A 56,214-nucleotide genomic window follows, 5' to 3' on the forward strand; every position below is an offset into this window, starting at 1 on the left:
ACGATCCCACTCTAGTTGTCCCTTGCGCACAATTCCAATTCCTTCGTGCCCGGGGAGAAGCTGTTGCTGACGGCGGCCGGGGCGGGGATGACCGGAGGGGCTGTGCTCCTTAGCATTTAGAGGGCTCGGAACCTCGTCGGCTATCTAAGGCGGCCAAGCAAGGAAGCGGTCGTCTATCCGAAGCCGGAACTGGTGCTCGGCAAGACGCTCGGCGTCCCGCTGTTCCAGGAACAGGCCATGCACGTGGAAATCGAATACGGCGGCTTAACGGGGCGAGGCCAATCAGCTCAGGCGACGGACTCGTGCCCGAAGGGGAATCCTCGCTGCCGGCAGGACCTTTCCGGGTCACGCGCCATTCACCCGCTCCTGTTCAGCCAATGCTGGCCATCCAAAGCGGCAGCTCTTTCGATCAACTCGCTTGCCTGAGTCGATCGCCGAAGGCGCATGGTGATCATGGTTCTCGCTAAAATCTAGGCGAACCAGAGCTTCGGGCCACTAGGGCTGGCCAAAAGGGCGATTTACGAACTTAACAAACTTGACGAACTGTCGCAACCTGCCTAAGTTATAGCACAGGAGGCTGAAGACCATGCCCACTACGAAAACTCTAGCCAACGAGCCACGAAGTGGTTCTTCCACCATTGCGCTCTCGATGAAGCTGCCACGGAAAGCCGATTTCGAGAAGGCCCTGATCAGACAGTACGCCAAGGCGGTTAAGCTGAGCCGAAAGGCCGGCCACCAGGTCAGTTTCCGCGTCGTCGTGGATCCGCTGGCCGGAGCGCAGACGATTTCAGTCGTTGAAGAAGAGCCGCTATCTGATCAGGACGCGGTTCCGGTAGAGGACGTGCCAGAGCCGGATGACGAACTCCAGGTTGCGTTGGCTGCCGCGCGGGAACGTGGCCGGCGTCGCGTGGCGGACATTCTCGCGGAGGACGATATGCTGAGCGCGGAGGCATTCGCGAACCTGCTCGGCGTTTCGCGCGTCACCGTCAACACAAAGCGCCAAAACGGGCAGGTTCTCGGTCTCGACGGCGCTAAGCGGGGCTTCCGTTTTCCGTCATGGCAACTCGATCGGGACGGTCGACCTTATGCTGCGCTTCCGAAGCTGCACGAGGTCCTGGGCGGTGCATGGGCGGTTTACCGCTTCCTTATCACTCCGCACGGCGCTTTGAATGGCCGGACGGGCCTCAACGCGTTGAAGCGCGATCGAGCCGACGAAGTGGTTGCAGCGGCCGAGGGTATCGCCCGCGGTGAATTTCGCTGAATGGCCATAATCAAGCCGCCCGCGGGTTTCGAGGATTCCGCGCTCGACATTGAGATTGTTCCTGCCGGTCGTCGATTTGGACGAATCTATGCGAGCGCCTTTCCCGACCCGTTAGGATACGGAAAGACGCCGAGCCGGTTCAGTGATCCCCGCCGGCGCGGCCCGGCAAGGCGGTTTGGCGTCGTCTATTTGGGCGAGACACTCAAGGTTTGCTTCCTGGAAGCGGTCCTGCGTGATCGACGCGATGGCCTCGTGGGTGATCTCCCGATCGATGAAAAGGAGATCTACGCGCGGCGCTACGCAGAGATTGAGACGATAGCTGATCTCCGTCTTGTTGATCTCCGCGAGGACCACGCTCTCAGGATGGGAGTGCCGACGGATGTCGCGAAATCCTCCCGCCAAACCCTCGCGCGGACGTGGTCACTTGCTTTCCATGAGCACCGATCCGTGCCGGACGGCATCATCTATCCATCCCGCCTGAATGGGCATACGAACCTTGCGATATTTGACCGCGCCATCTCGAAATTGTCGGCGGTGCGCATCGTACCGTTGATGAGAGCACCGGGCCTTGCCGCCACCATCAACGATCTTCGTGTGAGCCTCGTCGACATCATCTAAACCAACGTCATGAAACTTGAACTGGCCAGGCCCCACGAAGGATAAGAGGACGTTGTCGTCAAGAACGGCGACCAGCATAGGCACTCATGCAAATTTCGCGATCGATCAGAGAACAGGTTGGTTGCGTTTATGCGCCATGCTGTCGGTATGGCTGTATTGCATCGCACATCGTCGAACAAAAATTCCACCAAAACCTCGAATGCCATTCCGGCACCCGAGAGGTCGGCTGCTGCGCGTGTCGCATCGCTCTTGCGGGGTGAGGTCCAAGAAGCGGCAAGGACTCGTTCAGGTCATCGATGCCGATGGCGAGCGCTTGGAACTGCCGCATGCCTTGGCGGAGGCCATGTATCAGGCCGCCGCGCTTCTCGCCGAGGGGCGGCCGGTGACGGTGCTGCGGGACGAGGAAATGCTGTCAACGCAGGCTACGGCGGATATTCTCAACGTTTCGGCAGTATCTGGTCCGACCGGTCGATGCTGGTGAACTTCCAGCGGAAAAGGTTGGCAGCTACCGGCGCTTGAGAGCAACGGATGTTGCGGCTTTCAAGGCAACTCGTGATGCCAAGCGCGTCGGCCCTGGATCGGCTGGTGTCGCTGAGCGAGGATGCCGGCGGCTACCGACTCGGAAGCGAGCATCGCTGACCCCAACCCGAACACGGGCTCTCTCCACGATGGAGTGCCGTATATACCGAGCTCGGCCGTCGTGGGCGTGGTCGCCACCGACGGGCAGCTGTTTCCGCGGCTCAGCAAAACGTCAGGCTGATCTTCTTGCGACAGGATGCGGCTTTGGGTCTGGTTCTGCGCGTTTCTTGCCCAGCCCGGAGGCGCGCGCAAGCTCGGAGCGTTGTTGGGCGTAGCTTGGAGCAATCATGGGGTAGTCAGCCGGGAGCTCCCATTTCTCACGATATTGCTCTGGAGTGAGGCCGTACTTTGCCATCAGGTGGCGTCTCAAGGATTTGAACTTTTGACCATCCTCCAGGCAGATGATGAAATCGGCTGTTACGGACTTCTTGATCGGAACGGCCGGGCGCTGTTCTTCGACGGCCGGTTCAGCCTGATGTCGCGAAGACGTGCCGCTCAGCGAGGAATACGTCTGCTGGATAAGATTGGAAAGATCGCCGGCAGGAACGACATTGTGGCTTAGATAAGCCGCGACGATCCTGCTCGTCAGCTCCAGCTTCCGGTCCTCATTGCTCAAACGCGATTCGCCCAACATCGTCTCCTCTGTTTCCCTGTCGGTCAGGCAGCCTCGGTCAACGTGCAGGTATTTCGGTCGGAACGAAGGCGGTGTCGCTTGGGCGGTGTGTTTTTTTCGAGAGATTTCCGGGCATTTTGGTTTGTGCGTTTTGTTCTGCTGACCTCATGCGTTGCCAGAGTCTCCCTCGGTTTCTATCCTGACGCATGATCCGCACCCTACTGGTGCGCCCAAATCCGAGCACACTGGAGGCCGATGGCATCTCAGCATTGGCGTGATCGTTGACACCGAGACGACAGGCCTCGACCATAGCAGGGACGAGATCATCGAAATCGGCGCAGTCGCCTTCACCTTTAACGACGAGGGTCATATCGGCGACGTCACAGGTGTTTACGGCGACCTGCAACGGCCAACTATCCCGATCCCCCTGAAATCACCCGCCTCACAGGAATTACCGACGCGATGGTTGCCGGGCTGATGATCGATGCCGGCGCGCTTCGCGCGCTGCTCGACCCGGCCGAGCTCGTGATCACCCACAATGCCGGCTTCGATCGGCCGTTCTGCGAGGCGCTCTCAAGCATGTTTTCCGGCAAGGCATGGGCCTGTTCCGTCAGGGAAGTCGATTGCGCGGCGCGCGGTTTCGGGCACCAAGCTCGGCTATCTCATTGGGCAAAGTGGCTACGTCCACGATAGCCATCGCGCCGTCGATGATTGTTTCGCTCTACTCGAGGTGCTCGCCGCCTCACGCTTGAATGAACTCGAGAGCCTGCTGAGCAGGCGGCCATCCAATACCCTCAGTCTATATTCGCCGCTGCGAGCGCGCCTCAGCTCGCCCAGCGACAATACTCAGGCCCCAAGTCGTCGCGAATTCCTTCTTGATAAGCATTGATCAGCTTCGCGGCGAGCGCTTCGGCTTCTTCAGACTTGCATGACAAAGCTCGTCTTGGAAGGCCTTTTCGATAATCTCAAACTCCTCAGGTCCAATTGGATCGAAACTCAAGCTTTGAGCTGAATTCATCATTCCCCCTCCTCCGCACCCGATGCGACGGGAGACCATTTGCCCCTGCGTTTCAGACTGATTTGAAAGGGTGCAGCTTCGCTGGAGACCTATCGAAATTGAGCCGTCCTTATGGCCTGACCATCTGTGTAGGTCCACTCCAGTGCCGCAATGGCGGACCCGAATAGCAGAGCAGGTATCGCCAGAGCCCCCATGAACCTGAGCATTTGAAGCCGACGTGTACGCTTTCCATCCCAATCGTAAGCCATTTGCGCCGACCTCAAAAGCGACCCAGAAATAGTATGTCAGGATAGAACCAGAGAACGACTTTCCGGTCGAGTCTATTTTCAAGTATTACTTTTGAACCAATTTCATCGGGGATCTATACTGCGTATCCAAGGATGACGGTAGAAAACCAGAAGAGATGGCCAAGCAATTGAAGCTGACGCTCGCCTTGCCGTGACGGGCGGGGTGATCTCTCGAAGGCGGTGCCCTGCGGTCCCATACTGCGCGATACCGTTCGCGCTCGCGTCGAACCTGCTCCAACGTGTAGGGGTCGCACCATCGTCAATTGGGAACAGTGGTAAGCAGGCGCCCGATATTTGAGGTGAGAACTGGGAGCCTTTCACGCGCCGTCGGCCGTCAGGCTCCAGGCACAAGCCCAACATCAACTATCCGTAAAGCAGGACTCCAATGGTTGTGTTGACTCTGTGGTGCACTCAGGAGAAAACAGGGCGATGACTAAAGGAGGAATTGCTGATGGCTGACGAGAGCAGTGCGGGACCGGTTGCTGCGGCTGTAGCGACAGGCGCGGAAGTGAAAGCACCAACGGCTAAGAAGCAGAGGTCGCCACGGCCCCAGAAGGCGGCTTCCGAACAAGCTCAATCAAAGACGCCGGCCGCTAAACCCAAGAGGTATAGCGAGAAAGAGAAGAGCGAGAAGCTCAAGCTGATCGAGGCGCAAGTCACCGAAGGCAGCACCCTCAAGGACGCTATCAAGAGCGCCGGCATATCGGAGCAAACCTACTATCATTGGAAGGGTGCCGCGAAGCCTGTCGAACTAAAGGACACCAAGGACACCAAGCCGGTACCGGCCGGCGATGAGTTGGCAGATCTTGTCCAGCTCGAAGAGGAAAACCAGAGGCTCCGCAAGCTATTGGCGGAAAAGTTGCGAGCGGAAAATGCCGAACTGCGCAAAAGGCTCGGGTTGAACTAACCAGGACCGGGGACGACAGTTTCTTCTGCGCCCTTCGTGTTACGCCAGTAGGTTGAATTTGCCCCCATTTGAATTTGTGGCGGCAAATCAACCCCTGCTGTTTCGCCACTCTTGCCGGGTGAATGCACGCCAACTGCGCGGTTGGCAAGGAGTTGAAGCGCGCCAACCGGCGTTGCCTTTTCACGGTTTTGCTTGGGATCGAAAATAGATGAAGATGCCACAGCGGAGATTCGTTGTTTTTGCATTCAAGTCGGGGCGACGACAGTCAAAAGCCCAGACGAACTCAATCTGGGGAGGCACAGATCTCAAGGCCTTGGCCCGCGAAGTGGAAGAGACGGCGCCGCATCTGTTCAATTCAAATGAAGCATCTGGAACGCCTGACTCAGGTGAAACCACGCCGGCTGATCCGATTAATACAGAGTCTGCCAACGAACGCGCCAACAATGGCCGATTGCATGATCCGCATGACCGCTCCGTATCGATTCGCGTCGGCATAGCCAGCGGCCGGCTTGTTGCGGGCATCGTGAGAATGAAGAACTTCTTCTATGTGTTTGGGGCGATGCGGTCCAGTGGTAAAAGGTCCCTCCCGACGCAGGGATCGCGCGGCGAGGCTCAAGCGCTTTACTTGCCGCGACGTTTGCGACGCTGGCCAAGGCCCATTTCCTTGGCGAGGCGCGACCTGGCTTCGGCGTAAGCGGGTGCGACCATCGGGTAGTCTGCCGGCAGATCCCACTTCTCGCGGTACTCTTGCGGGGAAAGCTTGTGGTGGGTCATCAGATGGCGCTTCAGCGACTTGAATGTGCCGCCGCATTCGAGGCAGGTGATCTGGTCGTCCTGCACCGACTTGCGGACCGAGATCGCAGGCTTCTGCTTCTCAACGGCAACAACCACCGGCGGGGGGGCCGTGGTGTTGTTGAGCGCGGAATGGACGTCGGCGATAAGCGTCGGAAGCTCGGTAACCGGAACCACATGGTTGCTCACATAGGCGGCTACGATTTCCGCGGCCAGTTCAACAAAGAGTTCGTTGCTCGCACCGAGCGTGGTTTCTGTCATTTTCTTCTCCAATTGGAAGTCAGGATGGGAAACCGTCACCCAGGCGGGTCGAGAGCGGCGACCTTTTGGTTGCTCGACTAACACTGATCAAGGAAATGTCAAAACTAAAATCCGGAAGCAGCTACTCTATTCCGCACAAAAATGGCCGCGTTGGTCGGTGACGGTGTCGGTGTCGAGAACAAGAGATTGCCGCGCGGCTTGGCGCGATGCCAAACACCGTGGGCAAATGGAAACGACGCATTGCCGAGTTGCGGCTGACGGTGTTTACGACGAGCCGCGTCCCGGTGTCCCGCGGCAGATCGGCGATGCGGAAATAGCCGAGACGATGCGGCTGACGTTGGAGAAGACGCCGCCGGACGCACCCCACTGAGCCTGCGGTCGATGGCACGGGGCGTCGGCCGCGCCCCCTCGACGATCCACCGCATCTGGACGACCTTCGGCCTGCAGCCGCATCGCGCCGAAAGCTTCAGGCTCACCTCCGATGCGCTGTCGAAAAGGTAGGAGACATTGTTGACCTTTATCTCAACCCGCCCGAGCGGGCGCTGGTGCTTTGCGTCGATGAGAAGAGTCAGATTCAAGTGCTGGATCACAGCCAGCCGGCACTGCCGAGGCGGCCCGGCCAGATCGAACGGCGCAGCCACGATTACGTACGGCATGGGACGCTGTCGCTCTTCGCCGCGCTGGGTGCCGCCACCGGCAAGATCATCCGTCGCTGTTTCAAGCGTCACCGCGCGCACGAATTCCTGAAGTTCCTGCGCGAAATCGAAGCCAACGTGCCGCGCGACCTCGATATCCACACCGTGATGGACAACTACGCGACCCACAAGACCAGCGCCATCCGCAATTTCTTTCTCAAGCGGCCCCCGCTGGCACAGCCATTTCGCTCCGACGGCGGCGTCGTGGCTCAACCAGGTCGAGCGCTTCTTCGCCAACCTGACCGAAAAGCGGATCCGGCCCGGTAGGCACCGCTGAACCTGCGTTCTGGAAGCGGCAATCACAGCCTACATCGAAGCGGTCAACGCCAAACCCCTCCGGTGGACCAAGTCGGCCGACGATATCCTCGCCACCATCAAACGCGTCTGCCTGGCAAAGCTGCAAACCGCCGAAAAACAAAACAAAATAGCTGGGACTTCAGAATTAGGACACTAGGCTGTTTTGCGACCAAAAGATGCTGGCTGGAGAGAAGGCCAGCATTGGATGACGCGATCTCTTTCGAATGAGATTGCGGCAGGGGAAAGGTGCCGATCGTTGGCGGTTTGTTTCGGCATTGCCGTGTCGTCGGCGGTGTAGTGATCTCAGCGGAAGGCCAATCAGTTTGCGCGTAGCCCCTGCGATGTAAACAAGTGGATCCTTTTTGGGTCGGGAGCGACCATGACCGTCTGGCCGGGTTGAAACTCGACCCGGTCGCGCAGCACGAGGTTCACGTCTGCAGGGCCGAGCTTCGCCAGCACATGTGTTTCGGACCCGGTCGGCTCGACCACGACGACGGTGGCGGGTACACCATTGTCGGCGATCGTCAGATGCTCTGGACGGATACCGTAGACCGCCGCCGTCGCGCCCTGATAGCCCTCCGGCATTGGAAGCGCCGCCCCGCCATCAGTGACAAATCGCCCGTCCACGATCGCCCCCTCGAACAGGTTCATCGCCGGCGAGCCGATGAAGTTCGCAACGAAAGTGTTGGCGGGCCGGTCGTAGAGCTCGAGCGGTTTGCCGATCTGCTCGACCTTGCCGCCGCGCATCACGACGATCCGGTCGGCCATCGTCATCGCCTCGATCTGATCGTGCGTCACATAGACCGTGGTGGTTTTCAGCCGCTGGTGCAGGTCCTTGATCTCGGCGCGCATTGTGACGCGGAGCTTGGCGTCAAGGTTCGACAGCGGCTCGTCAAAAAGGTAGACCTGCGGTTGGCGAACGGTTGCTCGCCCCATTGCCACACGCTGCCGCTGGCCGCCGGAAAGCTGCTTCGGCAGCCGATCGAGCAACGGCCCGAGCGCCAGGATGTCGGCCGCTTCGCGTACGCTCTTTTCGATCGTCGCTCTATCCTGACCCTTCAGCTTCAGCGCGAAGCCCATGTTTTCCGCGACGGTCATGTGCGGATAGAGGGCATAGCTCTGGAAGACCATGGCGATGTCACGCTCCTTCGGCGCCACGTCGTTGACGAGGCGGCCACCGATGCGGATCTCGCCACCGCTGATGTCCTCCAGTCCCGCAAGCATGCGCAACAGGGTCGACTTGCCACAGCCGGAAGGGCCGACGAGGGTGACGAACTCACCGTCTTCGATGTTCATGGAGATGTCATGAATCACCGGAACGGCGCCGTATTGTTTGCGAACCTGATCCATCGAGACGGATGCCATGAAATCTCTCCCTTTAAGTGTCTGCTAGAGTTTGAGCTGCCAGATGCTTGCAGCGGCGACATTGCCTTTGGGCGCGCTGAGGTAAGCGGACCGAACGCCTGCGAATCCAGGCAAACGCTTGGTTCCGGTCCAGCGACCGTTATCGGCAAAGACCTCGATCGATCCGATGTCCAGGAATATGCGAAGCGTCGACGGCGTTGCTCCGGCCGCGATGTAGCGGGGCAGCAATTTGCCGTCGGGAACCTCGTAGACGATGCTCAGGCCCTCCGGATCGAGCCGGACGCCGAGGTCGATGTCGGGATGGTCAAATTCGAGATCGAAGGCGGCGCCAGGGGCCGCGAGATCGATGATGATTTCGACAGCTCCATTGGCGAGCTCGATCTTGTGTCCGGAAAGCAGCCGGCGCTGGTCGATCAATCTCTCGCGCAAGCTCTCGACCGCCTCGACCGGAGGCGTCAGTAACATGCCGTGTTCAAGCAGTACCCGGCGCGAGAGCGTCATGGCCGTTGGAAAATCGATCCTCTTCGAAATCTCCGTCCAGTTCGCTAGCCACGCGATGCCCACCGGGCCGGAATGGTCGACGAAGGCCTGGAAGGCATAGGCGTCGGTGGCGAAATCGAGTTCCTGCTCGAATTCCTTGTCGAAGGTACGGCCGTCGAAGCGACCCACCGTTGCAAGCGTGATATTCCGCCGCGCCGTTGCCGGATCGCGGCTGGTGAGCAGTCCGAAGATCAGCGCCCAGCGGGTTTGCGGATCATCGGCTGGACCACCAAGCGGCACGATACAGGGGCACTCGGCCGCCGTCATGCCGAAGCGGTTCTCGCGGTAAAGAATCCCGACGAATGTCCAGCCAGCCGCAGCGTCCGGATCGGCGGTCTCGTAGAGCAGGATCACTCCTCCCTCGTGGTCGCGGCTACCGACAAGCATCTTCCAGCGGCCATCCGGGCCCTTGATCACATAGGGGTCGCGGAAATCGAGCGTCAGGTCGAGGTCGGCCGGCCGTTCCGGCAGGATGATCTCCGCCGGCCCGGCGTTGATCTGGTCGCGGCTGACGGCGGTCAACTGGATCTGCTCTTCCGGCTCGCGGTCTTTGACCTGTTCGGTGAAGAAGACACGGATTGCGGGCTCCTCTCCACCAAGCGGAATTGCCGAGCCGGAGAAGGCGCCGCCTCGGCCGTCGGCGTGAGCCGAAAGTTCCGCCGACGGAAACAGGAAAACCGGCAGGTGCTTCCAGCGGAGATAGTCGTCGGAGACCGCATGGCCCCAATGCATCGTGTTCCAGCGTAGGCTGTGGGGATAATGCTGATAGAAGAGATGAACCTTGTCGCCGAAACGGCCGAAGCCGTTGGGGTCGTTCATCCAGCCGAAAGGCGGGCGGAAGTGATAGCTACCAGGAACGCGTGGTGTCGAATTGGCTTCACCGCTGTAAAGAACAACGATCCCTTTTTCCAAGACGTTCGTTTCCGAAAAAGCATAGACGACGGAGAGGTTGGTGGTCGTGGCGTCATAGCTAAACGAGGTTTCGCCGGCTGTGTCGATCAGCAGCGCCCGGAACTCGAACTCCTCGCTGTTTCGCGCCGTTATGCGACCAATTTCCTGTCCGTCCTGGCTCGCTGTCAGCTCGGCCGTCCTACCCGAATTGACTGGCTTCAGCCACGCGTGGAGCGTGGTCCCGGCGGGCAGGGGCGCCCTCAGGGTCTTCAGATTGCCTCCGAGAAGGGAAGAGGGGGTTGTATCGCTTGTCATTGATCAACCTTTCACGGCGGAACCAATAAAGGAACTCACGAACCAGCGCTGGAATGCGAGGTAGAGGGCGAGGATCGGGATCATCATCAGGACGGAAGCCGCCATGGCACGGTCCCAATAGATGCTGTCCTGGCCGAAGAATGTGGCGATCCCGACAGTGATCGGTCGGGCATAGTCGGTCTGCGTTACCAGGATGGGCCAGAGATACTGGTTCCACGTCTCGATTCCCATGAGGATCGAGACAGTGGCGAGCGCCGGCAGACTCAAGGGCAGGAAGATCGAACGATAGGTGCGGAAGACCGAGGCGCCGTCCATTTCGGCCGCTTCCAAGAGCTCCTTCGGAAGCTGGGCGAAGAACTGGTAGAACAGGAAGATGTAAAGCGGGCTGGCGACCCAGGGGACGATCTGCACCGCAAAAGTGTCGGTCATGCCGGCGCGCGACACCATGATAACGAGCGGCATGATGATGCTCTCCTGCGGGATCACGTAGAGTGCGATGACCAGCGAGAGGACCAGGGCGCGACCGCGCAACGTACCCCAGGCGAGCACGAAGCCGGCCATGGAATTGACGATCAGACCGGCGCCCACCGTGCAGCCAAGAATGAACAGCGAGTTCAGAAGGTAGCGGCCAAAAGCGAGCTCGCCGGAGAGATTGCTCACCTCGGCGAAGTTCGAAAGCGTCGGATTGGACACCCAGAAGGCGCGGAAACTGCCCATATCGGCCAGAATCTGGAAGCGGTCGTCCTTTAGGCTTGCGATCAGCAGCATGAACAGCGGCGACACGATCACCAACGCAATGACGAGGATGCAGGCTGTCTGCAAAAGGCGCATCGAACCGATCGCGGAGCGCTCGCGCTGTGCCTCGGTCTGCAGTGTGGGGATGGCGAGATCAGACATCGAAACGCCTCAGGAGCTGGCGCTGAACGAGCGCGATGACGAGAACGATGAGGAAGAGAATGACCGAGACGGCCGAGGCATAACCAAGCTTCTGTTCTTCGAAACCGGTGCGCACCATGTAGTGCACGACTGTTTCGGTGCTGCTCCTCGGGCCGCCCTGGGTCAGGATCGCAACCTGGGTATAGAGCTTGAAGGCCTGTATAGTGGTGATCACCAGCACAAAGACATGCGTCGGCCTGAGACTCGGCATGGTCACGTGCCAGAAGCGCTGGAAGGCATTGGCGCCATCAATCCTGGCCGCGTCATAGAGTTCATCGGGAATGCCCTGCAGGCCTGCGAGATAGACGATCATCTGAAAGCCATAGGCCTGCCAGGCCGACAGAAGGACGATCGAGAACATCGCCCAGTTGGGGTCGCCGAGCCAGTCGATCGGCTGGATGCGGCCGCCGGAAAGGAAGCCGATCACCTGGTTAAATGGCCCGGTCGGATATTGGAAAAGCGTTCCCCAAATGACGCAGACGACGACCATCGAGGTGATTGCCGGCAGGAAGAACAGACCACGGAAGAAATTGCGGAGCGGCAGCTTCTGGTGGAGCAGCAGTGCGCTGGCGAAGGCAAGGCCGCATTGCACCGGCAGGATCCAGAAGGTGAAGCGCGAGACGTTCCAGAGCGATGTCCAGAACAGATCGTCCTTGAAGATGCGCAGGAAGTTGGTGAGCCCGATGAAGCGGACCGGCGTCGGTCGGGGCACCAGTGGCTGGTTGGTCATCGCCGTCCAGAACGACAGGAGGAACGGCACGGCGAGGAAGATCGTCAGCAGCGCCACGGCTGGCGCAAGCATGCCGATTTCCTGGAAAAGGCGGGCCCTGTCTCTTCGCCGGGCGGGGCGCGTCGCGACAGCCGTCGCCGGCAGCGCCGGTTGCTGCAGGGTCATGATCTCCTCCTCATTTCAGGATGCGTTGCTTGTCGATCGGCTGAAGCGGTCGCGCGGCATTGGCGTGCCACGCGGCCGCTTGCAAGCGCTATTGCTGCTCGTCGAAGGGCGGGTAGCCGTCGTTTTCTTCGATGTCCTCGTCGATCTTCTCGGCCGCGGCGGTCAGCGCCGTCTTGACGTCGCCGCCATTGAAGATCTCATCGACTGCTCCCATGAAGGCCGAGGTGATGATCGGATAGGCCGGATGCGGCGGCCGTGCGATCGCCGTCTTTGACGCCTGCTCGAAGGCGATGGCCATCGGGCCCCCGTTAGCGTAAAGGGGCGAATCGGCGGCGAAGCTCTTCAAACCGGGATAGGCGGAATCCTCCTTCGCATAATCGCGCAGTGCCTTGTCCTTGAGCATGAAGCTGACGAACTTGCCGGCGATTTCCGGATGCTCGGACGCGGTGGTGATGCCCCAGATCCAGGTGCCGTTCGGGCTCGCACCCTTCGGCCCAAACTTCGGCAGCGGCATTACGATGATGTCGTCCTTCATCGAAGCCGCGGCCTCGGCATAGAACCAGTGACCGCCGAGCGCGAGCGCTGCGGGATGGCCTTCCGCAAAGAACTGGTTGGTGCCGGAGGATTGCGGCACGACCCAGCCGTTCTTCACCCATTTCTGCATCATCGTCAGCGCATCGACGCAAGCATCGCTGTCGAGTGTGCCCACGGATTTCCAGGACTTGCGTTCGATGAGGTCGCAGCCCGCAGATTGCAGGATGGGACCGTAGGCATAGGTGATCCACTCGGTCTTGATGCCGTAGCCACGAAACGTGTCGATCGGCCATTTGACGCCCTCGAGCTTAGAGAGCATTTCGAGGTAGCCTTCGAACTCCTCCCGCGTCCAGGCGTCGTCCACGCCCTTCGGGATGCGGGCGCCGATCGCTTCCAGATATTTCCTGTTGCCGTAAAGCACGACCGAAGAGTCGGTGAGGCCAACGGCGTAGAGCTCGTTGTCGATCGGATAGGTTCCCTGCGCGACGTTTGACTCGGTCATGTCGTCGATGATGTCTTGGTCGATCAAGGGCTTGATCGGCTGGAGGTAGCCCGACCAGACATAGTTAGCGAGGAAGGGCGCATCGAGTTCCATGACGTCGGGCAGTTGCTTGGACATCACCGCCGCGCTGAACTTCTCGTTGTATGCGTCGTGCGGAGCGTAGATGAGTTCGATGTCGACGTCCGGGTTGGCTTCCTCGAACCGCTTGGCGACCTCGCCATAGGTCGAGACCCAGCCGGGATCGCCCTGGTGCATCACGTGAATGACGGTTTTTGCCTCGGCGAAGCCTCCGAGCGCAACAGACGCCATTAGGAACGAAAGTAAACGATTACCCATCACTGTTTCTCCTCCTCAACAGGCTTTAAGTGCTACTGATTTATACGGATGACCGCTCCACCATTTGGAACGGAAGCTTGTGAAGCTCGCCTGGTGCCGTGTCGCCGGCAAGCAGGATCTCCGCGGCCAGGCGGCCCATCGCCCGATGCGGCAGGGCCATGGTCGTCAATGGAGGATCGAGACGCGATGCAATATCGACCTGATTGTCGAAGCTGGCGACAGCTACGTCGTCGGGGATTTGCGCCCCAACCCGGCGCAGCGCCGCATAGACCTCCATCGCCACACGGTCATTGCCGCACAGGATCGCATCCGGCCGGTCGGGCCCCCTCATCAGCTCGGTAATGTGGGAAAGAACGAGGCTGTGCGCCCTGTCGCTGTAAATCGCTCTGCGAACAGCCGGCAACACGCGGGCGCCGCCGCCATCAAAGCCGGCCTCAGTGATCGCCTGTCGGAACCCCGCTTCGCGCAATTCGCCGGCAAGCAGGCCGGGCAGGTTGATGAAGGCGATATTCCTGCGCCCGGCCTTGATCAGATAACTTGTGATGTCACGCGCGGCGCCAATCTCATCGGGTACCAGTGCGGTCACCCGGTCGCTCGCTTCGCGGCAATTGATCATCACCCCGACGGTCTCAGCAAACTCCTCCGGCAGCGCGACTGTCTTGTGGTACATGGCGGCATAAGCGATCGCCCGCGGGCGGAAGCGGCGCACTTCCTCGATCACCGCGCCTACGTCGCGGCTCCCGTTCAAGGTCATCGCAAAGACGGCCATGTCAGAGGCTCGCGCCGCACCATCGAGCCCGCGGATGATTTCCGTCGCGAAAGGGGAGGTGATCAACTCGTCGGCAACGACGCCGATCAGCGGCATCCAGCCCTGCCGCATGCTGCGCGCGGCGAGATTCGTCACATAGCCGAGTTCCTCAGCGATCGCCTTGATGCGCAGCCGGGTCTGTTCCGACATGCGGGCTGAGCCGCCATGCAGCGCGCCGGAAACCGTCTTGACGGAGACGCCCGCGCGTTCGGCAATGTCGTTGAGGGAGACGGTCATGGCTTCACCGAGGGTTAACGATTACCCATAGGTAACATTAGCTCAGGCTCAAGTCAAATTGATAGAATCTCGGCCGCTTCATGAATCTCCTCGACCTGTTGAAGGCGCCTCGCCCAACCGAGAAAGATGTCCCGTTCGTGCTACATCGCATAATGGATCAATGGGAGCGCCGACGTGAGAAAAGCGGAGAGTAACGTAACCGCTATGTCCCTGCTGTAAGTCGCCATCCTAGTTCTGCGGGCTAGCGCAACGCAGGCGTCATGCATAATGCCGCAAACTCCGGAGGTGGTTATCTTTGATGCATGTATCACCGCCATCGAACCGGCTGCGGCTACCGAATGGAGCCGCACCTGTGCGGCCGCCAGCATCAGGGAAATCAGCGGGCGTGATGGACCAGAAATCCGATGTAGACCTGCCGGAAGACGAGGTACTGGCGACCCATTTCTACGGCTCTGTCGGCCGAGGTGGAGAAAGTCGTAAAGGCGGACTCCGTCTATGTGCCGGCGAGCAGAAGGCCGAGACGGCGAGCTACAGCGCCGCACGTCTTATCAGACGCGCAAAGGTCGCTGTAGCACTTTGAATGGCTGCATGTCTTTGTCCTTAAATCGAGGTCGATTTAAGGAGACATGCAGTAGAGCGCTGCACGACCGACGCTCAGCGTGCGCAAGTATCTTCTAAGCATCCGAACCTCCACGGCTGGATGGAACGCCTCTATCGCGGCGAGGGCGGCGCCGCTGACAGCTTCAAGTGCGTGAATGTTCAGCTCACGTCGGACGACATCGACCTCCTGGAAGCGGCTATCCGTGCGAGGGCGCGGTAAGGCTATCGTCGCGTACATGCCACTGGAACCGAGGATGGCCACAACATCAAGCGACGTGAGTACGCCAGTGGCGCTGGGGGTCTATCTTTCTAGGCACGCCTGATCGAGAAGAGTGTTGAACTTCGATTCCGAATCAATGAACCTATCCGCGGAGCGCGTGAATCCTCCTGCCAAGTGTGCGGAAGAACCCGATCAGGATGAGACGGCGCGCTGCTACATATGTGCACAACGGCGGTTTGAGCATACGAAAAGGATGCTACATGCGTGCGCCATCAGGTGCTGTTGCGGGACTTTGCTCTGCCTCCGCCACCATGTTCGCAGTGGGAATGGCGTTCCTTGGCTACTGGGGATTGTATGAGCCCGGCGGCTGGCGCAGCGCCGATTTTGTTATTGTGATTTTGGCGCTCGTCGGATTTGCAGCGCTTGGCTCGGTGCCCTGGATTGTGACGACCCCCATTGCAGAGGACGGCGAGGAGAAGGTCATAGCCGCCAGACGAGCGTTGGCGTCGGGAGTCGTCTTGATCTGGCTGTCCGTTCTCGTCTCGGTATTCACCTAGTTCGCCGCATGTCCTACCGCATGACACTCATGACGATCCGATCAAACATGCGATCTCCCAGCCATTTTCGTAGCATGATCATCGCTCTGGCATATTTTCCGACGGCATAGCGCGTGCGCGGCTTTCGCGCCTTGATGGCCTTTGACACGACATCGGCGACCACGCTCGGATCGGTGCCACGACCGTGTCCATAGGCCTCCTTTGTGGACCTGGCCACGTCCTTTGCGAGCTCAGCATAAGGACCATTGCTCGATCTTTTCACGAGACCTTCCGCCATCACGTCGCCGAAGCCCGTCTCAATCAGGCCCGGCTCGATGATCACAATCTTGATGCCCAATGGTGCAAGTTCAAGTCTCAGGCAGTCCGACCACCCTTCGAGGGCATACTTTGTGGCGTGATACCATCCTCCCAGCAGGGTGTAGATCTTGCCACCCATCGAGGTAATATTGACGATCGTTCCGGCTCCGTTTCTTCTCATTGCTGGCAGCAGAAGCTGCGTTAGGCGGGCGGTGCCAAAGACATTCACCTCGAACTGGTAGCGAGCCTCGTCGATGCCGACCTCTTCGATTGCGCCGTAAAGGCCGAAACCGGCATTGTTTACCAGGACGTCGACGCCACCGGCTTCTTTGAGAATGATTCCGACCGCATCTCTGATCTCGTCATCCCTGGAGATATCCATGCGTAGCGGCGTCGCTCCGAGGCTTGCCAGCTCTTGCATTTTCTCCATCTGGCGCGCGGCCGCATAGACTTGGTAACCCTCAGAAATCAGGCGCTTGGCAATTTCCTTACCCATCCCGGAGGATGCGCCGGTGACGAGTGCGGTCTTCCTTCGTCTGCTGTTCATCGAAAGTCTTTCTCTTTGACGGGACTAACTGGAAGTCTCGGCCGTGTCGCTGACCGGCAGAACCAAGAGGTTTTCAATATGCGCCGCTCGTTGCGCTGAGCGATCATCAGTCTTTGGCGCGCGAGCGGATTGCGGCAGTCACCGTCCTTGTAGATTTGTTCCCGCTTGAATTCGACGACCTCGCCGGCGCGCTTGTATCTTCTGACTGTGAACTCGGTGCAAGCCGGGAATTTGGTAGTCTGGCTGTATTTGCCCGAAGCGTCGAGTTTCGCCTTCCATGGCGAGAATAGGCTGTCGGTGTCGAAAGCAACACCTGCGTCAGCCTCGGCCTTGATCTCGATCTCGTCATTGCAGGCCTTATCGTGAACCAGGCGTCCATTCTGAAGTACACGCACAAATTTGCTGCGCTCTTCGTTGCTCAAGCTTGCGGCCGTCTCCAGGATGCTCTTCAGGTCCCTGATCGCATCATAAACCTGGAAGGGTTCGGTGATTGAGTCGGACCGGACCTGGTCTGTGTCAACGATGGCAAGGGCGTCGACGTTGACCTTGACGTCCTCGTCCTCGCTCCAGAGATCACCCATCTTCTCCTTGCCGACCCGGATTTCGATGTCGTTGCCCGGCGCGTACCTAAAACGATAGGTTTCGGTCGGCTTAATCGTGATTACGCCGTAATGCTGGGTCGAGAATTCGAATTTCGATTGAGCGATCGCGACCGCCCGGTTCTCGCCCATTCGGCGCTCGATATCCTCGATCGGAATGGAATGCGTTCCATCGACGCGGACATAGACGAGTAGGCCTGTCGAGGTGACGGCAAGGCTCAAACCGCGCCCCTTCTGTCTTTCTTCTGCTGGTTCGGGAGAAGAAGAGGCGTGCCGGCAGGAATATATCTGATCTCGTCCAAAAGGTCGTAGGAATTTGCTGACAGGTCGGCGAGTTGCACGCTGCCGCTCTTGGCGATGGCGACGCCGGTGATCTCGAACGGCTTTTCGTTCAGGATACGGTCTTCAGCGCTTGAAGGTCGCGCCGGAAAATGCGCGAGTGCACCAACAAGCACCCCCGCGAGAAATCGGCGACTGGCAGCAAAATTGAACGTCTTCGACATTATTTCCCCCGCAATATCGATGGCACCCAACTGCCCAGCGCTGTCCTCAGCCGCACAGGCCAGGATGGTGTCAGCTCTTCCCGGGTGACCGGGTCATAAAGCGATGAGACCTCCCGATGGTTTCTCAGATTTTCGGGCCTGTAGACCCGGCATGCGTCGTACTGCACGACGCCGCGCAACTTGAAACGCTCGACGACCGACGGATGCAGCGGCGCGTCGACCGGTATCTCCCGTAAGCCCCGTCGCCACTTCAAACGGCCGCTCTTGCATTCATCGTGCTGCGCGCCACCGCTGAGCGGAAAGAGGTTCAGCCAGTTCGGCTCGATCAGAATGGGATGAGGAATGCTCGTTGCCCGCTCCACCATCCAGGCGAGCGCAACGTCGGATAGTCTCGACTGGTTCTCGGGATAGCTGCCGCCGATGTCCGAATGGACGCCGGCGAACCATAGTTGTTCGAACCAGCCATCTTGCTTGCCCGGCTCGACTAAATCGTCCTGGTTCGTCCACGGCACACGTGCGAATGTGGCACGGTTCTCATCGATCGACAGCGCATGCTTGGCATAGGAAACGCGTGGGTTGAGAACAGTGTCGTAAAACCGCATGCGCCATCCGGTCAGATGGACCGTTTGCCACCACGGAACCGGCAGTCCCGTCGCCCATTTCAGATGCGCGTGCAGGTACCATATGATGCCGGTCAAGCCGACCGCACACAATGAGAGCGCAAGCCAACGTCCAAGATTCATTGATATCGGCAGAACCAACCAGGTGAACCAGGACACGAAGGCGAGCGAAATTGCCAGGCCGCTCAACACGAGAACCTGCTGAAACCGGTTTATGCCGAGTGCGCCGACCGTGTCCCAGACACCGATGAAATAGGGCACCGTGTTCGATCGCCCGTCCGGGTTGCTTGAGCCATAGCGCGCCCTGAACCGGGCCGCGAGCTCCTTTCGCTGCTGTGCGAGGCGATCGCTCTGTCTCGTCGCTCCATGCTGGTAGACGGACCGGACCGCTTCCGTGGCGATTGCCCGGGCAGATCTCGCGTCGCGCTTGAGCGGGCTCTCGTCGGCCATTGTCGTTGGCACGCCGCAAAGCGACAGCACGCCACCGACGCATCTGGCGGTATAGGCGCCACGGCTAAATCCGAACAGGAAGATCCGGTCTCCGGGTTCCCAGACCTCAAGAATCGCTGCGTAGCAGTCGATGATGTTGCGGGTAATTCCGAGTCCGGTTGCCTGCGCCAGGACATTGTAGATCTTCCGGATAAAACCGATCCTGACATAATCGCCGTCCGACGCCGACCCCAATCCGGGATCGTAGAAGGCCAGTTGCCTGTCGGGATTGACCCGTGAATCCGGCCCGCAGCGCGTTGCCCTGAAGAGCTTATAAACATTGCTGCGCCGCTCGTCCGGCATGAGGCCGCCGGCTTGGCCAGTGCCGTCTGAAAAGATCAGTATGTTCTTTCCCATGCCCATCGCCCCAGAAAGTCACGTGATGCTGCAGAATATTTCGTAAGTCAAAGCAAAAATACCCCTATAAATTAAGTGAAAAGCATCCAAAAGAGAATTAATTAGTACTATTATTTTGATGTTCCTTGGAAGTGAGAGAATGTGCATTGATTTGCACGTTAAAGTATTATACGGTGAATCGAAATAGCGAATTACGTAGTCTTTCTTCTGGTGAAAGCGCGCCTGTGCGTCGCAATAGTACTTTATGCTTTAACTAAAAGCGGGCGGGAATAGACAATGTATCCGGACGGTGAGTATAGCCACGAGGATAACGCGAGCGTCATCTTCAGGCCGCTGAAGTTTCGCGCGCTCGAAGTCAAGAACAGGCTGTTTCGTTCCAATATTTCCGGCATGTTCGACGAGTACAACGGACATGGCGGGAACGCGCGGCTGAACTGGGAGGAAAAGTTCGCGCGCGGTGGCGTGGGCTGCATCATCTCCTCCTTCACCCCGGTTGCCGTTCGAGGCCGGATCCTCGTGCGCTACGCGATGATCGATGACGACAACAAGATCCCATTCTGGCGAGCCGTCGGCGAGCGCGTGCACGCGCACGACTGCCGCTTCATCATGCAGCTCAGTCACTCGGGACGGCAGCAGGATTTCGGCGGGGTCGAGAACCTCTACAATAAGGGGTTGAGCTCGACGAGCAAGAGCGACTACTTCCACGGCCTACTGTCACAGGCGATGACCAAGCCGGAAATCGCGGAAGTCATCGAGCAATTCGCCCAGGGCGCGCGCCGGGCGCGCGAGGCCGGCCTCGACGGTGTCGAACTGCACGGCGCCAACGGCTACCTGATCACCCAATTCCTGAGTTCGGGCATCAATGATCGCACCGATGAATACGGTGGCAATTGGGAGGGACGCGCCAGATTCGTGCTGGAGATCGTTCGCGCCATCCGCCGGGAGGTGGGGCAGGATTTCCATCTGCAGATGAAGATCAATGGCGTCGACCATAATGACTGGCTTTACCCCTGGATCCCCAAGGGCAATACCCTCGATGAAACGATCAAGATCTGTACGCTTCTGCTGGACGGCGGCAAGGGCGTCGACGCATTTCATGTCTCCAGCGGCTCGACCTTTCCGCATCCGCGAAATCCCCCGGGCGACCTGCCGATGCGTGACCTGGAGCGCTGCTACGACGGGATGATCTCGCAGGGCACGCGGACACGGTTCAATTATGCGATCTTCACCAACCCCCTGGGTTCGCGTCTCTTCCGGCATTGGTGGCGATGGCGGCGCGGAAAGGTCATCGAGGGCATCAATCTCGACTATGCGCGCGCGATCGCCGATGCCATTGCCGATATCGATCCGAACATCAAGGTCCTCTGTACAGGCGGGTTTCAGCACGCCGACAAGATAGCCGGAGCAATCCGCTCTGGCGCCTGCGACGCCGTCAGCATGGCGCGGCCGCTGATTGCCAATAACGACCTGCCAAAGATCCTCGCGCGCGAGAACGGTCCCGAGCCCAGGCGCGAATGCACCTATTGCAACAAGTGTCTTATCAACGACCTCGAAAATCCGCTCGGCTGCTACGAACTCAGCCGCTTCGACGGCGACAGCTTCGAAGAGCGTCACCAGCGGATGATCGCTGAGGTCATGTCCGTATTCGAGCCGCCCGCCTTTCATTGAACCGCCGCGTTCGTGCGGCGACCGCTGGAGCTTGCAAGATGAGCAGTGACGACGATCGCTTGACCCCGGTAGAAGTCGCGGTGTCGCGCGCGCGGCGCTGGAGACTGTTGATCCTGGTGCTGCTGGTGCTGGGGATTGGCTATTACCTCCTGTTCGTCAACCAATACGTGCTCGCCTTCGAGGATGAGACGCAGCACTTCCTGCACGGCTCGATCGGCAGCGAGGTCGCCACCGGCCCACCATACTGGGTCTTCAAGGCGCTTCCGGTCATGTACAAGGACCGACTTGGCGGTGAAGGCTATCGCCGCTTCGGCTTTCTTTATCAGACGCCGGACGCGGATCTGCCGATCGGCGTTTCGCGGCGCGTCGTCTCGGGCGTGGAACGGGTCTGGCTGAACTGTTCGGTCTGCCACGTCGGCACCTATCGCCTGCCGGGCGAGATGAAACAGCACATGATCCCCGGCGCACCGTCCAACAATCTCAGACTGCAGGAGATGATCACCTTCCTGATCGATGTCGGGCGAGATCCGGGCTTCAACGCCGATACCCTGATCACGGCGATCAACAGCGATGAGGTCGGCGGCAACCTGAACGTCTTCAAGCGGGCCATCTACCGCCACATCGTCTTCCCGCGCGTGAAGACTGCCTTCCTCGATCTCGGCAGGCGGCTCGCATTCGTTTCCCGTCAGGAGCCATGGGGTCCGGGTCGGGTGGACACCTTCAACCCCTACAAGGCGATCCAGTTCAATTTTCCGATGGGGCCGGAAAACATCAGCGGCGCAGCGCTCAATGGTTCGTCGGATTATCCCGCGATTTGGCAGCAGCGCCCGCGCGAGGGCATGAACCTCCACTGGGACGGCAACAACGACTCGGTGGCCGAGCGAAACTTGAGCGCAGCACTGGGCGCCGGCGTGACGCCGGTGACGGTCGACAGGCGATCGATCGGACGGATCGAGCGATGGATGTGGGATCTGCAGCCGCCAAGGTTTCCTGCCGCCGACCAGATCGACCGGACCAAGGCCGCTGAAGGCGAGCATCTCTTCACCCGCTATTGCGCCGAGTGCCACGGCCAACGCGGGCCCAATGGTTATGACTACGACACCAACCGTTATCCGCGGCTCGGTAAGGTAGAACCGCTCGCGGAAATCGGCACGGACCCCGGCCGCTGGGCTTCCTATACCGACAATTTCGTCGCCGCGCAGAGCCTCCTCTATGCCGGCTATCCCTGGCGCTTCCAACGGTTCCACAAGACGGAAGGCTACGCGAACCATCCGCTCGACGGCATCTGGGCGCGCTCTCCCTACCTTCATAACGGTTCCGTCCCGACGCTGCGCGATCTGCTCGAGCCGAGCAGTCGGCGCCCTGCCGTCTGGTACCGCGGCAGCGACGAGCTCGACCTCGAACGGGTCGGTTATCGCACGGACGCCGCCGCGCCGGGCGGATCGCTCTTCCGCTATGACACGTCCCGTCCCGGAAACGCCAATACCGGTCATGAGGGCCCGCGCTACGGGACCGATCTGCCCGCGTCGGCCAAGGACGCGCTCATCGAGTACATGAAAACGCTATGATCCACGTTCAATCACTCGCCAAGTGGAAGACACGGCACGCGATCCTCGTCTGGGTCGGCATCCTGCTGAACTTCGCATTCGTGGTGCCGCTCGTCTTCTGGCCGCACTGGATCCTCGATCTTTTCGATGTTCCGGCGCAGCAACTGATTTGGCCGCGCTTCTCCGGCTTGCTCCTCGGTATCCTGTCGATCTTCTACATCCCGGCGACGTTCGACATCGATCGCTATCGCATCTTCGCCTGGCTCGCGGTCTTCCCGTCGCGCACCTTCGGGGCGGTGTTCTTCTTCCTTGCGGTCTTTGCGTTCGGGCAGCCGGTCGGTTTCCTGGCCGGCGTGCTGCTCGACGGTTCGATCGGGATCGCCACCCTCATATGCCTGCTGCGCATCGTCAGCCTGGAGCAGGATCTAGCCAGCGGGAGGGGAATATGAGGCAGAGACAGCGGCGTTTCTGGAAGGTTCTGCTGGGCGTGCTGATCACCCTCGTTGCTGTGGCCTCCGCGGCGTACCTGCTTCTATTCCGCCCTGTGGCGCAGCCAAGGACGAACGACCTCGCGCAGGTCTTCAATCACGGCTCGATCGGCAACGAGGAGACGCAAGGTCTGCCCTACTGGATCTGGCGCGTGCTGCCGCAGCTCTTTCCCGAGTATCTGCCGGCAAACAAGGACGGCTACAGCGCCTTTGGCCTCTTTTGGGCGCGGGGCGAGCCGGTGCCGGTCGGCCTCTCCATGAGTACGCTCGGCGTCATCCCGCGCGTCGCGCCGAACTGTGCGTTCTGTCACCAGGGAAGCTACCGGCTGTCGGCATACGACCCGCCGACGCTCGTCACTGCCGGGGCCGGGGGCCGGGTCAACCCGCAAGCCTATATCCGCTTCCTGATTGCCGCCGGCGCCGATCCGCGCTTTACCGCCGACGCGATCATGCCCGAGATCACTGCGATCTATGACATGCCGCTCTGGGAGCGCGCGCTCTATCGTTTCCTTCTGATACCGGCAACGCGGGCGGCGCTTAAGGAGCAGGGCCGGACATTTACCTGGATGCAGAGCCGCCCTGATTGGGGACCCGGACGCATCGACCCCTTCAATCCGGTGAAGTTCCAGAATCTCCGTCTCCCCGACGACGGCACCATCGGCAACTCTGACATGATGCCGTTGTGGTCGCTCGGCGAGCTTGAAGCGACCAACGAACGCCGCTTCTCTCTCCATTGGGACGGCCTACAGACGGATCTGCGCGAGACTGTGCTTTCGGGAGCGATCGGCGACGGAATGACCTACACGTCCTTCCCGAGAACAGAGGAGACACTCGACCGGATGAGCGACTTCATCCGTCTGCAGCCACCGCCGCCGTCGCCGTTCTCGAGCGCACGGCCGATCGGCGACCCGTATCGCGCCGACCCGGCGGCAATCGACGCAGGGCGTGCGATCTACCAGGCCGAGTGCGCCACTTGTCATGAGCCCGGCGGTGCGCGCTACCGCACGCCGATTTCGATCGTCGAAGTTGGCACCGATCGGCATCGCCTCGACATGTGGACCCTGGCCGCGCGGCAGCGCTATGCGGACTACGAATCCGATTACAAGTGGGGCTTTGCGAACTTTCACAAGACCGAAGGATATGTCGCCACCGGTCTCAGGGGACTCTGGCTGCGCGGCCCCTACCTGCACAACGGCAGCGTTCCGACGTTGAAGGCGCTGCTCGATCCGCCGGCGCAGCGCCCGCGCCAGTTCTATCGGGGCTATGATCTGATCGATCCGGCAAATGGCGGGTTCGTCAGCGCTGCCGGCACGGACGGCGAGCGCTACGGCTCGCTCTACGACACCGCGCAGCCGGGCAACGGCAATACGGGACATCTCTGGGGCACGGACCTGCCTGCAAGGGCGAAGGAAGACCTCCTCGCCTATCTCAAGACGCTTTGACCGCTGCAACGGGGGAGGCAAGCAATGACGCTCAGGAAACGAATCAAGCGCCTTTTGGTCTATACGGTGACAGCTGTCGTCGGGCTGGGCGTGGTGGCTGTCGTCGGCGCGGTTCTGATCGTGCGCGCGCTCGTCGAACCCGATGCAGCGGCGTTCGGCACCGTCGAGGACGAAGCCAAGCGCGCTGGCCTCAGCCGCAGCGACTTTCGCGCGGCGCCGGAGCCTTACTTCGCCGCCATGGACAAAGGCCTGCTCCTGCCACCGGCGCCGGGTGCCGACTATCCGCCGGAGATCAGGCAAGTCGCCAAGGCGACCGGCCTCGAACCCGAGGCGGTGCGTCAGGCTGCGATCCGCGGGCAGAACGCCTGGATCGTCTGGACCGGCGGCAACGACCGTTTCTGGGATTTTGCGGCACGCACGGCGATTGGCTCCTTCGACCTCCTGAAGCTCATCTCTTCCCCTCCGAAACAGGCCTATGGCCGGTGGAACCGCTGGCGCTATCTCGGCCTCGTCAACGAACCCTGTTTCCGTCAGGCAAAGGAACCGGACAAGCACGGCCTCTGGCTCGACGAACGCCTCGAGGACTGCACGACCGATCCCTTCGGTGGCAACGCCGCCGCGGACGCCCGCTATCCGGGGGTGGTCATCGGCGCGCGTGGCAAGAGCGAATGGCTCAAGGGCGAGACCATGCCGGCAGGCTCCTATTACGGAAAGCCGAGCGGGGTCGTCGGGCTCCGCCTCTTCCCCAATCCCGACTTCGACGCGGAGGCCGCGAAGAAATGGGATCCGGTGCGCTACTATAACGACGCCACCTATTACAACGACAAGAATCTTGTGCGTCCCTACCGCGTCGGTATGTCCTGCGCTTTCTGTCATGTCGGGCCGAACCCGATCAATCCGCCAAAGGATCCGGAGAAACCGGACTGGACCGAGCTTTCTTCAAATCCAGGTGCACAGTATTTCTGGGTGGAGCGCATCTTCTTCTGGAACACGGCGCCGCGCAAAAGGGCGGGCGAGCCTGCGCGGAACGAAGGGAACTTCCTGTTCCAGCTCTTCCACACCAATCCTCCCGGATCGCTCGACACCTCGCTGGTCTCCACCGACTACATGAACAATCCACGGACCATGAATGCAGTCTATGAGGTGGCTGCGCGGCTTCTGATCGCGGCGGGGCAGGGACAGGAGCGGCTCGAGGGAGACGAACGGGACAACAAGCAGTTCCAGGATTACCCGCAGACGAGCGCCTTCAGCTCGCTTTACGATGTAGGCAGCGGCAATGCCGCCTCGATGCGGGTGCTGAAGGACGGCGCCGACTCGGTCGGGACCCTCGGTGCACTCAACCGCGTCTATCTGAACATCGGGCTCTTCAGTGAGGAATGGCTCCTGCACTTCCGCCCGTTCCTCGGCGGTCAGAAGATATCGCCGATCCGCATTGCCGACGCGCAGAAGAATTCCGCCTATTGGGGGGCGACCGAGGACATGACCGCCGACATGGCGATCTTCTTTCTCGTTACCGCGCGCGCCGACCGGCTGGCCGACGCTCCCGGCGGCGCGGCATACCTCGCTGCACGCGATCCGGGTGCGGTGGAGCGTGGCAAGATGATCTTTGCGGAAAATTGTGCCGCCTGCCATTCGAGCAAGCAGCCCGTGCCGCCCGTCGAATCCGGTGTGGATGCGGGGATCTGCGCGGGCGGCGGGGCCGGACCGCACTATCGCGAGTGTTGGGACCGCTATTGGGCATGGGCGCAATCGGCCGAGTTCAAGAAAGGCATGGTCGAACTCGTGACAGCGCGCGATGCCAGTGGGCGTGAAACGTTCCTCGACGGCAATTATCTCTCGACCGAGCGGCGCGTGCCGATCGACGTGGTCGGCACCAATGCCTGCAGCGCGCTTGCCACCAATGGCCTTTCCGGCGACATCTGGGACAATTTCACGTCCTCGACCTACAAGTCCTTGCCGCCCCCGCGTGAGCTTGCCGTCAACCACCCGGTTTCGGGCGCAACCATGCCGCTGAAGTCGCTCGGCAACGGCAGAGGTTATCTGCGGCCGCCGTCGCTCGTCAGCCTCTGGTCGACCGCCCCCTTCTTCCTCAACAATTCGCTCGGCCACGAGGACAGCCATTACCAGGGGACATATGACGTCGCTGCCAATGGCGCGACGGGGCCTGCCTACGGCGCGAGCTGCCCGGCCGCCGATCCGGACGATCCCTATCTGCCCTGTGTCGAGAACCGGCTCGTCGTGTTCGACCGCTCGATCCGGCAATTGCTGTCACCGGCAACGCGCCGCACCGATGACATGACGACGGCGCCGGTACCGGGCTACATCTATCGTACCTCCGCGCCGTCCTGCCTCATCGTACCGGCGGGCTACATGCCGGATGGCGTGCGCCGCTTCGCGGGTCCGCTCAATCGATTGGCGGGCTGGGCGTTCGGTCCGGACGGTTCGCTGCATCTCGGGCCGTTCCCGAAGGGCTTTCCGGTGAATGCGCTCGCAAACACCAAGCTTCTTCCCGACAATGACGAGGACGACATGCTCGCCCATTACAAACGCCTGATCTCGGCGAGCCCGACGCTGATCGGCGCCTTTGCCAAGCTCGGCGGCCAATGCTCGCCCCAGGAGCTCTCCAACCCGACGGTCCAGGCCCATGCAGAACAAGTTATCCGCGAAACCGGTCTGATCGACGCGCTGGTGGGCCTGAGCAAATGCCCGGACTACGTGGTCAATCGCGGTCATCTGTTCGGCGCCGACCTGTCCAGTTCGGACAAAGAGGCCCTGATCGCCTTTCTGAAGCAGCTCTAATCATGCCCGAGCAAGCGGTTCACGACTACATCGTCATAGGCGCCGGCGCCGGCGGCGCCGTCGTCGCTGCGCGACTGGCGGAGGAGGGCAGGGACGTCCTGGTGCTGGAGGCCGGCTCGGACCCGCTCGCCCCCGGCCTCGACCGGGATAAGGACATGCCGCTCGCCGACGCCTATCGCGTCCCGGCCTTTCATGCCTTCGCATCCGAGCACCCGGGCATGGCGAAGGACTATTGGGTTCGGCACTATGCCGACCTCGATCTTCAGCGTCGCGATTGGCGTTATTCGGCCGAGGAAGACGGGGTACTCTACCCGCGGGCGAGTGGCCTCGGCGGCTGCAGCGCCCATCACGCGATGATTATCGTGCGACCGAACGACGCCGACTGGAACCATATCAGGGAACTGACCGGCGACGAGAGCTGGAAGGCCTCGCGCATGCAGGCCTATTTCGAGCGGATCGAGCGGTGCCGGTATCGCTTCTTCCTCTGGCGCTGGCTTGCGTTCGTCACCGGCCTCAATCCGACCGGTCACGGCTGGTGGGGCTGGATGACGACGGAGCGCTCCTTGCCGCTTAGAGCATTGATCGATCGGCCCTTGCGGCGCGCGCTGCTCAATTCGGTGAGGGCGGCGGCGGACAGCTATCGCCGGCCGGGCCTCGGCTGGGAGACGACTGAAGTCGACCCCAACGACCGACGGTGGTGGAATCCGGGCGCCTGCGGCGTCCGCCTGACGCCGCTTTCGACCCGGCGTCATGCTCGCTCAGGACCGCGCGAGCGGCTGTTGGACGTGCAAAGGCGCCATCCCGATCGTCTGACAATTCGCCTGAAAGCGGCGGTGACCCGCATCGCGATCGAGGACGGCAGGGCAGTCGGCGTCTGGTGCCGGTCGGAGGACGGCAAGCAGTATCTGATCCGGGCGCGGCGCGAAGTGATCGTTGCTGCCGGCACCTTTGCATCGCCGCAAATCCTGATGCTGTCGGGCATCGGCGACCCGCAGCACTTGGATGCGCACGGCATTGCGGTTGTCGCTCCGCTACCGGGGGTCGGCCGGAATCTGCAGGACCGCTACGAGGTTTCGGTCGTCAACCGCGTGAAACGGCCGTGGAAAATGCTGAAAGGTGCCACCTACACCCGTCATGATCGGTATTATCGCTGGTGGCAGTGGTTCCGTCTCGGCAACTACACGAGCAACGGCGTGTTGTTCTCGCTGGCCCTGAAGTCGCGTGAAAGCCTGACCCAGCCCGATCTCCACTGTTTCTCGCTGCTCGCTGACTTCCGGGGCTATTATCGCGGCTATTCGGAGCGGATCCGCGCGCCGGACTTCCTGAGCTGGGTGGTGCTCAAGGCCTATTCGCAGAACCGGGGCGGATACGTCCGGCTGCGGGGCGCAGACATAGGCATAGCGCCGGAGATCCAGTTCCACTCTTTCCAGGAAGGTACTGGCGATTACAACGTCGATCTCGACGCCGTCGCCGAAGGCATACGCTTCGTGCGCAAGGCCGTCGACGGCATGGACGATATGGTCGCTGACGAGGAGGAGCCCGGGCGCAACATCACGAGCGACGAAGCACTTCGCACCTATGTGCGTGAAAACGCCTGGGGACATCATGCCTGCGGCACCTGTGCCATCGGTCCGCGCGAGCTTGGCGGCGTCGTCGACAGCGCCTTTCGCGTCCACGGCGTCAGCGGATTGCGCGTGGTCGACGCGTCGGTATTTCCGCGCATCCCCGGCTACTTCCTCGCCGCCGCAGTCTACATGGTTGCGGAAAAAGCGGCCGACGTCATCCTGGCGGATGCGGCGCCCTGAACGATAGGAGGTCGGCCATGACGCGCCCCCTGAAGAACAGCGACGAAAACGATGCCAGCCTTTACAACTGGCTCGGCGCCAGGGTGAGGCGGTTCGTTCGCTGGTGGCGAAGGTTTGACGCGCGGGTGAACCAGCCCTTGCCCGCGGGGCGGGGCCGGTTCTGGACATGGCTGGCACCTGACGGTTACCCGTGGTACGTGCCGACACTCGGGCTTGTGCTGATCACCGCCATGGCGCTCGGGCCGACATTGCGGACCGAGGTTGCGAACATCGCGACGCTGGTCTTCGGTCTGGGGCTTTTGGCTCTTCTTCATATCCTCGCTGAACGCAGTCGATTGCTGCATGCCTATCTCCTCGCAGGGCAGCTTTTCATCCTCGTCCTGCTGGCGGCCATCCATGTCGTTCTTGCCCCGCCGGAAGCCTTCGGAACCGACACGCAGGCCCTGCGGCTGCATGTGGGCGTCGCGATCGCGGCGATGCTGGCGGTGTCGCTCGGCGCGGTGTGGACGATCGCCCGCGCTCTGTTTCGTACGGGCACGAACGGGACGCTTGCGCACGCGCTCCCGAACGTCGAGCTCTTCGCACCGAAGGATCGCTACGACTTCATGGGGAGGGGACCCCTCGCGGCCCTCGTTTCGGCGTTCTTCATCGCGCCGATCAGCCATCCGGTGGAATTGCTGTTGCCCGGGTCGCTTCTCGTCCTCTTTGTCCCGGACCACTACCTCTGGCCCGGTTTTATTATCGCTGGCGCCGCGGCCTGGTTCGCCCTTTTCCTCGGCATTCTCTTCGAACGGCTGATGGAGGTATTGAAGACGCTCGGCCGACTCTTCTTCGTTGGGCCGCAATTCGTGATCAGTGTGCTTGTGATCGTCGTTGCCGTGCTGCGCCTCGCGGAGGTCCACTACATCACCTATCTGTTCAACGCCGGTAGCAGCGGCTACGGCAACACCACCATCATGAAATATGTGGCGCTCGCCTATGCGGTTGCCTGGTACTACGCCTTCTGGAGCGACCACTTCTTGGCGCGACGCCTGATCCGGTTGCTTGCGGGCACAGGCAGTGAGTTCACGCCACTTAGCATTGACTACCCCTACAAAGGCGGCTCGGATCTCAGCAAGGTCAAGGACGCGGGACGCAGCATCGCCTTGCATGGCGCGGGACGGCTGAAGATCGCGGGTGAATACGAGGACAGCTACGAGGCCTCGGGCCCGGCGTTGCAATTCCTCACCGCAGCGGAAGTGCTCACCGCGTTTCGAACCCAGCTCGAGCGCATGTCTGCAGAGAGAACCGACACCTCCCATCCGCTGGCGAGCGTCCGCAACCTGCAACGTTCGGCCTTCGTCTATCCCGCGATCACCGGGGTATTTGCATTCGGACTGATCGGCATACCATGGGTGGTGAGCCTCTTCGGCGCCGTGCAGCCGCCGGAAATGGCCGTCAATCGGGCGCCACCGGCGGACCTCGACCTCTTGTCCCTGCTGCAAACCGAAACAGGGCCTGCCGGCGCCTGCCCGGCACTCGGCCCGGACACGCCCCGGATCGCGGTTGTTGCCTCCGGCGGCGGAACGCGCGCGGCAATCTACACCGCGTCGCTTCTGCACGGACTCGCGAAACAGGGGCGCATTTGCGAGGTTGTCGCCGCAAGCGGCGTCTCCGGCGGCAGTGCCGCTCTCGCCTATTTCGCCCTGCACGAAGACGAACTCCGCCGACCGGGGCCGCCCGATGACGCGGCATGGCAGCGCTTCTCCGACACGATGGCCTTGCCGTTCATCGAGTACGTCTTAGACGGCGCCAGCGACATGCGGATCGTCTTCGGCCGCTGGCGGTGGCGAAATGCTGCGTGCGGCGAGGCGTTCTCCCGTAACGAGCAGGTCGTGGGATGGATGCCGGCGCGGAGCCGCCTCGGCAGCATCCTGGCCGAGTCCTTCGCCTGTCGCTTGGGCGCCGGCGTCATGGCGGACCTATCCTTCGGCCTCATTCTGAATACGGCGATGCTTGGCTCCTTCGATGCCGCAAGTGGTCGCTGCGCGAACGGCGGTCTGCCGCTGCCGGAACAGGCCCGGAAATGCCGGGCCGAAGGCAATGCCGCCGGCGCGGGGGGACGTGTGGTGCTGACGAACCTGCGAAAGCCGGAGGCGAGCCTGAGTGCCGGCGAGGGAATGGAGATCGTCACGCTGAACGACGCCAGTCTTTCGATCGCGCGCGCGGCCGCGCTCAGCGCCAACTTTCCGCCGGTCTTTCCCGATGCCGCCATAGACCTTCAAGCGGCGCCCGGATCGGCAGTGCGGCGATATTGGGTGACCGACGGCGGCGCGGTGGAGAACCGCGGTGCGATAACCCTCTATTTTGCCGTCCGAGAGACGATGCGGCGCCCGCCGGCGGCCGTAGGGCTGGCGCCATTGCACGTCGTCGTCGCCGACGTGTCCGCGTCCGATGATCACTACACCGAAAGCTTCGGTTTCAATTCCGTGCTCGGCGCCGGCGGTCAGCTCGGCCTGGCGCTAGAAGGCGAGCTCCTGGCCGATCTCAAGGACATCTACTGCAGGCGGGGTTCGACGATTAGGGTCCACGAGATCGCCATGCCCGCGGTGCTGCGCAACGGAGGCATCGGCACCCACTGGCTCCTTCCCGGATCGCTGACCTTCACGGACCCGAAAACCGGTGATGGCGTCACCCTGTCGGCCAACGACGTGAAGAAGCTCGTCGTCGCCCTGCACGACAATAAGGCGCAGGTCTTCGACGATCCGGAGGATGCCGCAAAGGTCCTTGGCTGGACACGGGAGGGCGTCCCCTCGCACCAGCAGCGCTGGCAGGAGTTGCTGCGGGCGCTTTCAACGCCCGCGGTCCAAGCGGACTCCTCATGCGAGAGGCGGACTTCCGGTGGAGCGATATATGCGCCGTGACCCTTTTCAACGCCTAACGTTCGAGCGCCACTATGTCGGCAGCCTGCCCGCATACGGGTGCGGGGCGGCCGGAAGACCGGGCGACTCAGCTTGGCGGTAGCCGCGCCGGTGCCGATCTCAAGTACTGCCCATGCGGTTGGGAGCCAGGAAGATCCGTCACGAGAGCGACATGTCCAAGCCCATCGATAGTGACATTTCCCAATAGTCGAAGGGTCCAGCCGGGGGCGGCAACGAATAGATGCCGGCATCCGCAGCATCGCTGCCAACGGTTGCACTGTCCAGGAGCCCAAATGTTCGATTCCCGAGAGAAAATCGCCCTTTTTATCGATGGCCCCAATCTTTATGCGGCCTCAAGGAGCTTGGGCTTCGATGTCGATTACCGCAAGTTGTTAAGCGCATTCCAAAAGCGCGCGTATGTTTTGCGGGCATATTATTACACGGCCCTCGTAGAGGAGCTGGACTTTTCCTCGATCCGTCCACTGGTCGACTGGCTCGACTATAACGGCTACATCGTCGTCACTAAGGCGGCGAAGGAGTTCACCGACTCGCTTGGCCGGCGCAAGATCAAGGGCAGCATGGACATTGAACTGACAATCGACGCTCTGGAGCAAAGCCAGGCTGCGGATCACCTCGTCATTTTCTCCGGCGACGGCGATTTCACAAGACTCGTAAAAGCGCTGCAACGCAAGGGACGCAAGGTTTCCGTCGTCTCGACTATGGCCACTCAGCCGCCTATGGTTGCGGATGAACTTCGTCGTCAAGCGGACCACTTCATCGATCTCGTGACGCTGCGCACCGAGATTGATCGTCGTGCGGATGCCAGAAATGCAGCACCAGCCACCGAGATTACAGAAGACGTCAAGGTCGATCCGCGCTCTGTGGCTCCGCGCTCTTGCTAACCCGAGTCCGCTCAGCGAGCGCGATCTTCAACGTTCTCATGACTGGGGCCGCACCCGTCAGCTTCGCCTCGGAAAGCCGTCCGGTATTTAAGCGGGAGACCGGTTTCGTTTGGAACCATTGTCCTGTGTCATTGGAATACGCAGCTTGAAAGCATTCTCACTTGCGACGGCTCAGCGGACGGCGGCATCAGCTGAACTTCAGTCCTAACTTCTTGCGAACGGGAGCACGGGGTTCGGGTGCCGGTACAGCTTTCTTTCCCAGGCCTGTTGCTCGTGCAAGTGCAGAGCGCTGTCGAGTATAACTCGGAGCTGTCATCGGATAGTCGGCCGGAAGCTTCCATTTCTCCCGATATTGTTGCGGCGTGAGACCGTACTTTGCCATCAGGTGCCGCTTGAGAGATTTGAATTTCCCGCCGTCCTCCAGGCAGATGATGAAGTCCTCTGTAACCGATTTCTTGATAGCGACCGCGGGGCGTCGCTCCTCGGTGACGGGCTCGGCTTGCACTGCTCGAGACGTCCCGTCCAAGGAGTCGTAGGTTTGCTGAATTAGATCCGGAAGGTCAGTGGTGGGAACGACATTGTGGGCCAAATAGGCGGACACGATGCGGGTGGTGAGCTCAAGTCTGCGTTGAGTTATTTCCGAATGCGCTTCCGTCAATCGTCTTCTCCGTGGCCTATTAAATCGAACCCGTAACTGGCAGGTATTTCAGTCCGAAGGAAGGCAACATGATAGCGAAGCCATTGGATTGCGCGATATTCGCCGACACGTGCTGAGGAGCCGGCTGCCGTCTCTGATCATCTTGCTCAACACCGTCAAGGGCGGGGCATCGGCTCCCACTTTTACCCGCACCGTCGACCGGCGTGCAATGTCTCCATCGGAATGATCCGAACGCAGTGCAAACCGCCACGATCGAGCAGATGCGGCGCAAGGTGCAGGAACTGGCGGGCCTCACCGGCCGGCGCTCCGTCGCATCCCGTCGTCACGCAATGGCTTGGCTTTCCCATGGACGAGTTCTGCGGACGAAGCCGAGCCGTGAGGCCCGGCAGGTCAACCGGTTTCCTCTCATCGAGAGGCGGATAAGCTGGGAGGATTGCCTCGACGGGCTCAGGAGCCACGGCCACCCCGATCCGCCCAAAAGCGCCTGCATCCGCTGTCCCTTCCACGCCAACAGCCTTTGGCAATCCATGCGGGGACAATGACGCCGAGGCATGGTCCGATGCTGTCGCGGTTGACCGGGCGATCCGCACGTGCCTGCGCAGTACCCGCGGCGAGCTCTTTCTAGATCGATCCGGCGTTCCCCTCGATGAAGTCGACTTTTCGACAGCGGCCGAACGCGGCCAGCTCGACCTGTGGCCGAACGAATGCGATGGGATGTGTGGCGTGTGATCGTCCACCAGGAAAGGATCGTTGACTTCAGCACCTAAGCGCTGCGCAGCGGGGCGAAGCCGCCGCCTTGCGGCCGACCCATGTTCGGCCGACAACCTTGGGGCCGAGCCACACCAAGCCGGCCAGGGCCGGCGCCCAGCCCTTAATGGGTATATTTCATGATCGTGGAGCGGCCGTTCCTTCTTGATTGCAGCCGCGCGGCTCCTGGAGTTTCAGCAGTCGGCCCGTCGTCTTTCGACCGATATGAGGAGGCGGTTGGGTCCGTTTCCCGACTGAGGATGTTTGTCGTTATGCGATCACAGATGACGGGGGCAGCCGAGTTTGATAGTGCCTGAGCGTTACCGAGGTTGCGATCATCATGCCGACGGGAGGCCGCCTTTCGTCTGGCCCGGTGTTTCACGGAAGGGCGCGCACCTCGCGTCCTCGATGTGGCTGGTCTGACCGAAGGCCGCCTTCGCTTTGCTCCGCCTCGTTCTCAAGCCCTCAACAGCCGTTCGCGACTTTCTTCCCCTGCTGGCTTCGCCACCATTCCTCGCGGACCAAGAAAGTCTCGCCCTGGCTGCTCTACACTACCGTTTCGGCCCCTCCGGGGTGCGGGCCGACCGCCTCCGGTCCATCGACCACCATCGAGGTCGCGATGGTCGCGGCCCGAGAAACTCACGGAGACGACAGATGGCTACCATCGGCACTTTCACTTCAAACGGCAGCTCCTTTTCCGGCGTCATCAAAACCCTCAACCTCAATGTCAAGGTCAAGCTGGTCCGCATCGAGAACCCCTCCGACAAGGGCCCGCACTTCCGCATCTTCGCAGCGGCGAATGTGGAACTCGGAGCCGCCTGGCAGAAGGTCTCCAACGAGGGTCGCGACTACCTCTCGGTCAAGCTGGACGACCCGAGCTTCCCCGCGCCGATCTACGCCACACTGATCGAGGTGGAAGGCGAGGAAGGCCTGCAGCTGATCTGGTCCCGGCCGAACCGGGATTGAGTTTCCCGCCAGGGGCTCCGCCGCAAGGCGGGGCTCCCTCTTCACGCATGAGAAAGCCGGAGCCTCCCGCGTTTCGGGTGCCATACGGAGCCGGGTGGGTCTGCTCAGATCCTCCAACGGGGCGCCCAGACCGAAGGCCTCGAGGACGAGCGGTTAGACCCCAAAATGCTGGCGCATTTCGGTTTCCCTACTCGCCGGCTCCGACGGTCGCCTTCCTCGCTTCCCCACCCCTCCGGTCCGCCATGACCGGAGCCGCCCTCTTTCACAAAAATCGTGCAGACGACGATGACGATTTCCCTCGAACAGCAAGTCGAAGAGCTTCGGCCGAGATGAACAATGCTTGCGACATGGACGAGCGCCGCCAAATTCCCGCGGAGCTAGAGCTCGCGCTGGCCGAGCGCGAGCTCATCATGGCCGACCAGGACGGCCCATCACTGCCGAGCCTCCTTTAAGTGGAGGCTTTGCCGGCCGGGTGTCCGCCGCACCTCGTTCATCTCAGCACCGAAGTGCGCGGAAGATAACCGCGCTTTCTTTTCTGTCGGAGCAGATCGAGAAACAGCCGGACCGCATCTTCTTCCCGGTCGAAATGATGGGTCTTCTGCTGGCCCGTGGAGCCGATGCGTCCCCACCGCCGCGTTAAACAGGCATCGCCGAACAAGGTCGGCTCGATCGACATGGCGTAATAACGGGCCATGTTCCTCGAGGGATCCGTTCGTTCGACATAGAGCTGATAAGGCTGCGCGATCATGCCGATAGGGTCGGAAATTTCGTCGTCGGCGTCCAACAAGACTTATGAATCGGTCTGCGTCAAACGATTCATGATCGTGATGAGTGCGGAGCCGTCAGGCGGATTGAGCGAGATGGCTCAGGCGCACAGCTCTCGTCGCGATGCGACCGGAGTCCGCAAACGGTCTCCGGCCGTGCGGTCGCAATCACACTGATGGCAATCTTGATGCCGCCGCTAGGAGCATCGCCTGGACTAAGGCCCAGGACATGGAGAGCGTCAGCGCAAATCTCAATATTGATGAGACGCGTTGCTTCGCTGTGGTCGAGGCCAGCAAGCCGGTAGAAGAAGTCTTGCGCGAGGTCGTACCGGAATTCCCGAAGGAGCCGTTCCGTATCCGGAAGCAGCCCATCCAGTTCGAGAACAATGCAAACGTCAAATCCATTCTCCGCTCTTTCGCAAGCGGCGTCGTCATCAGGGATCACAGCATCTGTGCCAAGCGCGTCGGATTGTTCGCCGATCCGAGCGACGTGCGCCAAACCGAGGTCGCCCGGTTCGACGACGGTCGAACCGGGCGCTTCCGTGCAGGCGCGGATTACTTGTTCATCGCGTCCTTAAGCGCCTTCGCCGGCTGGAAGCTCAACTTCTTCGCGGCAGCCACTTTGATCGTCGCGCCGGTTGCGGGATTACGCGCATCGCGCTCCGGCGTGTCCTTGACCTTGAATTTTCCGAATCCGGGAATAGCCGTCTCGGCGCCTGCCGTTGCCGCCGCAGCAACAGCGGCGAAGACCGCCTCAACGATCGTCTTGCCCTGAGCTTTCGTCAGGCCATGGTCGGCGGCGATCTTGTCAGCGATTTCATTGGTGGTGGTCATGATTGAGTCCTCGTTATCTCCCACGGCAACATTTTCACCGGATTCATCCATTGTCACGCGACGCGGGCGCGCCACCCGCACAATCGCATCTATTTCCACAACTTGGTGGCGGGTTAAAGCATCTGTTCGAAAGCTGTTGCCTTGTCGCGCGCGCCTTCGGGAATGCTTTGTGTATCACAAGGCTGTATTCCGCTTTGCGGCAAGACTCACGCACTGGCATTTACCGCGGCAAGGATGTATGGCGCGTGAAACATATTCGAAGCTTCATCACGGAAGAAACGGTTCAAGTCGGAAGCCGTGCCGATTTCGGCCGCTTGGCGATTGAAAATTGCCAAGCAAATTGTCGGCGAACAGCGTTTTGAGCTCGCCAAGGGGGCGCGTGACGGCACGGAAGACGACGTCCGGGCAGCCGGCAATGCTCTGGGTCAGGCGATCACGAACGTTTTGCTCGAAGTTCATGACGGGCTGCTGGAAGGAATTCCCGAAGACCATGACGCGCCTTAAGCAAGAAGCTCCACTGCTTCTCCGCGCTGTCCCGGAAGTCTGCATTGGGCTTTAGGCATGCCTTCATATCCGCGAGCCGGAACCAGATAGCGCGTCCGCATCTAAGCGGTGGATTGCCGGCCATGAAGACGATCTGCTCGTCGCTGAGCATGCGCAGCACCTCGTGCGGCAGGATCAGCAATCGGCGGCTGAGCTGCTTCGGCGCGACTGTGACGATCCTTTTATCCCCGTTGAGCGGTTTGCCTGGTCGACCTCGACCGTCATGTCGCCGCAAGACTTCGAGATATAGTTGGCCGTCTCCCGATCGTTGATCGCGGCTAGCGAGATCATGACGCCGATTCAAATCATTTGCTCGTCGCATCACGGCCGCTAGGCCTCGCTCATCTGGCCCATTCGACTGGAAGATCAGCCTCAGGCTGATGCTGGATTTCAGCCGGGATCGCGGGCGGTTTCGAGGATACGCCAGGTAGCCGAGCCGCGCGACTGCATCGAGCAGGTGTCGTTCCCTCGACCCGTGCCATTGCGGTTGTAGATGGCGCTCAGCAAGAACCGATCACCACGCGGGCTAGTCCCCGATGCGCCTCCTTGATCGCCTGCAGGCGGCGGTGTCCTTCTGCAGGTCCAACCAGTGGCAGCGCTCGCCGAATTTGCTCCGCAGCGTCGCGCCGTTCACGCCTTCTCGCGCCAGCCTTTCGCGACGAGAGAGCATTGTCGACTTCAGAAATCGCCTTGTAGCCGCCCACGGTCAGAATTCCGCGCGCGGTCTTGCTGTCTGCGCAGGACGATGTCGGCCCTCTCGCCCTTTCGCTGCCGTCCCTTCGGTTTTTTTGCACTCCTGCCGGACGGCGCCTCGCCGTCAATGGCCCGCCCGCGCCAGCTGCCGGCAATGATGCCGGCGCACCCGTGTTGGCCATGACGGCTGCGCCTGTGGCCGTCCGGCCTTTCGCGCAGCGTCCTTCGGGACCGAGCAACGAAAGGAGAAAATCATGGGACTCGACATGTACGCCTGCACTCTTCGCCAATCGCCCGCCGTGCCGGTGGATTTCGACGTCGGCGATGCGGTGGCGCTTCATTATTGGCGCAAGCACCCGAACCTGCACGGCTGGATGGAAGCGCTTTATCGCGAAAAGGGCGGCACCCAGGCGGATTTCAATTGCGTCAATCTTCAGCTTTCGGCCGAGGACCTCGACCGCCTGGAGGTTGCAATCCGCAATCGGCGTCTGCCGCACACCGAAGGTTTCTTCTTCGGCGTCTCCGATGGCAGCGAACTGGACGATGACCTCGCCTTCATCGCCAAGGCGCGCGAAGCGGTCGCGGCGGGACTTGTCGTCTTCTACACAGCCTGGTGGTAGGAGCGATCGCTGGGCCGGCAATTGCCGGCCCAGCCACTCGCAATGGCGGGCGCTCGCGACGTGCTGACTACCCGTCCCGCAGCGCACGCCGTATTCCGGCCAGTTTTCTCCGCGCTCAGGAGCTTTTTCCTGTAGCCAATCCAACCAGCTTCTGCGGGAAGTAGGCGCCGATCGTCTCCATGGGACTGGCGTTCAGGGCCTGGCAGATCTTCACGAGCATCGCCGCGGAGACGCGATTGATGCCCTTTTTCGTATTTCTGGATCTGCTGGAATGTGACGTCGACTTCCGTTGCCAGCAGTTGGTGGCTGACCACAATGACCCGCGTCCGCCCGCCGATTTCGTGGTCCATCGATCTGCGCCGTCTTTCTGCAGTGTGCGTCCGCATCCTCTGTTCACCAAGACGGCTGACGCTTTGCACGTTCGGCGCGGCGCCTGGCAAGGCTACTGATACCTGCCGCGCCAGACGCTGCAGCTTTGATCGCGCAGTGTCCTGCGCATCTGCATAGGTGCCCTTGCTGCACCGTGACCAATCGACATTGCCGTTATCGACAAGCCAGCGATTGAACTCGTGGCCGTCGGCGCCTAAGCAGACGTCGAGGAAGCCGTTATAACGGTCGCGCTCGACGAACTCGCAGGGGGTCGGGCGGGAGGCGGCGCCTGCGTCAGTTGACCTCGATGTCATTATCGTCGCACCAGGCCCTCAACGCTTCTTCCGTTGCTTTTTGCTCGAAGTCGTACCACCGATCCAAGGCGTGCCGGTGCTCCAACAGGTCCTTGAAGCGGCCATAGGCACCCCCGCGACTGAAAATTTGCCGAACCTTAGCGTAATCATCTGGCAGTTGGCGGCGCGCGAAGCTCAGCACCAGCGGCATGCCGAGATCGAGCTCTCTCTTGTCCGGAATGGGGATGTATTTCGCGCTGTCCTCGATATCGTCTGGCAGTTCCTCGACGTCATCCAACCAGTCCTCCCAGTAGATCTTGCCTGTCTCCTTGCACAGATAGGCGGTGTTTTCGCCGCTTCCACCGGAGCTCACGAATTCGAACGCATCCCGAAGCTCGCTGAAGTTCACTGTCATTCCCGTCCCTCCACCTTTTCGCAACCGCGGACATTTCAACATGACTGCCACATGAAATGGAACGCCCCCTCTCTTGAGCGAATGCGGCGGTTCACACGCGGCTACCGCCTCGGCGATGGAAAGGCGATTGCAGTTGTCCTACCGGGGCCTTGCGCAGTTTTGGAAAGTGCTCGAGGCCTGCATGAACGGCGGCGACGCCGTTATCGCTCAGGCGGCGAACACGGGCTGACCGGAGGCTCGACGCTACGCCGCGGCGTGGTCATCATCAACACGATGCGGATCAAGTCACTTCATCTCCTGGCAGAGGGTCGACAGGTTATCGCGTTTCCTGGAGCGACTCTGGACGAACTGGAATGGGCGCTGAAGCCGCTCGGACGCGAGCCGTATTTCCGTTATCGGATCATCCTGACTTGCGCCTCCGTAATTGGCGGCATCTGCGATACTCCGGCGGATCCCTCGTCCAAAGAGGTCTCGCCTACACTGAGCTCGCGCTCTACGCCCGAGTTGATGCGGACGGAGGGCTAGCCTGATCAATCACCTTGGTATTGATCTTGGGTGTTAGCGACCGGACGCCTGCCGAAGCTCTTTGCCGTAAAGAGCCGGATCGACGCATTTGCGGAACGGCTTTCATTCCTGCCGGCGTACTTGAGTGACCGGGTCATGCAGGCTCTCAGCCGTCTTTTTCCGTCTCACCTTGCTCTGCGGCTCAAGGAATTTCGCACACGGTTCCAGCATTATCTGATGATCAAGCTAGCAGGTTCAGTGGTGGACGAAACGTGGATCCTTCTTGCGGCCCTCTTCGCTTCCGAAGCCGGCGATTTCTTCGAATGCACCCCGCAAGAGGCATGCCGCGTTCCTTCACCGTTTCCCAACGGCCGGGGCAGCCGTGCGCTACCGCGCAATCCACACCGCGACGGCTGGGGGTATCGTCGCTCTGGACATCGCCTTGCCAAGGAATGAAACCGATCGGATGGAAACGCTCCCCGACAAAATCGAGCAACTGATCCTGAAAAAACTCTACTATGGCACTTCTTCGTCTTCCATCAGGATTATATCGTCGAGCGGGGTGTCGACTGGTTGGAAGCGGAAGATCATCGAACTCCTGGACCGGCGCAATGCGCGCTAGCCGCCCGAGCACAATGTCGGTCATCTCTACAAAGCCGAGGATGCCGTGGTGGCCCACTAACGCGAACTCGACCCGTGCAACTGCGTCAACCCGCATATCGGCCAGAGCTCGAAACGGTTGCGCTGGTGCTGAACGAACGAAGCCATTGCGAACAGGCGTCCCGGTAGAAATGGGGAAGCCTATTCGGCGGCGATGACCCGGAATGCCTGCGACTGTACCTTGTCGCCATTCATCAGGTAGATCAGACAGCTCGTGCGAAGCAGCGAGCTGAAATTCGAAATCGAGGCGTTAAGCTCCAACGCTTCGTCATAAAGGGTCGATAGAAACCGGGCGGTCGAAAGGCCCTGTTTTTCGGCAATCTCGTCGATCAGCACCCAGAAGGCCGCTTCGAGCTGGATACTCGTGGAATGGCCGCCAATGCGGACGGAACGGTTTATCGGGCGGTACCGCTCAGGGTTCTGGCCCGCATAGATCTCACACATGGTTCCTCCCTTTATTCTTGTGATTCCAGTATGGCTCGCCGGTAGTTGATGTCAAACCTCGGCCGTGGGGGAGATCACCCCGTTCACGCCCAGATATCGCATTTTGACGGTCTTTTTTGCCTGCGGTAATCCGTTGCTACCAACGCGTCTCGATCGCGAACTAGCATCCCCTCATAAAGGGAGACACGATGTTGGCAAAAGCAATACATTCGATGGTTCGCGTTCTGGACGAGGCGCGTTCGATCAATTTCTATGAAAAGGCCTTCGAACTCAAAGTGGCCGACCGACTGGACTTCGACACCTTCACGCTCGTCTACATGAGCAATGATGAGAGCGAATTCGAGGTCGAACTCACTATCAATAAGGGACGTACCGAGCCCTATAGCCTTGGCGACGGCTACGGCCATCTCGCAGTTTCAGTGGATGATCTCGACGGCGTGCATGCGCGCGTGACGGCTGCCAGGCTGAACCCCAATAAGATCGTCGAATTCAACCGCGAAGGCGCTCTCATCGCTCGCTTCTTCTTCATCACCGATCCGGACGGCTACAAGATCGAGGTTTTGCAGCGTCATGGTCGCTTCAAATAACGGCGCGGCGCCTGGAGGAGGGCGCCGCCCAAGATGCCTGGCTCGCAGGCGATTGCAAAAAGGGGAGGATAGCCCAATGGCGGATATCTACGAGAACCGGCGCGGCATCTCGCGCCGTGAATTGTTGAAACGCGGAACGGTCGGCGCGGCTCTGATTGTTTCCGGTCGTTCGGTCCTCAGTCCCGAGAATGCCTGGGGCCTGGAGACGACAGCACTCAGACCGGAAACCGTCGCAACCCTGATCCTGCTTGCCCGCGACATCTATCCGCACGACCAGCTCGCCGACCGCTTCTATGCGATCGCGATCAAGGGGCAGGATGCCAAAGCCGCGAGGGATACGGCACACAAGGCGCTCATAGAGAACGGTGTCGCCGATCTCGACAAGCGCGCCGGCAGCGGCGGCTATCGCGGCCTGTCGTGGGAGGACGATCGGGTCGCGATCCTGCGCGACATCGAGACGACACCCTTCTTCCAGGCGGTACGCGGCGATCTCGTGGTCAGCCTCTACAATCAAAAGGAGCTCTGGCCGATCTTCGGATATGAAGGCGAATCCTACTCGCAGGGCGGCTACATCGACCGCGGCTTCAACGACATCGAGTGGCTTTGAGCGAATGTGCCCGCGCCGGAGGAGGCGGCGGGCAGGCGGACGCTTGTGCGCCGCAGGGTACATTTTCGGGAGGATATCATGGCAGCTCCATATGATCTCAAGGACGACGGCGTGGTCGTCATCATCGGTTCCGGCGCCGGCGGCGGCACGCTCGGCAACGAACTTGCGCAAAAGGGCATCGACGTCGTCATTCTCGAGGCGGGCAGCCGCATCGAGTACGAGGATTTCATCAACGACGAATGGGAGAGTTTCGCCCAGCTTGCATGGCTCGATCACCGCACGACCGGCGGTGGCTGGCGCGTTTCGAAGGACTTCCCCAACCTCCCGGCCTGGATCGTCAAGGCAGTCGGCGGCACGACGACACATTGGGCTGGTGCATCGCTGCGTTTCCAGGAGCACGAGTTCAAGACGCTCACGCACTACGGAACGATAGAAGGCGCCAACCTGCTCGACTGGCCGCTGACGCTCGCCGAACTCGAGCCCTACTATGCCCGGGCCGAGGACAAGATGGGCGTGACCCGCACCAACGGCATCGAGGGCCTTCCGGGGAACAATAACTTCAAGGTCTTCAAGGCCGGTGCCGACAAGCTCGGCTACAAGGAATGTCACACCGGCCGGATGGCGATCAACTCCGCCGAGCGCGACGGCCGCATCGGCTGTCAGCAGACCGGCTTCTGCTTCCAGGGGTGCAAGTGGGGCGCCAAATGGTCGACGCTTTACACGGAAATCCCGAAGGGTGAGGCAACCGGCAAGCTGGAAGTCCGATCGAATTCGCATGTGGTCAAGATCGAGCACGACAAGACCGGCAAGGTGACAGGCGTCGTATATGCCGACAAGGAAGGCAAACTTCATGAGCAGAAGGCCAGGATCGTCTGCCTTGCCGGAAACTCGATCGAAAGCCCGCGACTGCTGCTCAATTCACACTCAGCAATGTTCCCCAACGGTCTGGCGAATTCCTCCGGTCAGGTCGGCAAGAACTACATGCGGCATACGACCGGCTCGGTCTACGCCGTTTTCGAGAAGCCCGTGCATATGTACCGCGGCACCACGATGGCCGGCATCATCAGGGACGAGGCAAGACATGACCCGTCGCGCGGTTTCGTCGGTGGTTACGAGTTGGAAACGCTGGCGCTTGGCGTGCCCTTTATGGCGGCCTTCCTTGATCCGGGTGGCTGGGGCCGTTCCTTCACCTCAGCCATGGACAGCTATGCCAACATGGCAGGCCTGTGGATCGTCGGCGAGGACATGCCGCAGGAGCAGAATGCGGTAAAGCTGCATCCCGAGCTCAAGGATCAGTACGGGATGCCGATCCCCGATGTCTGGTTCACCGACCACCCGAACGACAAGGCGATGCGCAACCATGCCTACAAGCAGGGAATGGCCCTTTACTCGGCCATTGGAGCGATCCGCACCTTCCCGACCCCACCCTATCCTTCGACCCATAATCTTGGAACCAACCGCATGAGCGAAAAGGCCTCCGACGGTGTGGTCAACAAATGGGGTCAGACGCATGACATCCAGAATCTCTTCATTTCCGACGGGAGCCAGTTCACCACGGGCGGAGCGGAAAACCCGACACTGACGATCGTTATGCTGGCAATCCGCCAGGCAGACCGTATTGCCAACGAAATGGGCGCCGGGACCATTTGACATCCAGCCCTACCGGCCGCTGACTTTGCGGCCGGTCCTCCCGCGCGGCCTGCTGTTCGCAGACCGTGCCACCTGTGACCGCTCCGCCGGTCACTTTTTGGCGTCTTCCTCACTTTGTGTGGTGATCGACATCGATCGGCAGCATCCTGGGCCGCAGGAGTTCAGTGCGGGCCCAGCCATAGCCGCGAAACCGGTGAACCCCCGTTTCAGGATGTCACCTTCCTAGCCTGGTCTCCGGAGAGTATTCCCCTCGACTTGATGCACAAGGCGGCAGCCACGACGCGAGATTACCTCGCCCCTCCGCTGGATCCAGGCTGCGGGTGGCACGCAGAGAAGTTGGGCGCAGCCGAGCAACCGCGCTGTCGGCCTTGTTGGTGCGCCGCCAACTGGCAAGAAGCCGCCCCAGGTTAGAGAAGCTGCCGGTACAGCCGCGTAGTCCGATTTCATGGGACAGGTCAACCTCGCGGTTTCCAGCTCACGATGATGGACCATATAACGCCAGCAGGGCGCCAACTCCAGTCATCGATACCGTCCGGAGCGAGCTTGGCCCGTTGCGTGGCGCATGTCGTTGGAATTGCCGCAGGATCGTATCGTCGCTGACCGGCATGCCAAGACGCTTCATCAGACTGCAGGACGCCCGCCGGCGCTGTGTCCGAGCAGACCGACAATCTCGATGACCCTTTTTGTCCGGCGCATAGGGAGCAGCAACCGCTGGCAATGGCTCGGTGGATGTTTTGTCGTTCATAATTCGATATGCACACCAGAATGCTGCGGCTGAACAGCCGTGCTGATTTCGGGTCCGCCGTCCGCAATCGGAGCAAACACCTGCGCCGGACCAGGTGGCCAATTCGCGTTCGTTCGCATGCCTACGCAGCGCGGCATCGTCGCTAACCGCGAATGAACCACACAAATTGAGAAAGACCCTAAATCCCAAGCATCAAGAAGTCCGAGAGATCGGCGCTTCTGGTCCGTTTTATGCAATTGTAACTACAAGCTGCCAGTCAAATCGTTAGCTGAAATGAAGGTCCATCTCGATTTCAGAAGCTAGCCGGTCGGCGATGGCGCCAGTGACGAGATTCTTACAAACCAAGACAAATCTTGCCGATCCGATAGCTGAGCGGCCGTCGCGGGAAGCGTGAAAGCTTATCCAAACAATAGATTACCGCGTTGGCATGCTCCTTGCTGTGCGAGTGTCCTTGTTGGAGATTAGCCCACAGCCAAGGAGATAGAAGCCTTGAAGTCCAAAGATGTGCGTGCCCAAGCCTATTCGATGCCGCTGACAAGCCCCGCCTGCCCGAGGGGCCCATATCGCTTCGTCAATCGCGAGTACCTTATCATCACCTACCGGACGGACCCCGACCGGCTACGCGGCGTGGTCCCTCAGCCGCTAGAATTCGATGATCCTTTGGTAAAGTTTGAGTTCATTCGCATGCCCGACTGTGCGGGTTTCGGGAGCTATGTGGAGTCCGGTCAGGTCATTCCCGTACGGTTTAACGGCATGATCGGCGGCTATTCGCATACCATGTATTTGGACGACGGACCGCCAATTTTTGGTGGCCGAGAGTTGTGGGGATTCCCGAAGAAATATGCGCATCCTGCATTGGAGGTCCATAGGGACACGCTGGTCGGCACCCTCGACTACGGCCCGGTCCGGATCGCAACGGGGACCATGGGTTTTAAACATTGGGCACTCGACCACACCGAGGTGCTGGCCTCGCTGTGCCAGCCGACATTCCTATTGAAGATTATTCCGCATGTAGATGGCAGCCTGAGAGTTTGCGAACTCGTACTCCTTAAGATGGAGGATGTGATGTTGAAGGGCGCATGGGGTGGACCCGCAGGCTTGGACTTGCGGCCCCACGCGCTGGCGCCCGTTGCTGAACTGCCGGTTCTGGAGGTCGTTTCAGCCGCTCATTTCGTCGCCGATCTGACACTAGGCCTCGGCACAGTTGTTCACGACTATCTGGCGGAAACGCAGACGGCTTGAATCCAGGTTACCGATATCACGAGAGCCGAGGCAATCTCATGCCCGACCAAGTGACACAAAAACGGGTCGATATGGCGCTTCAGGGTGGCGGGTCCCACGGCGCTCTGACCTGGGGGGTGCTGGATCGGCTATTGGAAGACGGTCGCATCCACATCTGCAGCATCAGCGGGACGAGCGCCGGTGCGATGAATGCCGTCGTGCTGGCGGACGGCATAGAAAAGGCGGGTGCGGAGGGTGGACGCGATGCGCTGGCAGCATTCTGGAAAGCAGTGAGCGACGCCGGGCGCTGGTCTCCGCTGCGCCGCACGCCATGGGACCGCATGTTCGACAATTTCAGCCTCGACCACTCCCCAGCTTACTTCTGGTTTGAACAGGTTACGCGGCAATTCTCTCCTTATGAACTGAACCCGTTCGACATCAATCCGTTGCGCGACCTGATTGCCGGCGCAGTCGACTTCGACGCAGTGAATCGGTGTTGCAGGCTCAAGGTATACGTCACCGCTACAAATGTGCGCACAGGCTGGGCCAAGGTGTTCACGCAGCCCGACCTCTCCGTTGAAACTGTCATGGCGTCCGCCTGCCTGCCGTTCATGTTCAAAGCGGTCGAGATCGACGGTGAGGCCTACTGGGATGGCGGCTACATCGGTAATCCCGCGCTCTATCCGCTCTTCGACGACCCCGCCACCCGAGACATCGTGATCGTCCAAGTCAACCCGCTTGTCCGGGAGGAATTGCCGACCACCGGCCGAGCAATCATCAACCGGCTGAACGAAGTGACCTTCAATGCAGCGCTCCTGAAGGAATTGCGTTCAATCCATCTCCTGCACGAGTTGATCAAGTTGGAGGGGCTGGAAGCCGAGCGTTATCGTGACAGCTACCTTCACCTGATCCATGCCCACGAGGAGATTCAGCACCTTAGCGCGTCAAGCAAATTCGCGGCTGAATGGAGCTATCTGCTCTATCTCAAGGAGCGTGGACGGGAGTGGGCCGAACGCTTCCTCAACCAGCATTTCGACGACCTTGGCGTCCGCTCGACGCTCGACCTCGGCCAGCTGTTCAGCGACAGTTTCAGGTTGCCTCAATTCGACGATGCACCAGCCGACAACGCGTCGACGGAGTGAAAGATGTTCGGGATCCCTGCCCATTCTCGCGGCGCGTGGTGCACCATTATTCTGGTCCATCGAGGTGTTTCCCAGCACCTGGACCTTGCCGTGATCGCCACAAGGGCGGGACCGATTCTTGCGAGCTAAATTGCGGCGCTGCGCGCTTGTGCCCTGGCCGTCTTCTCGTGTGAATGCGAATCATTTGAAGTGCCCGTGTAGGACTTCGACATTGTAGCCATTTGGCTCGGTGATGAAGAAGAAGCGCGCGAACAGGCCAGATTGCGTTCGGATCGCGATAGTTTTCCTGCGCGCGACACCCGCCTGCGATAGTCTGCATGTTCGGCATCGAGGTCCATCATAGAAACGGCGAGGTGGCCGAATCCCTCGCCGAGGCCCCATCGGGCTCTTCGCGTTCCCTGTTGATCGTAAATTCTACCTCGAAGTCGCTGTCGTCGGTCAGTGAGCGTGATAGTCTCGAAGCCAAACCGATCGGCCACTTCGAAGAGCTTTGCAGGGGATCGTCTTTGCTCGCTAGACGACGCGATCGGGGACGATCTCTGGTACGCTGAGTGCGGCATCTCTCGGCAGGTCGCGAGAACTCAAGCCATGTGGAAGCATCCTTTCATCGGATGTGTTTGTGGACCGTCGTTCGAGACAGCCCGAGCAAACGTGCAGTCTCAGACGCATTGTTGCCGGTCTGCCGATAAGTCGCGCGGATTTCGGCACATCGGCGCCTGCTGAAGGTATTATTCAGACAGCCCTTGCAGCAATCGGTGACGGCATCCTCAACCCCATGATCGAAAGAATCCTCATCGAGATAGTCCATATGCCGTCGAATGAGCGCGCGTTGGAGCGCTGCGTTCAGTTCGCGGATGTTGCCAGGCCAAGATCGCTGTGCGAGGCGGGTAATAGCGGCGTCCGTGATTGCCGTTCCAGGCGCCAGCTTCTTCATCAAATGCTCGACGATGAGCGGGAAATCGGATCGCTCGCTCAGCGGTGGAAGATTTATCGTGATGGCGTTGAGCCGGTAAAGCAGATCGGCCCGGAACGCGCGACCCCTCACCATATCGTGCAGGCTCCGGTTTGTGGCCGAGACGATCTGAACGTCGACTTTGTAGACCTTCTGCCCGCCCACGGGGCGCACTTCCATCGAATCGAGAAAGCGTAGAAGTGCCGTCTGGGAGGCAAGTGGAATGTCGGCCACCTCGTCAAGAAACAGGGTGCCGCCATCGGCGGCGCGCGCGAGCCCCGGCGCACCGTCGTCGCGTGCATTCGTGTAGGCGCCGCGCTCGTGCCCGAAAATTTCGGCGATGAACAACTGCTCCGGTACGGCGCCGCAATTGAGAGCGACGAATTCACCTTTGCGCCGGCTCAACCTGTGCAGATGGCGCGCCATTAGCTCCTTGCCAGTCCCAGTGTCCCCGCATATATGGACCGGCATTCTCAGTGCCGTGGCATCTGCCAGTTCGGCCATGGCGCGCTTGAGCAGCCGATCCTCGCAGATGAAGTCCGGCTTTTCGGGATCGCTGATGAGAGCCGGAAAGGAGGGAGCGGGCCGCGTCAGGGGGCGCATCGCCATGCCCTCTCCGATTTGGCGGCAGACCATGAACACACCGCTACCGGCCCGGTCCCGTACGCGGATGATGCCACCGCCCAGCAGCCCATCCATAGCTGCGCCGAAACCCGCCACGAAGAGACGGTCGAAATGCACACCCTGCGCTGCCGGCAACCCGGCAAGAAGTGCCATGCCCGGCCGGTTGATCAAGGCGACGGTGCCGTCGCCCGAAACTGCAATAAGTCCCGCGGAAAGGGTGTCAAGATACTCGGCGCGCGGGTGGAAGGCGAAGATGAAGCTGCCGGCGTTCTCGCGGAAGATGAGCCCATTCTCGATCTGCGCGGCCGCCATCCGCACGAGCGCGTGTGTATGCTGCTGACGTGCGTCGTTCGAGCAGGAGGCGTCGAGCAGTCCAAGGACCTCGCCGTTTGTGCCAAGGATGGGCGCGGCCATGCAACTCAGGTGACCATGGCAGTTGAAATAGTGCTCACGTCCATACACGGCGATCGGCTGGCGCTCTCGCGCGACCAGGCCGAGAGCGTTGGTGCCACGCTCGCTTTCCCTCCACATGCTGCCAGGGATGATGGAGCGTCCAACCGAGCTTTCGGCAAAATGCGGGTCGCTGATCGTGTCGAGCACCACGCCCCCCGCGTCCGCAAGCGCGATCATGAAGTTCGAACCTGCTATCTGCGTGTGAAGGAGGTGCATTTCTGCGAGCGCCAGCGATCTTAGCACCGCATTCTCATCGCGTCGGTGGCGCACGTCGCTGAAGGGAACGACGGCGTCGCGCGGGATGCCGGCGGGATCGAGCCCCAGTTCACGACACCGTTGCCAGCTGTCAGCGACGAGTGGCGCCACTGCACCGGCCGGAAAACTTCTCCCCTGTTCGAGAGCGGCTCGCGCCCGCTCCAATCCCGAAAGATGTTGCATGGCTTCCATCGTCCTCCTCTGGAAACGCCTGGCCCGTTACGCGAGCGCAGCAATAGCTAGAAACTGAACAGTCCGCTGTTCGCACTGTTCAGTTGATGAACGCGCCACACCCGAAAGAAGAGCGCAAGTCGTTGTTTTTCCAAATCTTCAGCCAGTGGCATGAAGGTTGCTCCTTCGGTTGGCAGTTCTTAGATTTGCCATGGAGGAGGGTTTCATGAAAGCGCAAGTGCTTACCCGATACGACGACAGCCTTACCGCGGGACAATGGGTCTCGCTGCAGGAGGTCACCGATCCAAAGATCAATAAATCGACGGATGTTATTGTCCGTGTTGGTGGCGCAGGTGTGTGCCGGACAGACTTGCACATCATCGAGGGCGTCTGGCGGCCCCACATGGATCCTGATGGAGACCACCTCCTTCCCCTGATCATGGGGCACGAGAACGCCGGCTGGGTTGAAGCGGTTGGCAAGGAGGTGGAAGGCATCAAAGTCGGTGATCCGGTCATCGTGCATCCGAAGATTTCCGGAGGAACCTGCCTTGCCTGCAGACGCGGGTTCGACATGCATGGACCGGGCAAGTTTCCGGGTCTCGATTGCAACGGCGGCTACGCGGAATATCTTTGCACGTCGGAGCGCAATATTGTGCCTCTGCCGAAGACACTGGCGCCCAAGGAGGTAGCGCCCTATGCCGACGCGGGATTGACCGCCTATCGGGCGGTTAAGAAGGCAACGCGTCATCTTTTGCCCGGCGAAAACTGTGTCGTCATTGGCGCCGGCGGACTCGGCCACATTGGTATCCAGTGCCTGAAGGCGATGTGCGCCGCCGATGTCATCGTCGTCGACAAATCTGATGACTCCCTCGCGCTTGCGGGCAAGATCGGAGCTGACAAGCTCGTCAAGGCGGATGGCAATGAGGTCGAGGCGGTGCTGGCCCTGACCGCTGGGCAAGGCGCGGAAGCCGTGATCGACTTTGTCGGCGAAAGAGGCACGACTACTAAGGGGCTCGCCATGACGCGCCCGATGGGCAGCTACTACGTCGTGGGCTACGGCGAGGACATCCGCGTGCCGACCGTCGACATGGTGATCACCGAGAAGAACATCATCGGCAACCTGGTGGGCACGTGGGCTGAACTGGTGGAGTTGATGGCGCTCGCGGATCGGGGACTGGTCGAATTGACAACGGTCGAATACCGTCTCGCCGACGCGAACCGGGCGCTGCAGGATCTCAATAGCGGTCGCATCCATGGACGGGCCGTGCTCATCCCTTGAGCCGTATAGTGCGGGCGGAAGAGCGCTCCGCCTTCGGCCTGCACGCCTGACGTCCGGGCGCCGGCCGCCATGGGCAGGGATTGATCGGTCGCTACCACAAACCGAAGGGAACAGCATGTGTAAAACCCTTACTGCGAGGGACCCGCAGCCTTTCCGGAAAATCAGCCGGCCGCTGAGGATTGCGGGTCATTCGACGAGCATCTGTCTGGAGTCCGCCTTCTGGCAGGTTCTTGACGCGATGGCCGTGGCCGAGGGTCTGTCAACGCCGAAGCTCATTTCTGTCCTGCATGAGGAGGCGGCCCAAATGCACGAGGACCTGCCGAATTTCGCCTCAGTACTACGAACCCTCTGTCTTCTGCACGAGAGCGGACGGTGAATGCTGCATCCGAATTCGGCTAACGGCCCCGCGCCTCGCGACACCTGTCACAAGGCGCAGGCCAGTTACTCAGGACGTCTGTTTCTGGTTGATGCGGTCCTGCGCGATCCAGCGTGCCGCCAGCACCAGCGCGCCCATGCTGAACTCCTTGCCATGCTTAGCGATCATTTCTTCCGAAAGGCTGGCGAGGCGTGCAAAAAAGTCGTCCTTGCTCTTTTCTTCAGGGGTCTGTTCGGTCTGCATGATATCCTCCTCATGACTTGAAGATTTGCGGTGGCAAGGTGACAATTGCCGCAGTGCCGTCCGCCGTTCCGATGGCGAGATGGTGTCCGTCAGCCGACCATTCGAGCGCCATGACCGGTCCTCCGGCATGGCGGACCGGCAATTCGTCGCCGCTGCCGATCCGAGCGACGACGATTTGGCCATCGGAATAGCTGGCGGCAACCAGGTTCTTCAGGGGATGCGCCGCCACCTGTTCGATCGCGACATGACCCGCTCGTCCGGTCGTCAGTGCGCCCGATCTGTTGTCGATGAGCGGTGGAGTCTCCATCGACCACGCCGCGATCCGGAATGCGCCAGAGGCGATAACGGCATTGGCAGGTCTGCTCCAGCAGACCGACTTCACAGGGGCGGGAAAGTCCGGCAGTATTCCGGTGCGCTTGCTCGCCGGATCGACGAACGCGACGCCGCCCTTCCCGAGAGCGCAGGCTATCCAGCGGCTGTCCGCTGTCCAGCGGATTGAGACCGGACGGCCGGGAAGGTGAAAGCATTCGTGATTGGTACCGGTCGTTTGCCACAGGCTCAACCCGTCTGCCGAGGAGGCCGCGATGCGCAGCCCGTCGGGTGACAGCGCGATCGCTTCGATACCCCCGTCAGCGGCGGGCTCGAGTCGGTTCAATGGACCGAGATCGCGGGAAAGATAGAGGAACGTGCCATCGCTTATGGCGGTGATCCCATCCGCCGCCTGGTGGTCGAGCGCCGTGACGGGGCGGCCAAGCCGGATACCGGTGTTTTCGATCTCGCCGCTGGCGTCAATATTCAGCAGTTCCTCCCCGCCGCTCGCGACGATAAAACGATCGGTCGGCCCGGCGGCAAGCGGGGGCGTGCCCTTGGCAAGGGGCGCGGTCTCGGTCAGCGGCGGCGCTGATGCCTTGCGCGGCCTGATCGTCGTCTGGCCGAAGTCCGCGCTGACACGAATGCGCTTCTCGGGCGATTCTGCGTCGGCAAGCGGTGCTATCGCCAAGCTGCCGTCAGCGCCGGCGAAAGCGACGGCGGTACCGTCGGCGTTGAAGCGCAGGTCCATTACCGCGGCCGATCGTTGCCAGCTTCGCGCGAACAGATCGAACATTGTCAGGTTGCGGGCACTCTGCTGGTTCATCTCGCTCCTCCTTCAACTGCCTGCGCTCTCCTCCAGCAGGCGATCGATTTCCGCGATGGCTTCCTCGGCGCTGGCGATCTGATCCTCGTACATCCTCTGCCGCGACCGGATCGCCGTTGCTCTCTCGTCCACCTCATGCAAGTTCCGCACCAATTGTGGTTTTGCGCCCTCGCGGCCGATTTCCAGCTCGAGGCGCAAAGCCTCCATCTCCGTTCCGCCGAGCATCTGCGTCAACTTCAAGATTTCGGTGTTGAGCCCGGCGACCTGGCTCACAAGCGTCAGCCGCCGCTGGAGCAGATCGGCCTTGAATTGTCCTTGCTTCGTCAAGGGAACGTCCTATCGTTAGCTCGGACACATCCGAGAGGGTTGCGCTGAAAGAAGGTGGAGCACATGTTCGAGACGGCTGGAAAGATGTTCTTCCAGGCTCTGCGCGATGCCGTGGTGACGCGGCTCGGAAGGGACCATCCATGTCTTTCTGTTGTCGACCGCGCCATCGACACGGGCGGTGCTGATGCGACATTGGCGGTCCAAGACGCGCTCAATGCTCTCGGCGCCGACTTGGTAGCGCTTCTCATGGCGGATGCACACAGCGCGGTCAGGCAGAATCCGGCGGCCATTCTCGAAGGCTAGCAGCCGCGTGGAATCAAGCGCTGAAGCAACCATCATCACTTTGCCCCGGGCTCGGATTTCGGCTTTTCCCACGCGGAAAGCTGCGCTGGCAAACTGGGAAGCTGAGCGCGGAACTGTCTTTCGGCTGCTTCGATGTGGCTCCTGAACTGATCCCAGATATCGACACGCATGAGCTCTGCGCCATCCCCCGAGCAGACGTTCGATCTCCTCGAGGGGAAACTGGTGGGACAAAGAGACTCCTGAGAAGACGAAGTCGCGCAGAAGGACCGCGTGGGTGTCAATGAAGGACTGAATCATCGGATGCGTTTCCCGCGTCAAACCCGAGGCAGCCATCTCGGCTTCCATGAAGGACTGGAAATGGCGCTGAAGCAGATATTGGCTTTCCCCGAGAAACCGCATCTGAAAGATAAGGTCGCGGGGCATCAGCCGCACCAGATCGCCGGTGACGTCGTTGTCGCGGCCTTCTAGCCTGCTAGGGTCTTTCTCGTCTTTTGACATCCTCGTCTCCCGGTTCGCCTCAGTCGCGCCCCGGAAAGTAAGTATGCGAGGATAGCGAAGTTTTGCAACTTCGAAGCTTATGTATATAAAAGTATTGCTCCGGGCATGGAGTTTCAGTGTAAAGAGTTACATTTGTAAATTACAATTGTAACGGGCGAGCTTTACGCTCGAACGCCCTGTTCTGCAATATCGCTCAGAATTGGGGCCATGCTTCCTGTTATCGAGAAGTCTTCAAACTTGGCACGCCCCTTGCTTCATCCTTTCGTATAAGAAGCCCACCGCCTCGATGCGGTGCCACAAGAACGAAGGGAACGGAGGAAAAAGGGACAGACGCCGATTGTCAGACGGCTACCCGCGCGACGCACCGGTGAAGACCCGTGTTTCTCCCCGAAAACCTTTGCCGCGATCCACTGACGGCCGGACGGCAGCGCTGAGGAGGCGCACCCTGCCGACTTGAACTCAACCGCGGCAGTGTGTGCCGCTTCCGCCCAGGCCAAGGGGGTCTGGGGCGCAAATGGTGGAGGCTTAGCAAGATGACGTCCTTGACGCTCAACAAGATTACCTCGCAGCGCGGCATATCTGTCGGCGAGGCAACGAAGAAGATTTCCGATCTGGGCTGGAACCCGACCTATGTCCAGGAAGCGATGACTTTCCCGACGGACTACAAGATCACAAAGGCACCGCGTGATCCGATGAAGCAGGTGCTCAGGTCCTATTTCCCGATGCAGGAAGAAAAGGACAACCGCGTCTACGGCGCTCTCGACGCGGCATTGCGCGGCGACATGTTCCGTAACGTCGAGCCGCGCTGGGTGGAGTGGATGAAGCTCTTCCTGGCGATCATACCTTTCCCGGAAATTTCCGCCGCCCGCTCCATGGCGATGGTGGCGCGCCTTGCGCCGGGGGAGGATCTCAGAACTGGCTTTACCATGCAGATGGTCGACGAGTTCCGCCATTCGACGATTCAGATGAACCTGAAGAAATGGTACATGGAGAACTACATTGACCCGGCTGGCTTCGACATAACCGAGGAAGCCTTCGGCAAATGCTACGCCACGACGATTGGCCGCCAGTTCGGCGAAGGTTTCATCACCGGCGACACGATGACGGCCGCCTGTATGTATCTCACTGTCGTCGCGGAGACCGCTTTCACCAATACCCTCTTCGTCGCGATGCCGTCAGAAGCCGCCCGCAACGGTGACTACGCCCTGCCGACTGTCTTCCTTTCGGTGCAATCCGACGAGAGCCGTCATATCGGCAATGGCCACTCGCTGCTTATGGCAGCGCTGAAGGAGCCGGACAACCACCTGCTTCTCGAGCGCGACATGCGTTATGCCTTCTGGCAGAACCACGCGATCGTCGACGCCGCCATCGGTACCTTCATCGAATACGGCACCACCAACCGTGACAAGACCAAGGAGTCTTACGCGGAGATGTGGCATCGCTGGATCTTCGAGGATTACTACCGCACCTACATGCTGCCGCTTGAGAAGTACGGCATTAAGATCCACCACGACGACGTCCAGACAGCCTGGAAGCGCATCACCGAGAAGTTCTACGTCCACAAGATCGCACAGTTCTTCGCAGTCGGCTGGCCTGTCAATTTCTGGCGCATTGAAGCCCAGCGCGAACAGGATTTCGAATGGTTCGAGCACAAGTATCCGGGTTGGTACGCCCAGTTCGGCGACTTCTGGAAGTGGTACGACAAGCTGAGCCATCGCGGCGAGAAGATCATCACCTTCAACGAGGATGTTGGCTACGTTTATCCGCATCGCTGCTGGTCGAGCCTGGTGCCTTGCGTCGTGCGCGAAGACATCGTCACGGATGTGATCGACGGACAGCTTCACACGTTCGCCCACGAACTCGACCGCTGGACGGCGGTGGAAGCCTTCTCCGACGAGTATCAGGGACGCCCGACCCCCGCGATGGGCCGCTTCAGCGGCAAGCGCGAGTGGGAGACGCTCTATCACGGTTGGGATCTTGCAGACGCGATAAAGGACCTCAACTTCATTCGCTCCGACGGCAAGACGCTCGTTCCGCAACCGCATCTGCGTTTCGACGACAAGGAATTGTGGACCCTCGACGATGTCCGGGGCCACACGCTGCAGTCGC

At 60.6% G+C, this 56,214-nt stretch carries 51 protein-coding genes and 8 pseudogenes (1 of these 59 only partly in view); 34 read left to right on the top strand and 25 right to left on the bottom strand.

Features of this window, described 5'->3' with window-relative positions:
• Window positions 1-15: 15 nt before the first annotated feature.
• From QN219_RS22625 to QN219_RS22645, 5 genes and pseudogenes are all read left to right on the top strand, one after another.
• Window positions 16-120 (top strand): annotated as a pseudogene (locus QN219_RS22625) (3-oxoacyl-ACP synthase); the annotation flags it as partial.
• Between the two features lie 27 nt (window positions 121-147).
• Window positions 148-295 (top strand): annotated as a pseudogene (locus QN219_RS34205) (hypothetical protein); the annotation flags it as partial.
• 291 nt (window positions 296-586) lie between these two features.
• Complete coding sequence (locus tag QN219_RS22635; protein WP_284002278.1) at window positions 587-1,261, top strand: XRE family transcriptional regulator; 675 nt, start codon at window positions 587-589, stop codon at window positions 1,259-1,261.
• Window positions 1,262-1,879 carry an RES family NAD+ phosphorylase gene (locus QN219_RS22640; RefSeq protein ID WP_284002279.1) on the top strand — a complete coding sequence of 206 codons (618 nt, stop codon included), beginning with the start codon at window positions 1,262-1,264 and terminating at the stop codon, window positions 1,877-1,879.
• Between the two features lie 235 nt (window positions 1,880-2,114).
• A complete protein-coding gene (locus QN219_RS22645; RefSeq protein ID WP_284002280.1) occupies window positions 2,115-2,360 on the top strand; it encodes a hypothetical protein in 246 nt (81 codons plus the stop codon).
• 270 nt (window positions 2,361-2,630) lie between these two features.
• Here QN219_RS22645 and QN219_RS22650 read toward each other — a convergent pair whose 3' ends face one another.
• A complete protein-coding gene (locus QN219_RS22650; RefSeq protein WP_284002282.1) occupies window positions 2,631-3,089 on the bottom strand; it encodes a MucR family transcriptional regulator in 459 nt (152 codons plus the stop codon).
• A 253-nt stretch (window positions 3,090-3,342) separates the two neighbouring features.
• On the opposite strand from QN219_RS22650, the pseudogene QN219_RS22655 reads away from it, so the two are divergent.
• A pseudogene (locus QN219_RS22655) lies at window positions 3,343-3,816 on the top strand (3'-5' exonuclease); the annotation flags it as partial.
• Window positions 3,817-3,870: 54 nt separating this feature from the next.
• On the opposite strand, the pseudogene QN219_RS22660 reads toward QN219_RS22655, so the two are convergent.
• Window positions 3,871-4,092, bottom strand: a pseudogene (locus tag QN219_RS22660) (hypothetical protein).
• Window positions 4,093-4,827: 735 nt separating this feature from the next.
• Here QN219_RS22660 and QN219_RS22665 point away from each other — a divergent pair.
• On the top strand, window positions 4,828-5,283 hold the full coding sequence (locus QN219_RS22665; protein ID WP_284002457.1) for a transposase: 456 nt from the start codon (window positions 4,828-4,830) through the stop codon (window positions 5,281-5,283).
• Here the strand turns inward: QN219_RS22665 and QN219_RS22670 are convergent.
• Complete coding sequence (locus tag QN219_RS22670) at window positions 5,280-5,528, bottom strand: hypothetical protein (RefSeq protein WP_284002463.1); 249 nt, start codon at window positions 5,526-5,528, stop codon at window positions 5,280-5,282. The two genes, QN219_RS22665 and QN219_RS22670, sit on opposite strands and share 4 nt — an antisense overlap.
• On the opposite strand from QN219_RS22670, the pseudogene QN219_RS22675 reads away from it, so the two are divergent.
• Window positions 5,492-5,728, top strand: a pseudogene (locus QN219_RS22675) (hypothetical protein); the annotation flags it as partial. The gene QN219_RS22670 and the pseudogene QN219_RS22675 sit on opposite strands and share 37 nt — an antisense overlap.
• A 176-nt stretch (window positions 5,729-5,904) precedes the next feature.
• Here the strand turns inward: QN219_RS22675 and QN219_RS22680 are convergent.
• A complete protein-coding gene (locus tag QN219_RS22680; protein ID WP_284002283.1) occupies window positions 5,905-6,336 on the bottom strand; it encodes a MucR family transcriptional regulator in 432 nt (143 codons plus the stop codon).
• Between the two features lie 545 nt (window positions 6,337-6,881).
• Between QN219_RS22680 and QN219_RS22685 the strand changes: the two genes are divergently transcribed.
• Entirely contained in the window at window positions 6,882-7,298 is a 417-nt protein-coding gene (locus tag QN219_RS22685; protein WP_284002284.1) for a transposase, read from the top strand.
• Window positions 7,299-7,646: 348 nt separating this feature from the next.
• On the opposite strand, the gene QN219_RS22690 is transcribed toward QN219_RS22685, so the two are convergent.
• The 6 genes from QN219_RS22690 to QN219_RS22715 all read right to left on the bottom strand — a co-directional run bounded on the left by QN219_RS22690 (window position 7,647) and on the right by QN219_RS22715 (window position 14,687).
• Window positions 7,647-8,693, bottom strand: a complete 1,047-nt coding sequence (locus QN219_RS22690) for a sn-glycerol-3-phosphate ABC transporter ATP-binding protein UgpC (RefSeq protein WP_284002285.1) — start codon at window positions 8,691-8,693, stop codon at window positions 7,647-7,649.
• 24 nt (window positions 8,694-8,717) lie between these two features.
• Window positions 8,718-10,439: a glycoside hydrolase family 32 protein gene (locus tag QN219_RS22695; protein ID WP_284002286.1), complete on the bottom strand. Its 1,722-nt coding sequence runs from the start codon at window positions 10,437-10,439 to the stop codon at window positions 8,718-8,720.
• Window positions 10,440-10,442: 3 nt separating this feature from the next.
• Window positions 10,443-11,336: a carbohydrate ABC transporter permease gene (locus QN219_RS22700; RefSeq protein WP_284002288.1), complete on the bottom strand. Its 894-nt coding sequence runs from the start codon at window positions 11,334-11,336 to the stop codon at window positions 10,443-10,445.
• Complete coding sequence (locus QN219_RS22705; RefSeq protein WP_284002290.1) at window positions 11,329-12,270, bottom strand: sugar ABC transporter permease; 942 nt, start codon at window positions 12,268-12,270, stop codon at window positions 11,329-11,331. Before QN219_RS22705 ends, QN219_RS22700 begins: the two co-directional genes overlap by 8 nt.
• A gap of 88 nt (window positions 12,271-12,358) precedes the next feature.
• Window positions 12,359-13,642 (bottom strand): sugar ABC transporter substrate-binding protein, encoded by a 1,284-nt coding sequence (locus QN219_RS22710; protein WP_284002293.1) that lies wholly within the window; start codon window positions 13,640-13,642, stop codon window positions 12,359-12,361.
• A gap of 40 nt (window positions 13,643-13,682) precedes the next feature.
• A complete protein-coding gene (locus tag QN219_RS22715; RefSeq protein ID WP_284002295.1) occupies window positions 13,683-14,687 on the bottom strand; it encodes a LacI family DNA-binding transcriptional regulator in 1,005 nt (334 codons plus the stop codon).
• 385 nt (window positions 14,688-15,072) lie between these two features.
• On the opposite strand from QN219_RS22715, the gene QN219_RS22720 reads away from it, so the two are divergent.
• Entirely contained in the window at window positions 15,073-15,267 is a 195-nt protein-coding gene (locus QN219_RS22720; RefSeq protein WP_284002297.1) for a hypothetical protein, read from the top strand.
• Window positions 15,268-15,767: 500 nt separating this feature from the next.
• A complete protein-coding gene (locus tag QN219_RS22725; protein ID WP_283979445.1) occupies window positions 15,768-16,064 on the top strand; it encodes a hypothetical protein in 297 nt (98 codons plus the stop codon).
• Between the two features lie 13 nt (window positions 16,065-16,077).
• On the opposite strand, the gene QN219_RS22730 is transcribed toward QN219_RS22725, so the two are convergent.
• The 4 genes from QN219_RS22730 to QN219_RS22745 are packed head-to-tail and all read right to left on the bottom strand — an operon-like array spanning window position 16,078 to window position 19,476.
• Complete coding sequence (locus QN219_RS22730) at window positions 16,078-16,908, bottom strand: oxidoreductase (RefSeq protein WP_284002299.1); 831 nt, start codon at window positions 16,906-16,908, stop codon at window positions 16,078-16,080.
• A complete protein-coding gene (locus QN219_RS22735; RefSeq protein ID WP_284002301.1) occupies window positions 16,905-17,729 on the bottom strand; it encodes a hypothetical protein in 825 nt (274 codons plus the stop codon). Before QN219_RS22735 ends, QN219_RS22730 begins: the two co-directional genes overlap by 4 nt.
• Window positions 17,726-18,010: a hypothetical protein gene (locus tag QN219_RS22740; RefSeq protein ID WP_284002304.1), complete on the bottom strand. Its 285-nt coding sequence runs from the start codon at window positions 18,008-18,010 to the stop codon at window positions 17,726-17,728. Before QN219_RS22740 ends, QN219_RS22735 begins: the two co-directional genes overlap by 4 nt.
• The gene (locus tag QN219_RS22745) at window positions 18,010-19,476 is read right to left on the bottom strand and encodes a DUF2235 domain-containing protein (RefSeq protein WP_284002306.1); all 1,467 of its coding nucleotides are present in this window, start codon (window positions 19,474-19,476) and stop codon (window positions 18,010-18,012) included. The genes QN219_RS22740 and QN219_RS22745 overlap by 1 nt, the downstream gene beginning before the upstream one ends.
• 276 nt (window positions 19,477-19,752) lie before the next feature.
• On the opposite strand from QN219_RS22745, the gene QN219_RS22750 reads away from it, so the two are divergent.
• The 8 genes from QN219_RS22750 (at window position 19,753) to QN219_RS22785 (ending at window position 33,027) form a co-directional block, all read left to right on the top strand.
• Window positions 19,753-21,144, top strand: coding sequence for an NADH:flavin oxidoreductase (locus tag QN219_RS22750; RefSeq protein WP_284002307.1), 1,392 nt, complete (start codon window positions 19,753-19,755; stop codon window positions 21,142-21,144).
• A gap of 38 nt (window positions 21,145-21,182) precedes the next feature.
• Entirely contained in the window at window positions 21,183-22,712 is a 1,530-nt protein-coding gene (locus tag QN219_RS22755) for a cytochrome c (protein WP_284002309.1), read from the top strand.
• Window positions 22,709-23,140, top strand: coding sequence for a hypothetical protein (locus QN219_RS22760; protein ID WP_284002310.1), 432 nt, complete (start codon window positions 22,709-22,711; stop codon window positions 23,138-23,140). The genes QN219_RS22755 and QN219_RS22760 overlap by 4 nt, the downstream gene beginning before the upstream one ends.
• A complete protein-coding gene (locus tag QN219_RS22765) occupies window positions 23,137-24,621 on the top strand; it encodes a c-type cytochrome (protein ID WP_284002313.1) in 1,485 nt (494 codons plus the stop codon). Before QN219_RS22760 ends, QN219_RS22765 begins: the two co-directional genes overlap by 4 nt.
• Window positions 24,622-24,645: 24 nt before the next feature.
• The gene (locus QN219_RS22770; RefSeq protein ID WP_284002316.1) at window positions 24,646-27,420 is read left to right on the top strand and encodes a cytochrome c; all 2,775 of its coding nucleotides are present in this window, start codon (window positions 24,646-24,648) and stop codon (window positions 27,418-27,420) included.
• Window positions 27,421-27,422: 2 nt separating this feature from the next.
• The gene (locus tag QN219_RS22775) at window positions 27,423-29,225 is read left to right on the top strand and encodes a GMC oxidoreductase (RefSeq protein ID WP_284002319.1); all 1,803 of its coding nucleotides are present in this window, start codon (window positions 27,423-27,425) and stop codon (window positions 29,223-29,225) included.
• 17 nt (window positions 29,226-29,242) lie between these two features.
• Window positions 29,243-32,128 (top strand): hypothetical protein, encoded by a 2,886-nt coding sequence (locus tag QN219_RS22780; RefSeq protein WP_284002320.1) that lies wholly within the window; start codon window positions 29,243-29,245, stop codon window positions 32,126-32,128.
• A gap of 290 nt (window positions 32,129-32,418) precedes the next feature.
• Window positions 32,419-33,027, top strand: coding sequence for an NYN domain-containing protein (locus tag QN219_RS22785; protein WP_284002321.1), 609 nt, complete (start codon window positions 32,419-32,421; stop codon window positions 33,025-33,027).
• A gap of 187 nt (window positions 33,028-33,214) precedes the next feature.
• Here the strand turns inward: QN219_RS22785 and QN219_RS22790 are convergent, their stop codons facing one another.
• Window positions 33,215-33,685 carry a MucR family transcriptional regulator gene (locus QN219_RS22790; protein WP_284002323.1) on the bottom strand — a complete coding sequence of 157 codons (471 nt, stop codon included), beginning with the start codon at window positions 33,683-33,685 and terminating at the stop codon, window positions 33,215-33,217.
• A gap of 236 nt (window positions 33,686-33,921) precedes the next feature.
• Here QN219_RS22790 and QN219_RS22795 point away from each other — a divergent pair, with 236 nt between their 5' ends.
• From QN219_RS22795 to QN219_RS22805, 3 genes are all read left to right on the top strand, one after another.
• Window positions 33,922-34,227: a hypothetical protein gene (locus tag QN219_RS22795; protein WP_284002324.1), complete on the top strand. Its 306-nt coding sequence runs from the start codon at window positions 33,922-33,924 to the stop codon at window positions 34,225-34,227.
• Between the two features lie 859 nt (window positions 34,228-35,086).
• Window positions 35,087-35,398 (top strand): DUF736 domain-containing protein, encoded by a 312-nt coding sequence (locus tag QN219_RS22800; RefSeq protein WP_283979460.1) that lies wholly within the window; start codon window positions 35,087-35,089, stop codon window positions 35,396-35,398.
• 329 nt (window positions 35,399-35,727) lie between these two features.
• Complete coding sequence (locus QN219_RS22805) at window positions 35,728-35,850, top strand: hypothetical protein (RefSeq protein WP_283979461.1); 123 nt, start codon at window positions 35,728-35,730, stop codon at window positions 35,848-35,850.
• Between the two features lie 38 nt (window positions 35,851-35,888).
• On the opposite strand, the gene QN219_RS22810 is transcribed toward QN219_RS22805, so the two are convergent.
• Window positions 35,889-36,146, bottom strand: coding sequence for a WGR domain-containing protein (locus tag QN219_RS22810; RefSeq protein ID WP_284002458.1), 258 nt, complete (start codon window positions 36,144-36,146; stop codon window positions 35,889-35,891).
• Window positions 36,147-36,717: 571 nt separating this feature from the next.
• Complete coding sequence (locus QN219_RS22815) at window positions 36,718-36,996, bottom strand: HU family DNA-binding protein (protein ID WP_284002325.1); 279 nt, start codon at window positions 36,994-36,996, stop codon at window positions 36,718-36,720.
• Window positions 36,997-37,262: 266 nt separating this feature from the next.
• Between QN219_RS22815 and QN219_RS22820 the strand changes: the two are divergent.
• Window positions 37,263-37,500: pseudogene (locus QN219_RS22820) on the top strand (hypothetical protein).
• Here QN219_RS22820 and QN219_RS22825 read toward each other — a convergent pair.
• Window positions 37,430-38,090, bottom strand: a pseudogene (locus tag QN219_RS22825) (type IV secretory system conjugative DNA transfer family protein); the annotation flags it as partial. The pseudogenes QN219_RS22820 and QN219_RS22825 sit on opposite strands and share 71 nt — an antisense overlap.
• A gap of 396 nt (window positions 38,091-38,486) precedes the next feature.
• Between QN219_RS22825 and QN219_RS22830 the strand changes: the two are divergent.
• Together QN219_RS22830 and QN219_RS22835 are read left to right on the top strand one after the other, a co-directional pair.
• On the top strand, window positions 38,487-38,852 hold the full coding sequence (locus tag QN219_RS22830; RefSeq protein ID WP_283979464.1) for a phosphoglycerate kinase: 366 nt from the start codon (window positions 38,487-38,489) through the stop codon (window positions 38,850-38,852).
• A 179-nt stretch (window positions 38,853-39,031) separates the two neighbouring features.
• Window positions 39,032-39,301, top strand: coding sequence for a hypothetical protein (locus QN219_RS22835; RefSeq protein WP_284002326.1), 270 nt, complete (start codon window positions 39,032-39,034; stop codon window positions 39,299-39,301).
• A 214-nt stretch (window positions 39,302-39,515) separates the two neighbouring features.
• On the opposite strand, the gene QN219_RS22840 is transcribed toward QN219_RS22835, so the two are convergent.
• On the bottom strand, window positions 39,516-39,929 hold the full coding sequence (locus QN219_RS22840) for a UPF0158 family protein (protein ID WP_284002327.1): 414 nt from the start codon (window positions 39,927-39,929) through the stop codon (window positions 39,516-39,518).
• A gap of 555 nt (window positions 39,930-40,484) precedes the next feature.
• Here QN219_RS22840 and QN219_RS34210 point away from each other — a divergent pair.
• Window positions 40,485-41,055 (top strand): annotated as a pseudogene (locus QN219_RS34210) (hypothetical protein).
• Between the two features lie 179 nt (window positions 41,056-41,234).
• Here QN219_RS34210 and QN219_RS22850 read toward each other — a convergent pair.
• Window positions 41,235-41,537, bottom strand: a complete 303-nt coding sequence (locus QN219_RS22850) for a ribbon-helix-helix domain-containing protein (RefSeq protein ID WP_284002332.1) — start codon at window positions 41,535-41,537, stop codon at window positions 41,235-41,237.
• A gap of 191 nt (window positions 41,538-41,728) precedes the next feature.
• Between QN219_RS22850 and QN219_RS22855 the strand changes: the two genes are divergently transcribed.
• From QN219_RS22855 to QN219_RS22875, 5 genes are all read left to right on the top strand, one after another.
• Window positions 41,729-42,124 (top strand): VOC family protein, encoded by a 396-nt coding sequence (locus tag QN219_RS22855; RefSeq protein ID WP_284002335.1) that lies wholly within the window; start codon window positions 41,729-41,731, stop codon window positions 42,122-42,124.
• A 76-nt stretch (window positions 42,125-42,200) separates the two neighbouring features.
• The gene (locus tag QN219_RS22860) at window positions 42,201-42,731 is read left to right on the top strand and encodes a gluconate 2-dehydrogenase subunit 3 family protein (protein WP_284002337.1); all 531 of its coding nucleotides are present in this window, start codon (window positions 42,201-42,203) and stop codon (window positions 42,729-42,731) included.
• Between the two features lie 78 nt (window positions 42,732-42,809).
• Window positions 42,810-44,381: a GMC family oxidoreductase gene (locus tag QN219_RS22865; RefSeq protein WP_284002352.1), complete on the top strand. Its 1,572-nt coding sequence runs from the start codon at window positions 42,810-42,812 to the stop codon at window positions 44,379-44,381.
• Window positions 44,382-45,615: 1,234 nt separating this feature from the next.
• Window positions 45,616-46,368 carry an acetoacetate decarboxylase gene (locus tag QN219_RS22870; protein WP_284002354.1) on the top strand — a complete coding sequence of 251 codons (753 nt, stop codon included), beginning with the start codon at window positions 45,616-45,618 and terminating at the stop codon, window positions 46,366-46,368.
• A 71-nt stretch (window positions 46,369-46,439) separates the two neighbouring features.
• Window positions 46,440-47,489: a patatin-like phospholipase family protein gene (locus tag QN219_RS22875; protein ID WP_284002459.1), complete on the top strand. Its 1,050-nt coding sequence runs from the start codon at window positions 46,440-46,442 to the stop codon at window positions 47,487-47,489.
• A gap of 604 nt (window positions 47,490-48,093) precedes the next feature.
• On the opposite strand, the gene QN219_RS22880 is transcribed toward QN219_RS22875, so the two are convergent.
• The gene (locus tag QN219_RS22880; protein WP_284002355.1) at window positions 48,094-49,965 is read right to left on the bottom strand and encodes a sigma-54-dependent Fis family transcriptional regulator; all 1,872 of its coding nucleotides are present in this window, start codon (window positions 49,963-49,965) and stop codon (window positions 48,094-48,096) included.
• A 205-nt stretch (window positions 49,966-50,170) separates the two neighbouring features.
• Here QN219_RS22880 and QN219_RS22885 point away from each other — a divergent pair, with 205 nt between their 5' ends.
• Window positions 50,171-51,223, top strand: a complete 1,053-nt coding sequence (locus QN219_RS22885; protein ID WP_284002356.1) for an NAD(P)-dependent alcohol dehydrogenase — start codon at window positions 50,171-50,173, stop codon at window positions 51,221-51,223.
• 115 nt (window positions 51,224-51,338) lie between these two features.
• Window positions 51,339-51,599, top strand: a complete 261-nt coding sequence (locus tag QN219_RS22890; protein ID WP_284002357.1) for a ribbon-helix-helix domain-containing protein — start codon at window positions 51,339-51,341, stop codon at window positions 51,597-51,599.
• 69 nt (window positions 51,600-51,668) lie between these two features.
• Here the strand turns inward: QN219_RS22890 and QN219_RS22895 are convergent, their stop codons facing one another.
• Genes QN219_RS22895 through QN219_RS22910 form a run of 4 tightly spaced genes read right to left on the bottom strand, consistent with a single transcriptional unit; the run spans window position 51,669 to window position 54,105 of the window.
• Window positions 51,669-51,842, bottom strand: a complete 174-nt coding sequence (locus QN219_RS22895) for a hypothetical protein (RefSeq protein ID WP_284002359.1) — start codon at window positions 51,840-51,842, stop codon at window positions 51,669-51,671.
• A gap of 10 nt (window positions 51,843-51,852) precedes the next feature.
• Window positions 51,853-52,977: a hypothetical protein gene (locus QN219_RS22900; RefSeq protein ID WP_284002361.1), complete on the bottom strand. Its 1,125-nt coding sequence runs from the start codon at window positions 52,975-52,977 to the stop codon at window positions 51,853-51,855.
• Between the two features lie 12 nt (window positions 52,978-52,989).
• Window positions 52,990-53,304, bottom strand: a complete 315-nt coding sequence (locus QN219_RS22905; protein ID WP_284002362.1) for a hypothetical protein — start codon at window positions 53,302-53,304, stop codon at window positions 52,990-52,992.
• A gap of 15 nt (window positions 53,305-53,319) precedes the next feature.
• Entirely contained in the window at window positions 53,320-54,105 is a 786-nt protein-coding gene (locus QN219_RS22910) for a hypothetical protein (protein WP_284002363.1), read from the bottom strand.
• Between the two features lie 533 nt (window positions 54,106-54,638).
• Between QN219_RS22910 and QN219_RS22915 the strand changes: the two genes are divergently transcribed.
• Window positions 54,639-56,214: the 5' portion of an aromatic/alkene/methane monooxygenase hydroxylase/oxygenase subunit alpha gene (locus QN219_RS22915; RefSeq protein WP_283979481.1), read on the top strand. It continues 92 nt past the right edge of the window; the window shows 1,576 of its 1,668 coding nt (coding positions 1-1,576); it begins with the start codon at window positions 54,639-54,641; its stop codon lies off the right edge, out of view.

Source organism: Sinorhizobium sp. 8-89 (genome assembly GCF_030124325.1).
In the GTDB taxonomy this organism is placed as follows: domain Bacteria; phylum Pseudomonadota; class Alphaproteobacteria; order Rhizobiales; family Rhizobiaceae; genus Sinorhizobium.

What these genes read in the sequence shown, in the direction of transcription:
- QN219_RS22635 (WP_284002278.1), top strand. Translation starts at nt 587, where the DNA reads ATGCCCACTACGAAAACTCTAGCCAACGAGCCACGAAGTGGTTCTTCC.
- QN219_RS22875 (WP_284002459.1), top strand. Translation starts at nt 46,440, where the DNA reads ATGGCGCTTCAGGGTGGCGGGTCCCACGGCGCTCTGACCTGGGGGGTG.
- QN219_RS22860 (WP_284002337.1), top strand. Translation starts at nt 42,201, where the DNA reads ATGGCGGATATCTACGAGAACCGGCGCGGCATCTCGCGCCGTGAATTG.
- QN219_RS22840 (WP_284002327.1), bottom strand. Translation starts at nt 39,929, where the DNA reads ATGACAGTGAACTTCAGCGAGCTTCGGGATGCGTTCGAATTCGTGAGC.
- QN219_RS22705 (WP_284002290.1), bottom strand. Translation starts at nt 12,270, where the DNA reads ATGACCCTGCAGCAACCGGCGCTGCCGGCGACGGCTGTCGCGACGCGC.
- QN219_RS22730 (WP_284002299.1), bottom strand. Translation starts at nt 16,908, where the DNA reads ATGAACAGCAGACGAAGGAAGACCGCACTCGTCACCGGCGCATCCTCC.
- QN219_RS22760 (WP_284002310.1), top strand. Translation starts at nt 22,709, where the DNA reads ATGATCCACGTTCAATCACTCGCCAAGTGGAAGACACGGCACGCGATC.
- QN219_RS22695 (WP_284002286.1), bottom strand. Translation starts at nt 10,439, where the DNA reads ATGACAAGCGATACAACCCCCTCTTCCCTTCTCGGAGGCAATCTGAAG.
- QN219_RS22805 (WP_283979461.1), top strand. Translation starts at nt 35,728, where the DNA reads ATGAACAATGCTTGCGACATGGACGAGCGCCGCCAAATTCCCGCGGAG.
- QN219_RS22835 (WP_284002326.1), top strand. Translation starts at nt 39,032, where the DNA reads ATGGGACTGGCGTTCAGGGCCTGGCAGATCTTCACGAGCATCGCCGCG.
- QN219_RS22665 (WP_284002457.1), top strand. Translation starts at nt 4,828, where the DNA reads ATGGCTGACGAGAGCAGTGCGGGACCGGTTGCTGCGGCTGTAGCGACA.
- QN219_RS22800 (WP_283979460.1), top strand. Translation starts at nt 35,087, where the DNA reads ATGGCTACCATCGGCACTTTCACTTCAAACGGCAGCTCCTTTTCCGGC.
- QN219_RS22755 (WP_284002309.1), top strand. Translation starts at nt 21,183, where the DNA reads ATGAGCAGTGACGACGATCGCTTGACCCCGGTAGAAGTCGCGGTGTCG.
- QN219_RS22900 (WP_284002361.1), bottom strand. Translation starts at nt 52,977, where the DNA reads ATGAACCAGCAGAGTGCCCGCAACCTGACAATGTTCGATCTGTTCGCG.
- QN219_RS22680 (WP_284002283.1), bottom strand. Translation starts at nt 6,336, where the DNA reads ATGACAGAAACCACGCTCGGTGCGAGCAACGAACTCTTTGTTGAACTG.
- QN219_RS22890 (WP_284002357.1), top strand. Translation starts at nt 51,339, where the DNA reads ATGTGTAAAACCCTTACTGCGAGGGACCCGCAGCCTTTCCGGAAAATC.
- QN219_RS22725 (WP_283979445.1), top strand. Translation starts at nt 15,768, where the DNA reads ATGCGTGCGCCATCAGGTGCTGTTGCGGGACTTTGCTCTGCCTCCGCC.
- QN219_RS22815 (WP_284002325.1), bottom strand. Translation starts at nt 36,996, where the DNA reads ATGACCACCACCAATGAAATCGCTGACAAGATCGCCGCCGACCATGGC.
- QN219_RS22770 (WP_284002316.1), top strand. Translation starts at nt 24,646, where the DNA reads ATGACGCTCAGGAAACGAATCAAGCGCCTTTTGGTCTATACGGTGACA.
- QN219_RS22700 (WP_284002288.1), bottom strand. Translation starts at nt 11,336, where the DNA reads ATGTCTGATCTCGCCATCCCCACACTGCAGACCGAGGCACAGCGCGAG.
- QN219_RS22880 (WP_284002355.1), bottom strand. Translation starts at nt 49,965, where the DNA reads ATGGAAGCCATGCAACATCTTTCGGGATTGGAGCGGGCGCGAGCCGCT.
- QN219_RS22910 (WP_284002363.1), bottom strand. Translation starts at nt 54,105, where the DNA reads ATGTCAAAAGACGAGAAAGACCCTAGCAGGCTAGAAGGCCGCGACAAC.
- QN219_RS22830 (WP_283979464.1), top strand. Translation starts at nt 38,487, where the DNA reads ATGGGACTCGACATGTACGCCTGCACTCTTCGCCAATCGCCCGCCGTG.
- QN219_RS22745 (WP_284002306.1), bottom strand. Translation starts at nt 19,476, where the DNA reads ATGGGAAAGAACATACTGATCTTTTCAGACGGCACTGGCCAAGCCGGC.
- QN219_RS22740 (WP_284002304.1), bottom strand. Translation starts at nt 18,010, where the DNA reads ATGTCGAAGACGTTCAATTTTGCTGCCAGTCGCCGATTTCTCGCGGGG.
- QN219_RS22710 (WP_284002293.1), bottom strand. Translation starts at nt 13,642, where the DNA reads ATGGGTAATCGTTTACTTTCGTTCCTAATGGCGTCTGTTGCGCTCGGA.
- QN219_RS22885 (WP_284002356.1), top strand. Translation starts at nt 50,171, where the DNA reads ATGAAAGCGCAAGTGCTTACCCGATACGACGACAGCCTTACCGCGGGA.
- QN219_RS22640 (WP_284002279.1), top strand. Translation starts at nt 1,262, where the DNA reads ATGGCCATAATCAAGCCGCCCGCGGGTTTCGAGGATTCCGCGCTCGAC.
- QN219_RS22785 (WP_284002321.1), top strand. Translation starts at nt 32,419, where the DNA reads ATGTTCGATTCCCGAGAGAAAATCGCCCTTTTTATCGATGGCCCCAAT.
- QN219_RS22765 (WP_284002313.1), top strand. Translation starts at nt 23,137, where the DNA reads ATGAGGCAGAGACAGCGGCGTTTCTGGAAGGTTCTGCTGGGCGTGCTG.
- QN219_RS22865 (WP_284002352.1), top strand. Translation starts at nt 42,810, where the DNA reads ATGGCAGCTCCATATGATCTCAAGGACGACGGCGTGGTCGTCATCATC.
- QN219_RS22715 (WP_284002295.1), bottom strand. Translation starts at nt 14,687, where the DNA reads ATGACCGTCTCCCTCAACGACATTGCCGAACGCGCGGGCGTCTCCGTC.
- QN219_RS22810 (WP_284002458.1), bottom strand. Translation starts at nt 36,146, where the DNA reads ATGATCGCGCAGCCTTATCAGCTCTATGTCGAACGAACGGATCCCTCG.
- QN219_RS22670 (WP_284002463.1), bottom strand. Translation starts at nt 5,528, where the DNA reads ATGCAAAAACAACGAATCTCCGCTGTGGCATCTTCATCTATTTTCGAT.
- QN219_RS22750 (WP_284002307.1), top strand. Translation starts at nt 19,753, where the DNA reads ATGTATCCGGACGGTGAGTATAGCCACGAGGATAACGCGAGCGTCATC.
- QN219_RS22850 (WP_284002332.1), bottom strand. Translation starts at nt 41,537, where the DNA reads ATGTGTGAGATCTATGCGGGCCAGAACCCTGAGCGGTACCGCCCGATA.
- QN219_RS22780 (WP_284002320.1), top strand. Translation starts at nt 29,243, where the DNA reads ATGACGCGCCCCCTGAAGAACAGCGACGAAAACGATGCCAGCCTTTAC.
- QN219_RS22895 (WP_284002359.1), bottom strand. Translation starts at nt 51,842, where the DNA reads ATGCAGACCGAACAGACCCCTGAAGAAAAGAGCAAGGACGACTTTTTT.
- QN219_RS22690 (WP_284002285.1), bottom strand. Translation starts at nt 8,693, where the DNA reads ATGGCATCCGTCTCGATGGATCAGGTTCGCAAACAATACGGCGCCGTT.
- QN219_RS22775 (WP_284002319.1), top strand. Translation starts at nt 27,423, where the DNA reads ATGCCCGAGCAAGCGGTTCACGACTACATCGTCATAGGCGCCGGCGCC.